The 55,969-nt window shown below is 60.4% G+C and carries 41 protein-coding genes and 2 pseudogenes (1 of these 43 cut by a window edge); 21 read left to right on the top strand and 22 right to left on the bottom strand.

The window, feature by feature from the left end; genetic code table 11:
* From FHS09_RS11360 to FHS09_RS11350, 3 genes and pseudogenes are all read left to right on the top strand, one after another.
* Positions 1-561: group II intron maturase-specific domain-containing protein (locus FHS09_RS11360; RefSeq protein WP_425487771.1), on the top strand; the 561-nt coding region annotated here is incomplete at its 5' end.
* 270 nt (positions 562-831) lie between these two features.
* Positions 832-1,449, top strand: a pseudogene (locus FHS09_RS11355) (transposase); the annotation flags it as partial.
* 175 nt (positions 1,450-1,624) lie between these two features.
* Positions 1,625-2,557 (top strand): hypothetical protein, encoded by a 933-nt coding sequence (locus FHS09_RS11350; protein WP_183459893.1) that lies wholly within the window; start codon positions 1,625-1,627, stop codon positions 2,555-2,557.
* Between the two features lie 414 nt (positions 2,558-2,971).
* Here the strand turns inward: FHS09_RS11350 and tnpC are convergent.
* The 10 genes and pseudogenes from tnpC to FHS09_RS11300 all read right to left on the bottom strand — a co-directional run.
* Positions 2,972-4,408 (bottom strand): annotated as a pseudogene (tnpC, locus tag FHS09_RS11345) (IS66 family transposase); the annotation flags it as partial.
* A complete protein-coding gene (gene tnpB / locus FHS09_RS11340; protein WP_183459891.1) occupies positions 4,347-4,703 on the bottom strand; it encodes an IS66 family insertion sequence element accessory protein TnpB in 357 nt (118 codons plus the stop codon). The pseudogene tnpC and the gene tnpB, both read right to left, overlap by 62 nt.
* Positions 4,703-5,005: an IS66 family insertion sequence element accessory protein TnpA gene (gene tnpA, locus FHS09_RS11335; RefSeq protein ID WP_183459889.1), complete on the bottom strand. Its 303-nt coding sequence runs from the start codon at positions 5,003-5,005 to the stop codon at positions 4,703-4,705. Before tnpA ends, tnpB begins: the two co-directional genes overlap by 1 nt.
* A 335-nt stretch (positions 5,006-5,340) precedes the next feature.
* Positions 5,341-8,685 (bottom strand): methyltransferase domain-containing protein, encoded by a 3,345-nt coding sequence (locus FHS09_RS11330; protein ID WP_183459887.1) that lies wholly within the window; start codon positions 8,683-8,685, stop codon positions 5,341-5,343.
* A 267-nt stretch (positions 8,686-8,952) separates the two neighbouring features.
* Positions 8,953-10,548: a BatD family protein gene (locus FHS09_RS11325; RefSeq protein ID WP_246394869.1), complete on the bottom strand. Its 1,596-nt coding sequence runs from the start codon at positions 10,546-10,548 to the stop codon at positions 8,953-8,955.
* A 143-nt stretch (positions 10,549-10,691) separates the two neighbouring features.
* Entirely contained in the window at positions 10,692-12,560 is a 1,869-nt protein-coding gene (locus FHS09_RS11320) for a tetratricopeptide repeat protein (RefSeq protein ID WP_183459883.1), read from the bottom strand.
* Positions 12,557-13,660: a VWA domain-containing protein gene (locus FHS09_RS11315; protein ID WP_183459881.1), complete on the bottom strand. Its 1,104-nt coding sequence runs from the start codon at positions 13,658-13,660 to the stop codon at positions 12,557-12,559. The genes FHS09_RS11320 and FHS09_RS11315 overlap by 4 nt, the downstream gene beginning before the upstream one ends.
* Positions 13,653-14,192, bottom strand: a complete 540-nt coding sequence (locus tag FHS09_RS11310; RefSeq protein ID WP_183459879.1) for a DUF4381 domain-containing protein — start codon at positions 14,190-14,192, stop codon at positions 13,653-13,655. Before FHS09_RS11310 ends, FHS09_RS11315 begins: the two co-directional genes overlap by 8 nt.
* Before the next feature lie 11 nt (positions 14,193-14,203).
* A complete protein-coding gene (locus tag FHS09_RS11305; RefSeq protein WP_183459877.1) occupies positions 14,204-15,169 on the bottom strand; it encodes a DUF58 domain-containing protein in 966 nt (321 codons plus the stop codon).
* Positions 15,169-16,140, bottom strand: coding sequence for an AAA family ATPase (locus FHS09_RS11300; protein WP_183459875.1), 972 nt, complete (start codon positions 16,138-16,140; stop codon positions 15,169-15,171). Before FHS09_RS11300 ends, FHS09_RS11305 begins: the two co-directional genes overlap by 1 nt.
* Positions 16,141-16,393: 253 nt before the next feature.
* On the opposite strand from FHS09_RS11300, the gene FHS09_RS11295 reads away from it, so the two are divergent.
* Together FHS09_RS11295 and FHS09_RS11290 are read left to right on the top strand one after the other, a co-directional pair.
* Positions 16,394-21,283, top strand: coding sequence for an NAD-glutamate dehydrogenase (locus FHS09_RS11295; RefSeq protein WP_183459937.1), 4,890 nt, complete (start codon positions 16,394-16,396; stop codon positions 21,281-21,283).
* 88 nt (positions 21,284-21,371) lie between these two features.
* Complete coding sequence (locus FHS09_RS11290) at positions 21,372-22,412, top strand: quinone-dependent dihydroorotate dehydrogenase (RefSeq protein WP_183459873.1); 1,041 nt, start codon at positions 21,372-21,374, stop codon at positions 22,410-22,412.
* Positions 22,413-22,501: 89 nt separating this feature from the next.
* On the opposite strand, the gene rmf is transcribed toward FHS09_RS11290, so the two are convergent.
* The gene (gene rmf, locus FHS09_RS11285) at positions 22,502-22,753 is read right to left on the bottom strand and encodes a ribosome modulation factor (RefSeq protein WP_183459871.1); all 252 of its coding nucleotides are present in this window, start codon (positions 22,751-22,753) and stop codon (positions 22,502-22,504) included.
* 381 nt (positions 22,754-23,134) lie between these two features.
* On the opposite strand from rmf, the gene rlmKL reads away from it, so the two are divergent.
* On the top strand, positions 23,135-25,321 hold the full coding sequence (rlmKL, locus tag FHS09_RS11280) for a bifunctional 23S rRNA (guanine(2069)-N(7))-methyltransferase RlmK/23S rRNA (guanine(2445)-N(2))-methyltransferase RlmL (protein WP_183459868.1): 2,187 nt from the start codon (positions 23,135-23,137) through the stop codon (positions 25,319-25,321).
* Between the two features lie 206 nt (positions 25,322-25,527).
* Here rlmKL and FHS09_RS11275 read toward each other — a convergent pair whose 3' ends face one another.
* Both FHS09_RS11275 and FHS09_RS11270 read right to left on the bottom strand, forming a co-directional pair.
* Positions 25,528-27,948 carry a bifunctional serine/threonine-protein kinase/formylglycine-generating enzyme family protein gene (locus tag FHS09_RS11275; RefSeq protein WP_183459866.1) on the bottom strand — a complete coding sequence of 807 codons (2,421 nt, stop codon included), beginning with the start codon at positions 27,946-27,948 and terminating at the stop codon, positions 25,528-25,530.
* Between the two features lie 21 nt (positions 27,949-27,969).
* On the bottom strand, positions 27,970-28,896 hold the full coding sequence (locus FHS09_RS11270) for a protein phosphatase 2C domain-containing protein (RefSeq protein WP_183459859.1): 927 nt from the start codon (positions 28,894-28,896) through the stop codon (positions 27,970-27,972).
* A 298-nt stretch (positions 28,897-29,194) separates the two neighbouring features.
* Between FHS09_RS11270 and FHS09_RS11265 the strand changes: the two genes are divergently transcribed.
* The gene (locus FHS09_RS11265) at positions 29,195-30,058 is read left to right on the top strand and encodes an FHA domain-containing protein (protein ID WP_183459858.1); all 864 of its coding nucleotides are present in this window, start codon (positions 29,195-29,197) and stop codon (positions 30,056-30,058) included.
* A gap of 2 nt (positions 30,059-30,060) precedes the next feature.
* The gene (locus tag FHS09_RS11260) at positions 30,061-30,318 is read left to right on the top strand and encodes a glutaredoxin family protein (RefSeq protein WP_343057473.1); all 258 of its coding nucleotides are present in this window, start codon (positions 30,061-30,063) and stop codon (positions 30,316-30,318) included.
* A gap of 33 nt (positions 30,319-30,351) precedes the next feature.
* On the opposite strand, the gene FHS09_RS11255 is transcribed toward FHS09_RS11260, so the two are convergent.
* From FHS09_RS11255 to FHS09_RS11245, 3 genes are all read right to left on the bottom strand, one after another.
* The gene (locus FHS09_RS11255; protein WP_183459853.1) at positions 30,352-30,660 is read right to left on the bottom strand and encodes a hypothetical protein; all 309 of its coding nucleotides are present in this window, start codon (positions 30,658-30,660) and stop codon (positions 30,352-30,354) included.
* Positions 30,660-31,166, bottom strand: coding sequence for a CPBP family intramembrane glutamic endopeptidase (locus FHS09_RS11250; RefSeq protein ID WP_183459851.1), 507 nt, complete (start codon positions 31,164-31,166; stop codon positions 30,660-30,662). The genes FHS09_RS11255 and FHS09_RS11250 overlap by 1 nt, the downstream gene beginning before the upstream one ends.
* Before the next feature lie 427 nt (positions 31,167-31,593).
* Positions 31,594-33,558: a transglycosylase SLT domain-containing protein gene (locus tag FHS09_RS11245; RefSeq protein ID WP_183459849.1), complete on the bottom strand. Its 1,965-nt coding sequence runs from the start codon at positions 33,556-33,558 to the stop codon at positions 31,594-31,596.
* Positions 33,559-33,661: 103 nt separating this feature from the next.
* On the opposite strand from FHS09_RS11245, the gene FHS09_RS11240 reads away from it, so the two are divergent.
* On the top strand, positions 33,662-35,524 hold the full coding sequence (locus FHS09_RS11240; protein ID WP_183459847.1) for an ATP-binding cassette domain-containing protein: 1,863 nt from the start codon (positions 33,662-33,664) through the stop codon (positions 35,522-35,524).
* A gap of 69 nt (positions 35,525-35,593) precedes the next feature.
* Here the strand turns inward: FHS09_RS11240 and FHS09_RS11235 are convergent, their stop codons facing one another.
* Complete coding sequence (locus tag FHS09_RS11235; protein ID WP_183459845.1) at positions 35,594-36,037, bottom strand: universal stress protein; 444 nt, start codon at positions 36,035-36,037, stop codon at positions 35,594-35,596.
* A gap of 146 nt (positions 36,038-36,183) precedes the next feature.
* On the opposite strand from FHS09_RS11235, the gene FHS09_RS11230 reads away from it, so the two are divergent.
* The 4 genes from FHS09_RS11230 (at position 36,184) to FHS09_RS11215 (ending at position 40,492) form a co-directional block, all read left to right on the top strand.
* On the top strand, positions 36,184-36,708 hold the full coding sequence (locus tag FHS09_RS11230; protein WP_183459843.1) for a hypothetical protein: 525 nt from the start codon (positions 36,184-36,186) through the stop codon (positions 36,706-36,708).
* A 243-nt stretch (positions 36,709-36,951) separates the two neighbouring features.
* Positions 36,952-39,630, top strand: a complete 2,679-nt coding sequence (topA, locus tag FHS09_RS11225) for a type I DNA topoisomerase (protein WP_183459841.1) — start codon at positions 36,952-36,954, stop codon at positions 39,628-39,630.
* Positions 39,627-40,118, top strand: a complete 492-nt coding sequence (locus FHS09_RS11220; RefSeq protein ID WP_183459839.1) for a DUF6586 family protein — start codon at positions 39,627-39,629, stop codon at positions 40,116-40,118. Before topA ends, FHS09_RS11220 begins: the two co-directional genes overlap by 4 nt.
* A 116-nt stretch (positions 40,119-40,234) precedes the next feature.
* Positions 40,235-40,492 (top strand): hypothetical protein, encoded by a 258-nt coding sequence (locus FHS09_RS11215; protein ID WP_183459837.1) that lies wholly within the window; start codon positions 40,235-40,237, stop codon positions 40,490-40,492.
* A 52-nt stretch (positions 40,493-40,544) separates the two neighbouring features.
* Here the strand turns inward: FHS09_RS11215 and lexA are convergent, their stop codons facing one another.
* A complete protein-coding gene (gene lexA / locus FHS09_RS11210; protein WP_183459835.1) occupies positions 40,545-41,150 on the bottom strand; it encodes a transcriptional repressor LexA in 606 nt (201 codons plus the stop codon).
* Between the two features lie 186 nt (positions 41,151-41,336).
* Here lexA and FHS09_RS11205 point away from each other — a divergent pair, with 186 nt between their 5' ends.
* A complete protein-coding gene (locus FHS09_RS11205; RefSeq protein ID WP_183459833.1) occupies positions 41,337-41,978 on the top strand; it encodes an LOG family protein in 642 nt (213 codons plus the stop codon).
* Between the two features lie 33 nt (positions 41,979-42,011).
* On the opposite strand, the gene FHS09_RS11200 is transcribed toward FHS09_RS11205, so the two are convergent.
* Entirely contained in the window at positions 42,012-42,323 is a 312-nt protein-coding gene (locus FHS09_RS11200) for a DUF6763 family protein (protein WP_183459831.1), read from the bottom strand.
* A 155-nt stretch (positions 42,324-42,478) separates the two neighbouring features.
* Between FHS09_RS11200 and FHS09_RS11195 the strand changes: the two genes are divergently transcribed.
* The 4 genes from FHS09_RS11195 (at position 42,479) to FHS09_RS11180 (ending at position 46,111) form a co-directional block, all read left to right on the top strand.
* Positions 42,479-43,114, top strand: a complete 636-nt coding sequence (locus FHS09_RS11195) for a TetR/AcrR family transcriptional regulator (RefSeq protein ID WP_183459829.1) — start codon at positions 42,479-42,481, stop codon at positions 43,112-43,114.
* 159 nt (positions 43,115-43,273) lie between these two features.
* Positions 43,274-44,275, top strand: a complete 1,002-nt coding sequence (nagZ, locus tag FHS09_RS11190; protein WP_183459827.1) for a beta-N-acetylhexosaminidase — start codon at positions 43,274-43,276, stop codon at positions 44,273-44,275.
* Between the two features lie 244 nt (positions 44,276-44,519).
* On the top strand, positions 44,520-45,611 hold the full coding sequence (locus FHS09_RS11185; RefSeq protein ID WP_425487770.1) for a mechanosensitive ion channel family protein: 1,092 nt from the start codon (positions 44,520-44,522) through the stop codon (positions 45,609-45,611).
* Positions 45,612-45,895: 284 nt separating this feature from the next.
* Positions 45,896-46,111 (top strand): cold-shock protein, encoded by a 216-nt coding sequence (locus FHS09_RS11180; protein ID WP_183459825.1) that lies wholly within the window; start codon positions 45,896-45,898, stop codon positions 46,109-46,111.
* A 155-nt stretch (positions 46,112-46,266) separates the two neighbouring features.
* On the opposite strand, the gene FHS09_RS11175 is transcribed toward FHS09_RS11180, so the two are convergent.
* The 3 genes from FHS09_RS11175 to mfd form a co-directional block, all read right to left on the bottom strand.
* The gene (locus tag FHS09_RS11175) at positions 46,267-47,505 is read right to left on the bottom strand and encodes a DUF819 family protein (RefSeq protein WP_183459823.1); all 1,239 of its coding nucleotides are present in this window, start codon (positions 47,503-47,505) and stop codon (positions 46,267-46,269) included.
* Between the two features lie 92 nt (positions 47,506-47,597).
* Positions 47,598-48,305: a CsiV family protein gene (locus FHS09_RS11170; RefSeq protein WP_183459821.1), complete on the bottom strand. Its 708-nt coding sequence runs from the start codon at positions 48,303-48,305 to the stop codon at positions 47,598-47,600.
* Between the two features lie 187 nt (positions 48,306-48,492).
* On the bottom strand, positions 48,493-51,960 hold the full coding sequence (gene mfd, locus FHS09_RS11165; protein WP_183459819.1) for a transcription-repair coupling factor: 3,468 nt from the start codon (positions 51,958-51,960) through the stop codon (positions 48,493-48,495).
* Positions 51,961-52,203: 243 nt separating this feature from the next.
* On the opposite strand from mfd, the gene FHS09_RS11160 reads away from it, so the two are divergent.
* From FHS09_RS11160 to FHS09_RS11150, 3 genes are all read left to right on the top strand, one after another.
* The gene (locus FHS09_RS11160) at positions 52,204-53,667 is read left to right on the top strand and encodes a glyceraldehyde-3-phosphate dehydrogenase (RefSeq protein WP_246394930.1); all 1,464 of its coding nucleotides are present in this window, start codon (positions 52,204-52,206) and stop codon (positions 53,665-53,667) included.
* 585 nt (positions 53,668-54,252) lie between these two features.
* The gene (locus FHS09_RS11155) at positions 54,253-55,593 is read left to right on the top strand and encodes a Na(+)-translocating NADH-quinone reductase subunit A (RefSeq protein ID WP_183459817.1); all 1,341 of its coding nucleotides are present in this window, start codon (positions 54,253-54,255) and stop codon (positions 55,591-55,593) included.
* A gap of 2 nt (positions 55,594-55,595) precedes the next feature.
* Positions 55,596-55,969 carry the start of an NADH:ubiquinone reductase (Na(+)-transporting) subunit B gene (locus tag FHS09_RS11150; protein ID WP_183459815.1) on the top strand. Its footprint extends 847 nt past the window's final position, so the window shows 374 of its 1,221 coding nt (coding positions 1-374); it begins with the start codon at positions 55,596-55,598; its stop codon lies beyond the right edge, outside the window.

Raw genomic sequence — 55,969 nt, 5'->3', positions numbered from 1 at the left:
ATGGACAGGCTGGATAGGAGGAGCCGGATGAGCGGAGACGTTCACGTCCGGTTCTGTGAGCGCCTCGGGGGGAGGGTCCCCGGGGCGACTCGACTTGTCATTATTGTCAAAGGCACTAAGGCGCAAGCGGAAGACATCCGAGAAGAATGCCGACAGATGCTGGAGGGAACTCTCAAGCTGACATTAAACATGGAGAAGACGAAGATCACCCATGTGAATGATGGCTTTGTCTTCCTGGGGCACCGAATCATTCGCAAACGGAGTCGCTATGGCGACCAGCGAGTGGTCACAACGATACCCCGGGAGAAGGCGAGAAACTTTGCCGCATCGTTAACGGCTCTGCTGTCAGGCAATTATAGCGAAAGCAAGATTGATATGATTGAGGCCGTCAATCGGAAGCTGAAAGGCTGGTCAGCGTTCTATCAGTTCGTTGACTTCAAAGCCAAGATCTTCAGTCATATTGACAGAGTCGTGTTCTGGAAACTGGCTCACTGGCTGGGGCGAAAATATCGCTCTCGGCTGAAGTCACTGGTACAAAGCCCCGGCCCCGGGTCAAAGTAAGACGTGGGTGCTGTACGGCAAGACCAATCAGGGGTGTTTCTGTGGTGCTATCCTCTACCGGCTTGTCGGACGAGGTAGCCGGCGATTCCGCTGGCGCCTTCCTGAAGGCAATCCGTACCTGAGGACTGAGCCTCGGAACACATGGACTTCACGCTTTCCTGAAGTGGCAATGGCATTCGCCAGCGCTTAAATGGAGAGCCGGATGCGCTGAAAGGTGCACGTCCGGTTCGGAGAGGAGAGGCAGGGAGATAGTTCGACTACGCCCTGCCTCTTACTCTACTGCCGTCATCGGTGAAGGGGCTGTATTACTACCTGTATCTGGTGGAAGATATCTATAGCCGTAAGGGCGTGGTCTGGGAAGTACACGAGAGCGAGTCCGGCGAACATGCGGCGGTGCTGATACAGCGGGCTATGCTGCGGGAGCAGTGTTTTTGTAGTCCCCCGGTATTGCACTCCGACAACGGCGCGCCGATGAAGTCGCAGACGTTACAGGCCAAGCTGTACGATCTGGGCATCCAGGCCTCGCACAGTCGCCCACGGGTGAGCAACGATAACCCCTACTCGGAATCGTTGTTCCGCACGGTGAAATACTGCCCACGCTGGCCCTCGGAGGGCTTTGCTTCACTGAACGAGGCGAGGCAGTGGGTAGAGCGATTTATGCACTGGTACAACCACGAGCATCTGCATAGCGGCATCAAGTATGTCACCCCGGCGGACAGGCATGACGGCAAGGATGTGGCCCTATTATCCGGGCGGGAGAAAGTCTACAAGCTGGCGAGGGAGAGGAACCCATCGCGCTGGTCTGGAGAGACAAGGAACTGGACACCGGTTGGAGCAGTAGCCCTAAATCCACAGAAAGAAAAACCAGAAACCAAAGTCGTAGCGTAACGAAAAAAGGCGACAACTATCTTGAAAAACGCCGCTGGAGATCTCATGCTTGTTTCGGGTGGAATTAATGGCAAGGTATCCTCCTGCATGACGCGAAGTTGCGGGGGCTGGATGTGGACGAGGCGATGGATCAGTGGATGACCACTACATCGTCTCCTGAGGCTGGAAGCAAGCAATGAAATTTGTAGTACATATCGGATTACCGAGAGCTGGTAGCACCACCTTGCAGCGTCAGGTCTTTCCGTATCTCCAAGGGGTTCACTATCTAGGCGCTGGTGCTAGCAATCTCAAACAACTGCAGGTGGACAGCAGGAACTTCCAAGGGCTTTGGCGAGCCAAGGGAGAAGGGGTCAGGGAGGTGGAGCAGCGTTGGCGACGAGTAATAAATCTGGCAACGGAAGTCAACCCGGATATCGACTGGGGTCTGATGTCCTATGAAGGTTGGTGTCGCCCGACGCGTATGAATACACTGGAGGATATCGCGGAGAGAATAGATAGGGTATTTTCCCGACCGGAAATACTGCTTGTTGTCCGTCACCCCGTTGACTGGGTGGTGTCCTGCTACAAGAAATCTCTGTGGAATAGCATAAAGAACAGTGATGGAAGGGGGGGGGATGACCTGCGCAGCTTTCCCGCCTACTACAAGAGTGTTAGCAGCGATCCGGCGCGGTTCTTTGGTGCCGGAGGACTGGATCCGATGCGCTTGGTGCGTGTTTTTGGCGCGGATCGGGTCAGGGTAATGCCGCTTGAGTACCTAGTTGCGACGAAATTTGAAGCCCTGTGTGCTCTATATCCTGATTGGTCTCTGAGCGCATTCAGAGGAGCGAGGATGAATGCGAGTCAGGACGACTCCTCATTATTTGTTGCGCGCTACTGGCACTGGCTCCCCGCTCCGCTCCGGAGAGCCACGCAGAGCTGGGTGATGGGCAATGCTGCCAGGATCGAACAATCGGTGGGAGGATATCTTCCATCTGTCAGGGTCCAACACAAGCTAGCGGAGCAGATCTTGTCAGTTTTTCAATCTAGCCTTGATGAGCTGCAGTCCCTTTGTGGGGTGGATCTGGTTCAGTTGGGTTACACCGAGTGGAGGGGGAAAGAGCCCCGATGACCGTATGAGAGATATGGACATTTTTGGCCGGGCTCTTTTAAAATTTTGCAATAAGCCTGTTCAGACGACGGTTTTTTTTACTGCGACGTTCCCTACGTCATCCAAAGATGATTGGATAGAGCCGGTTACACATTCCAACTCTGAGAACCCGACTGAGCCTACGCTCGCCCGGCAAACATTGCTGATATTCTGAATGTAACCGGTTCTATGTCGAGGTTATTATACAGCACCAGCTCAGTGCAAATTTTTTGTGACTCATTCTGAGGAAAAAAGGCGAGGCACCAGATTAGTAACCGGTTACACGATGCGGCTCTGGTTGAATGGCACGGCTTCGGCGGCTCCACTCCCTGGCTTCCGCCGGCCAATCTTCGCTCTGTTTATCACTGTAAGCGCCGTTAAATCGACAGCCTTCCCCTAACCGTACTGCGCCACATTTTTTGAAGCAGGCCCCAAGACCACATTCCACGGCAAGAGGGCTTCCAGTTTCTCCAGTGTATCGGCTTCACCGATCCGGTCCAGCACATAGTGGATATAGGCCGAGGGCTCCAGTTGATTCGCTTTGGCCGTTTCGATCAGGGAGTAGTAGGTCGCACTGGCTCTCGCGCCCTGTGCGGTATCGGCGAACAACCATGCCCTGCGACCGACGGCAAAGGGGCGTATCGCATTTTCGGCCAGTACGTTGCTGATGTGCAGGTACCCCCGGTCACAATAGCCTGTCAAGTAAGGCCACTGGTTCAGTGTGTACTCCATTGCCTTGCGAGTCAGCGAGCCTTTCATCACCTTGCCAACATGCTTGCCCAGCCAGGTTTTGAACTCTTCGAGCAGCGGCAGGCTCAACATCTGTCGAACCTGGTATTTGTCGGCATCGTTTCGGTGCTGGATTTCACGCTCGATGGTGTAGAGTTTACGGATATAGCCCAAGGCGATGTCCGCCTTGGAGCCTTTACCCTTCTTGGCTTTTGCTCCACTCGGGGCCGCCTTGGTGGCTTCGATGAACTTGCGTCGGGCATGGTCCCAGCAGCCGATACGGGTGATTTCGTTTTCACGGCACACCTGACCATAGCCGGAGTAGCCATCCGCTTGTAGGATGCCGGTGAAGCCATCCAGCAGGCGCACGGGAACGCTGCCCGCACGGGACGGGTCGTATTCGAACAGCACGGACGGTTGATCCGGTGGGCCGCCACGGGTGACCCACATCCACTTGTCGGACTGGGCGGTTTTGCCGTCTTCCTTCAGCACCTGGATTCGGGTTTCATCCGCCTGCAGGTATCGACTGCTGTTCTGGACCTCGCGGATCAGGTTGATCAGCGGCCGGAACACGTCATCAAGGCGGATGATCCAGTGGGCCATGCTGGTCCGGCCGACCTCATGGCCCAGCCGTTTCAACATCTGTTCCAGGCGGTACAGCGGCAAGCCGTCGGCGTATTTCGAGGTGATGATGTAGGCCAGCAGTGACGTGGTGGCAATGCATTTGCCCAGCGGGTGCACGGGGCGCTTGGCGGCAACAATGGTCTCGCTGCCGTCACGCTCGAACACCGCCTTTTCCTGCCAGATTTCCAGCACTTTCAGCTGGGCTGGAATGAACTGTAATTCCTCTTTCACTTTAGTGAAGAAGGTCTTGCTGGCGCCGGCTTTTTCCTCTTCGGACAGGGCCAGTTCGATACGCTCGCGTACCAGCTTGCCGGAGAAGCCGCGCTGGCGCTTTTTGACCGCTTTACGTTCAGCCGGCGGCGCGACATCCTCGGGGAGCTGCTCCAGCAGCGCCTCGATCTCAGCTTCCATCTCGGCTTCATCGAACAGGTGGATCTGGTGGGTATGCTTTTCGCTGCTGGCAGCGAACTGCTGGGCTTTTTATCTGCTCACCGGTGAGGGGTAGCAGGTCATCTGAAAGGCTTGGCCACTTGAATTTCTCTTCGGCCAGAGATTTGTAATAGAGCACAAAGCCGTTATCCTCCCACATCAGGCACTTGATCTTGTTGTAGTGGCGATTGGTGAAGGCATAGAGCGCGCCGGTGAAGGGGCTTTGCCCGAGCTCCTGCTCGATCAGCGCCGCCAAGCCATTCGCCTGCTTGCGGAAATCTACCGGTGCCTGGTAGAGATAGATCTGTGGCGTCTCCAATGCCGGGCGCAGGTAACGCGGCGGCATTACAGCTGCCTCAGGATCGCGCCCAGCAGTTCGACATTGCCAGTATGAATGCCGGTAATCGACAGGCCGCTGGGCAGGGTGAGTGTCAGCTCGTCCTTCGTGGGGGTAGCCTGAGTCACTTTGGCGAATCCGGTGGCTGAACTCGTCTGGCTTGAGCGGGCCTTATCTTGCTTGCGCCGCCAGTAAACAAACTGGTGATAGGAGAGGTTCTGCTGCTTGCAGAACGCCTGTCCGGATACGTCGGATGCCTGCCAAGTGGCAATTTGTTTCTGCCAGAAGTGGGAACGCTCCTGAGTGGTCATCGCTGATTCCTCTGTGGGTGAGATTGGAATCAGTGTGTCGGAGTCAAATCAGGAAAAACAGGTGCTGATTCTTTGGCGCTTACTTATCACTGCCCGGCACCGGTATACCCCTTCTCTTTGGCTTGCTGGCGCCAAGTGCACCACTGCCCGGCGCGCGATGTGTAATCAGTCCAAAATTCCTGCCTGCCTTTGACGAGGTGGATCGCGTTAGCGCTCATTTAGCATTATAGGCCTGCTACTTGGTTGTATTTTTGACAGTTTTTGGAAACGTCGCAGGACAAGCCTATCTCGTAAGAACCTACATTCCTAGAGCAAGAGAGGCAAAAATTTGGACTCTAGCCATATGGTAACCGCGAAGGGGCCTCCTGAACGGGCGTCTTCGAGCCTTTTTTTGTAAGCAATGCGTCAGGCCGCTTGAATAAGGTCCATACCAGTTTCCCATGTTTTGGTTTGGCATCTTCCCGTTTGGCAGCGGGCATCTCGCCTACGCCACTGCGTACTATTTGCCACGCAGGATGAAGGTCAGAAAATTCGCTAGCAAAATCACGCCAGAATTGATACCCCTCAGCTTTCTCGCCGGTCGCCAGAGAAACGATATCTGAGTAGCTCTCAAGGTGGAAAGGCTCAGGGCTAAAAATCTCATAAATCAGCACGTACCGTTTCGAGTGTTTCGCCATTCTACGCAATACATTTTCCAGGTCGGAGGGGTTGATGTGGATCAACACACCACGACTGAAAACAAGGTCGAACTGTTCAGCTAGATCAATTTCGGAAACGGACGCCTCGTGTACCTCAGCGATCCCAGATTTTCGCAACACTTCACAGGCGATAGCATTTATTTCGATTCCTACCCTTCGGATATTGGGCCTCAAATGATTGATCGCCCGTAAGTTCGCTCCGATATTGCAACCAAACTCGCAAACCGATGACACGTCCGGCAACATTGAAAAGAGCATCTCCCAATAAGGGGTGCGTGTCTGTTCCCATTTCTCTTCTAGATGGTGCACAACATAACGGAAGCCGTGACGGCCAAGCCATGCGCGCTCCTGAGCGTTTCGTGCGTCATTTAGCGGCATAGTATCTAGATAAAGGTCTGCTACTAGATCCGTGAGTGCTGTTGTCCTGTCAAATACCTTCTGGAGCGTTCGCTCACTCTTCGTCATCCTGGTCACAATAGAGGCAGTTTCCACCTTTTGCTCAGGCACAAATGACGAAGAAGGCAATGGTTTCGGCTCGAATCGGCGAAGGCGCCGGCACACATCCTCCATGACTAGGGTTACACATTCGGACGAGGGGGCAGAGAAATCGATCCATTCCGGCGCCACTATCGTCGAGTTTGTGGTCAACTGATCTGTCTCAATCGTCCCACCCCCAGTGCGCAAGAAATAATTCTCCGGTGAGAAACCGAGCATCCAGACTGGCGTTCCGAGTGCGGCTGCAAGTTCTATTGGTAGTGAACTGATGCCAATCATCAGGTCAAGGTGTTTGAGAATCGGGACCATGCCCTCGAAGTCGTCGAACAGATCGACGTCCTCCACCAACCTGATGTTTTTGGCACGGCAGAAATTTTTTTCCTCATCAGTGATACAGTGCTGCATCGACCAAAGCTCCACAGTCTCAAGCTCTGTAAGTGGCGTAAAGTCCTCGACTTTCAGGTACATAAACTTCCGCCACATTGATATGAAATGGCTGCGCCAGAGAATCCCGACCCTGAGTTTCTTATTAGCGGTGCGCTTCTCTTTTGTAGAAGAAAGGTAACCACCATTATTGAGGCGAGGGATTTCACCAATAAAGCGGTTAAAAAAAAGGTTTTGGCCGAACGTGATGTAGTCGGCCTGATCCATCAGCGGTTTGCAGTCATCTGTGAGTATCTGTGAGAGCGTCATGTTCAGGCCGGAAATCCGCTTTTTCTTTGACGTCGCAGTTCGGGTTAAGCCTTTTCGATAGCGTTCTACCGGAATAAACGTGATCTGTGGGAAAGAGCGTTTGAATATCTCGGTCAGCCGGGGATCACAGGTAATAGTGACTTTGTTGAAGCGTTCGGTTAGGTAGGCGTAGAATTGTGAAGTTCTCACTTCATCGCCGACCCCCTCATCGCCAATAACAAATAGGTGCTTTGCTTTGCTGTCCACTGGCAGCCTTTCAAAGTTAAAAAAGCGATCCCCATAGATACGTTTAAGTAACTGCCAGTGAGTTGCATGACGCTTTGCGTAGAGCCCTTCTCTGTAGTGCCCACTCATCAGGTTACCGATTACCTTGTCGGAACCTACATTTGCACAACTGCCGGTCCTACCTGCTCCGCGAATCCCATAGCCGAGACGGTCCCTAATGGTGATAATGGAAGACATATCGCCGCCAGCTCTTGGAAGCGCCAATCGCAGGCCCTGAGCGGCTACAGGATCTGAGGGATCCTCCTCCATAACCCGCATAAATCGATCTCGGGCTGACAGAAACTGATCAGCCATGAAATAATACAGGCCGGTGGCGAGGTGCGGCGAGAGAACCGTATCGGGTAATTCGCGGTCACTCGAAACCAACTGCTCAATTTCATCAAGAAGGTCGAGGCGAAGAAAGCGGTTAAGGATTTTATCCTTCAGGTAGACGTCGGCGTTTGGATAGACTTTTAAATTTGCTTGGAGACATTGGTCGAAGAGTGAAGAAAACTCCTCGCAGGAACCTTTGTGGTCATTGGCAAGCTGGAGAAACTCCAGTCGATTGATGTATTGCTTGGGTAGAGCGGCGAGATCGACCCTAGGCCAATCTGCATCGAAGGTTAGAATTGCTGATAGAACGCCTGCATGCTCCATACCGTGGTGTCGGTAAAGGCAATCGAGCAGAGATTTTGCCTCATCATCATATCCCAAGGCTTTGAGATGCGGGATATAGCGCAGTTGGTAGCTTGGCTCTTCTACGTCTAATTGATCCAGCTCTGCATAGTTCAAAGGGTCAATTTTAGTGTCAATCAATAGCTTAATTCGAAACTTCTGGAACCGAGTGTATTGCCTTATTTTATCGCTGGCAGCTGCAGAGCTCAGCTGAGCCAATCGGCTCAGCTTGGTCTGGGGTTCGGCTCCGGACAAATAGATCAGATCGGCGAGCGTTCTTTGGTCGCCTTCTGGTAGAGAGGTCAAGTCATGGTGTCTCAGGAACCAATCCAGCATGGAGTCAGCTTGGACACCTTCAGTACCTGAGAGGAAGCATCGGATGATCAAGAAAAGATTTCGCGGAGCCTGCTTGTGAAGATCCAAGCCCTTTGCGGCTTTGCAAGCACTTTTGAAGTTTCTCAGGCGAAATAGGTGCCGTACAATGGAAATTTTGGCCTGATTAGCGGGAAGCTGATCTGCTAGTGTTATGAGCCGTTCGCGGCTAGCGTTCTGGTCGAGTGCGAACACTATGTGCGAATCTTCCTCTAACTTTGTGACTCGCTTCTGCAGTGGAGTGAATTCCTTTCTGGTCGATTCCAGCTTTACGACCCGTTTCTTCAGTGGAGTGAGTTCCTTTCTGGTCGATTCCAGCTTTACGACCCGTTTCTTCAGTGGAGTGAATTTCTTTCTGCTTGATTCCAGCTTCGCGATTTGCTTATCTAGTTGAGCGAACTTTTTCCTGGTTGATTCACCTATTTTAAAGATTTTTATTAGAAATCGTTTAAGCCGCTGAAGTATTGCACTATATAAATCCATTTCCCTATTCTCCAATAAAAGTGCCAACTCACTAAGCTTTTATATTTGATAATGCAAGAGAATCTGTTCAACAGCAAGTGCTCGTTTCTCACCTTGGGCATTATATGGCGCGATTTGCTTCTACGCCCTCTTTCGTTGCTGTGGCTGCTTCATTGACTGAGAAGGGCACCCTACCCACGAGGCTGCGGTTGCGGGGAGCGAAGATGCTTATTATCGGTTACAGCTGTCACAGCAATGACGTTTTACCTGTGTGAAAGACTTTCACTGTCAGGTAAATAGGCTGGGTAAGGGACTGTCAGGCTTCTGTGTCTGCTGGTGCACCTTTTGCTTCAACAGCCTGCTCACCAGTATTTGCACCTGCTGCCTGTTAAGTGGCTTGGGCGGCTCCTGATAGAGCGCCACATTCAATAACTCCTTGAGCTTGTCTACTTCCTCAAGCTTGGGTTCCTTCTCCGGCCGGTGCTTGTTGAGCCAGTTTTGCAATGCCTGCTGTATCTGGGCGGCATCGTCACTCTCGGCTGCACGCTCCAGAGCTTCTTGGGCTTGGTGTTGAGTATTTGTCTCACCATCGGTAATTTTTCTAGGCCCTGCAGGGTTATGATGCTGATACCAGAAGTAGATAGGCCATAAAAGATGCAAAGCGAGGGCGGCTATGGCAAGGGTTTTCCAGAACCTACTGTGGTCGTCTGCAGCCGGCGCTGGGCTTGGCTTCAATTCCTCGAGATTGCTTTGAGCCTCAGCGACACCTGCTGTGGTGCCAGCTACCGTGAATCGGAAAGCCGGCAACTGCGTAGCCCGCTGCCGCCCGCTCTTGGTATCCCACCAGGTAACCGTAATCGCCGGCAACTGGTAATCCCCGGGCTTGGTTGCGACGATGGCGGTGGTTTCGATGCGGCTGCCGGTAATGCCGTTCGGACCAATCTGGTCGTCCTGTTGTGGCTGGTCGGGGTAGGTTTTCAGACCTTCGACATCGAGTTTGGGTAGCGGCGGCAGTTGGGCTGCGCGCAGGCCTTCGGCGCGCAGGGTGATGATACGGGTGATGGGTTCGCCGACCTTGAAGGTTTCCGGGTCCTGGCTCCAGCTCTGTACCAGCCCCAGGCTGGCGGCGGGGAGCCAGTGGGCGCCGCTGTAGCTGTCGGGTTTGGGCAGTACCTGAATGCTTTGGGGTTGCGAGCGCAGGCGCAGTCGTTGGCTGTTGCGGTTGAACAGGGAGAAGGGGTCGCGGCGGCCGGCGATGGCGACGTAGTTGAGCGCGGGGATCTGCAGTTCGCCGGAGCTCTCCGGGAAGAGGGCATAAGTCAGTTCGTAGACGGCGTGGGCCACGCCGCCAATCCGTCGCTCGTAGCGCTGTTCATCCAGCTTTTCCACATGGGTGCCGGGAACCTGTAGGGGCTCGGTGGCGATGTCGTGCAGGCCGATGGTGGTGTAGAGGCGGACCTTGACCAGTAGTTGTTCCTGTACGTAGACCTGTTCTTTATCCAGTTCCACTTCCAGGAAAGCCTGGCGGTCGCCACTCTCCGGGCGGGCACCGGCTTCAATGACGGTGATGGGGATGGCATCGGAGACGTTGCCGTGGTGGTGCAGGGAGGGCACGAACAGCTTGCCTTCCCTTTTTGGAGCCAGGGTCAGAGTCCATTCGACAAAGCTTTCGGCACGGCCGTTGATCACCCGGTACTGGTTGGACTGCTGGCGGGAGAGGATATCGAAGTCCTGTTCCAGCAGTTCGAAATCCGGCTGCCCGCCGCTTTCGTTGCCGGAGTAGCGCAGGCGCAGATTGAGGGTTTCGTCGATGCCGATCTGGTTGCGGTCGACGGTGGCGGTGAGATCGGAGGCCTGGGCGAAGTTGGCTAGTAGCAGAAGCAAAAGCGTCTGCAGAAGTCTGATAGTCCCGTGGATATAGATATTTCGATCGCGGCCAGCGGCCGCTCCTACGCTGGCCCTCTCCCCCGGCCCCTCTCCCGCAAGCGGGAGAGGGGAGGCGAGGCGACTTATTCCGTATTTCTTTCCTACCATCTCTGCGTGGCTCCGTTCTCCGGGGGCTGCCATTCGCCGCTGCGGTAGGCGCGGCGGCGCTGCAGGCTTTCGTATTTGAATTTCTCGCGCATCAGGCCGGCGGGATCGTCGGGAATCTGGCGCAGCCACTGATCCAGGGCCTGCTGGGTTTCCGGGTCCAGGGGGCTTTCCTCGGCGCCGGCCTGCTGGGGTTCGCCCTGTTGCTGCTCTTGCCTCTCTCCGTTTTCGCCCTTGGCCGTCCGCTGTTCCTGTTCTTCTGATTCCTGTTGTCCCTGCTCGGATTGCTGTTCTGACGGCTGCTCACCCGCCTGTTGCTGCTCCTGGGTATCCTGCGAGCCGCTGTTTCCGGAGTCGGAGCCCTGCTGGCTCTGTTGCTGTTGCCCGCTCTGGTTCTGCTGTTGTTCGTTGTCTCCGGACTGCTGTTGTTGCTGTTGCTGTTGCTGCTGCTGGTCGGATTGATTCTGCTGGGATTGCTGCTGCTGCTGCTGTTGTTGTTGTTTCTGCAATTCCCTGAGCTTTTCTGCGATCTCGCGGTTGTGCCGGGCGTCGGCCATCTGCGGCTGTTGTTTCAGTGCCTCGTCGTAGGCGGCGATGGCCTCGTCGTAGCGGCCCTGCTGGGTGAGGCTGTTGCCGAGATTATAGAGCCCCTGAGGGTCATCACTCTGAGCAAAATCCTCTGCCGCGGCGGGGAAGTTGCCTGCGCGGTAGTTGGCAGTGCCGCGCCAGCGGCGGTTCTTGAAGGTCTTCGCGGCCTGTTCCGGTTCTCCCTGTTCCAGTAGTTCCTCCCCGCGCTGGTCCGGGGTGCGCCACAGTTCCTGGGCGTCGCTGTGTTGCGGCAGCAGCAGGGCCAGGGGAAGGGCGCAGGCGAGGGCGCCGCGGCGGAATAGCAGAGCGGTCAAGGGCAACAGCAGCAGGATCAGCCACGGCCCCTCTTCGCGCCACTGGTCGAATTCGCGCTCGGTGAGCTGGGCCTGCTGCGGCGTTTCACCCTCTGGCAGCAGGTAATGGATATCGCTGTCGTCCACGGTGATCTCGGCGAAGCGGCCGCGGCTTTCCCGGGCCAGCTTTCTCAGTTCGCCGGCATTGAAATTGGCGATAACGATCGCGCCGTTGCTGTCGGTGGCGAAGCCGCCGCCGTTACCCCGGGGGATGGGGCTGCCCTCGCCGCTGCCGACGGCCAGTATCGACAGTTCGACGCCGGCTTCGGAAACCAGTTTCTTCACCCCGCCCAGTGCCGATTCATCGAAGCCGTCGGTGACCGCAAGCAGGTCGCCGTTGCCATTGGCGCCGTCCCGCAGCAGTCTGATCCCCGTCTCCACTGCCATTTCTATATTGCTGCCGGGCACCGGCACAATCGATGGCGACAGGGCAGGCACCAGGTTGGCGATGGTGACGGTGTCCTCAGTGAGCGGGGTGACCACATGGGCCTCACCGCCGTATGCTACCAGGGCGGTGAGGCCGTCTTTGCGCTCCTTGAGAATATCGAGAATTTTCAGCCGCGCGCGGGTGAGGCGGTCCGGCGACAGGTCGGTGGCCATCATCGACGGCGACAGGTCCAACAGGATCACCAGCGCGTCCTGGTTGCTGTACACCGGCGTGGGCAGCTTGCGCCAGGTGGGCCCCGACAGCGCCAGGATAGCGCCGGCGAGCAGGGCGAAGATCAGCGCGAACAGCCAGGGACGTTTTTCCCCGCCGCGCAGCAGCAGGTGGGGTAGCAGATCCGGGTCGATAATTTTTTGCAGATTGCCGCTGTTCAGCACGGTGCGCGCCAGGCCCCAGCAGAGCAGGGCAGCCGGCAGCAGCAGCCAGAGGAATTGGGGGCGCAGAAAATGGAATTGGTGCAGGTCGGCAAACATATTCATAGTGTTTGGCTCCGCTGGACGGGCTCAAGAGCCGCTTTGCCGAAGTGGCGGCGGGTGCTCCCGGGCCCGGTGTTCCCGGGAGCGCGGGCCGCTGTGCGGCGCTGGAATTCGACGCTCCCGGCAGCGAGCAGTGGCACCGCGGCCCACAACATGGTCAGCAGCAGCGCTGCACCCAACGGCCACACATACAGAGATTTCAGCGGACGGTAGCTGGCGGCCTCCTGTTCCACCGGTTCCAGGCGGTCGAGTTCGTTGTAGATATCCACCAGTTCCTGTGGGTTGTGCGCGCGGAAATACTGGCCACCGGTCGTGTCGGCGATAGCTTGCAGGGTTTCGCTGTCCAGATCCCGGGAGGGGTTGATACGGCGCGCACCGAAGCGGCTGCCCAGCAGGCCAGGCTGGATCATCTCCTCCGCGCCCACGCCGATGGTATAGACGGTCACCCCCGCCTGCTGCGCCAGCTCGGCGGCTTTGCCTGGGGCGATTTCCCCGGCGGTATTGGCGCCGTCGGTGAGCAGGATCAGCACCCGCTGTTCCGCGGGGCGCTGGGTCAGGCGCTTGACCGCGAGGCCGATGGCATCGCCGATGGCGGTGCCCTGGCCGGCGAATCCGATCTGCGCTTCCTGTAAAAGCGTACCCACGGTTTTCCGGTCGTAAGTGAGGGGCGCCTGCAGGTAGGCGCGAGTGCCGAACAGTACCAGTCCCAGGCGGTCGCCCTCGCGCCGCTCGACAAAGTCGCTCACCACCCGTTTCACCGCTTCGACACGCATGGCCGGGCGGCCGTCCAGCAACATGTCCGGGGTCTCCATGCTGCCGGAAATATCCACTGCCACCAGCAGGTCCCGGGCGCTGCTCTTCTGTGCAATGGGCTCGCCATACCACTGTGGACGGGCCGCGGCGGACAGCAGCAGCAACCACAGCAGGCTGAGCAACAACAGGTTGGCGAGGTTGCCCTGGCTGGCGTCGCCACTCTGGGACAACTCAGAGTAAAAAGGCACTTTGAGGGCGCTGGTGAGCGGCCTGGCACGGGGCAGCAAGCGGCGGACCAGCCAGGGCAGTGGCAGCAGGGCGAAGACCCAGGGGGTGGCGAACTCAAACACCGGCGGCCTCCCGCTGGTGGGATTCCACCCACTGTATGGCGCAGTCGCGCAGCGCTACGGTGCAATCACGCAGCTTCTGGTCCCACTCCGGGTTTTTATCCGGTCGCCGGTAAAGATGTTCCAGCAGGGCCTCCCGGGCTTCGGCCGGGAGTTCGCTGTCGGAGGAATTTTCCAGGAACTCGATCCAGCGTCGCCCGGTGAGATTGCCGCAGGCGGGCCGGCCGAAGCTGGCGACCGCCACCCGCTTGAGAATTTCGTTGATCTGTTCGACTGCGCGCGGATTGGCCGGGGCGACATCCTGCAACAGGCGCACGGCCTCCACGCGGTAGCGGTTGCGCGCGCGGATTTTTCGCCGCCTGTGCCAAAAGAAAATCGCCGCGGCCACGGCGGTGAGAATCAGTGCTCCCAGCAGCCACCAGCCGGGGGCCGGCGGCCACCAGCCAACCGGTGCCGGTTCATGGATATCGCGCAGCTGTGCCAGCAGTTCCTGCGCTTCTTTTGACAGCTGGGGAGAGGGCTGGGCCTGTTGCATTGCGGGAATCTTCAACGCATCACCCCCACGCGTCCCTTTTGCCGTTGGCCGTAGTAAGAGAGCAGTGCCGGCACCAGCGGTCGGGTGTTGTCGAAGTCCAGCAGCGGCAGCCGGTGCCGTCGACAAAGCTGCGCCACTTCCGCGCGGGCCTGTGTCTGGTGGTCGGCAAAATGTTCGCGCAACGGGCGGTTGCCGGCGTTCAGGAAGGTGCGCTGGCGGCCGTCGGAAATGGTCAGCGACTGCTCTGGCAGCTCCCGTTCCATCGGGTCGCTGATGCGTAGTACCTGCAGGTCCGCGTGGCGGCCAAGGAGATAGAGGGGCTGCTCGCAGGTCTCGTTCAGGTCGTGGCAGTCGCTGATCAGGAACAGGGCGCTGCCGGGGCGGGTAATGCGCCGGGCTTCCTCCAGGAGCTGTTTGAGCGGTTGCGCGGTCCCTTCGGGCACCGGGCTCCGCAGCGCACCGGCGCGGGCCACTGTACCGTGAATCATCGACAGGACAGCGTGATGACTGCGGCGCGGGCGCACGGTTTCGAAGTCGCCGTCGGAATACAGCAGGGCGCCGATGCGATCGCCGTTCTGCAGGCCGGCCCAGGCCAGGGCGGCGGCGATGCCGCTGGCGGCGACGGACTTGAACGCCTGGCGGCTGCCAAAAAACATCGGTGAGCGCAGGTCCACCAGGATGACAACCGGTCGCTCCCGCTCCTCCTGGTAGAGCTTGGTGTGGGTCTTGCCGGTACGCGCGGTTACCCGCCAGTCGATGGTGCGCACATCGTCGCCGGGCTGATAGTCGCGCACCTCCTCGAAGTTCATGCCGCGGCCGCGGTAACGGGTGAGCAGGTTGCCGGCCTGGTCGCTTTTCGCCAGATGCGGTTTGAACAGCTGCAGTTGGCGGGCGATGGCACGCAGTTGAACCAGCGGCGTCACTTCAGGGTAGGCGCCGCGGGGATTCAGTTCGGTGTGGGAAATGACAGTGGGCATCAGATGGCCGGCACCTGTTGCAGCAGTCGCCGGATAACCTGGTCGGCGGTGATACCGGCCGCTTCGGCCTCGAAACTGAGCAGCAGGCGGTGGCGCAATACGTCCGGGGCCACTTCCATCACGTCGTCCGGGGTGACGAAGTCCCGGCCTTTGAGCCAGGCCAGTGCGCGGGCGCACCGGTCCAGTGCAATCGTGGCCCGGGGGCTGGCACCAAAATCTAGCCACGAGGCCAGCTCGCTGTCATACTTCGCGGGCTCCCGTGTAGCAATGACAAGTTGGACAGTATAGGTCTCTACCGCTTCCACCATCTGCATTTCCAGGATCTGGCTGCGGGCGCGAAAAATGGTGTCCTGGCTGACAACACCGGAAGGGCGATTTTCGCCAAGGCTTGCCTCGGATCTGGCCAGGCGCAAAATTTTCGCTTCCGCAACTGCATCGGGGTAGGCAAGATTCACTTGCATGAGGAACCTATCCAATTGCGCCTCCGGCAGCGGATAAGTCCCTTCCTGTTCTATAGGGTTCTGTGTCGCCATCACCAGGAATAATTCTGGCAGCGGATAAGTTTTGCGGCCCACGCTGATCTGGCGTTCCGCCATGGCCTCCAGCAGCGCCGACTGCACCTTGGCCGGCGCGCGGTTGATCTCGTCCGCCAGCACCAGGTTGTGGAACACAGGCCCGGGCTGAAAATGGAACTCTCCGGTTTCCGGTCGGTAGATATCGGTGCCGGTAATATCCGCCGGCAACAGGTCTGGCGTAAATTGGACGCGATGGAAATCACCCTCAATAGCCTCGCCCAGTGTTTTGATCGCCTTGGTTTTGGCCAGTCCCGGGGCCCCTTCCACCAGCAGGTGGCCGTCCGCGAGCAGGGCGATCAGTATCCGTTCGACCAGGGTCCTCTGGCCGATAATCTGCTGTTCCAGCCAGTCGCCGAGGGCGGTGATCTGGTCTCGGGTATTCAGGTTCTGTTCCATAGCGCCACTTCTTTTATTGCGAATAATCCTGCGTCCGCCCGCCCAGGGCAGCACTCTATCTTTATGTATAGCTACCCGCGACAAAGGGCTGCGGGCGCGTTGATTTTAACGGCGGTTGCAGATGAGGCAACCGCTGGACGAATTGTAGACAGTTGGTGCGGCGCGGAGTTCAACGGCTCGAAACGCCGGCCCGACATAACACAGTAATATCCGCGGCCGAGGGCTGCGAATCAATAGGAGGTTTTCCGTGAATATGGCGACGGTGATTACCGACAGCCGCGAAGAGCTGCTGGAGCAGCTGACAGCACTGATCCGGGAAAAGCTTGCGGGGGAGGCGGAGCCGGTGGTGGATTTTGCCGGGCAGTTCCTGCACCAGTACCCGATGGAGGACCTGGCCGGCCGCCGCCTGGCCGACATATACGGCTGTATCTACACCTGGTGGAACTTTATCCAGGACCGCGCTCCGGATACCCCCAAGGTGCGGGTATGCAATCCGCGCCTGGAGGATGACGGCTGGGAGTGTTCGCACACGGTGGTGGGGGTGCTGCAGCGGGACATGCCATTTCTGGTGGACTCGGTACGCATGGAAATCAACCGCCGCAACACGGTGATCCACTCCATCAAGAGCACGATACTGCATCTGCGGCGCGGCCGCGGCGGCAAGCTGCTGGAGTTGTTGCCGCGCTGTCAGGTCGGAGAGGAGCCCGGAGCGGATGTATCCGGCGAGGCGCTGATCTATGTGGAGATCAACCTGGACACCTCGACAGGGCACGCCGCGGATCTGGTCGTGGCGTTGAAAGATGTGCTCGGGGATGTGGAGCTGGTGGTGGACGACTATTTACCCATGCTCGACACCTGCAGCGCTATGGAAGACCAACTGCACGTAGGCCTGGCCGGGGGCGGGCTCGCCGAGGGCGACGGCAACCTGCAGGAGGCCTGCGCCTTCCTGCAGTGGATGCGCGACGGCAATTTCACCTTCCTCGGCTACCGCGAATATGAATTCTGCCAGCAGGGTGACAACAAGAAGGTCCTCTGCGAGGTGGAACAGCGCCGCCTGGGGATTTTCAAGAAGCTGGAGGAGCCGGCGGAGCCCACGCCGGAATACGCCTTCAACGAGGGCAAGCAGAAGTTCTACCAGGGCCCGAATTTCCTCACCTTCGCCAAGTCGTCGGTGAAGTCCCGGGTGCATCGCGCCGCCTATTCCGACTATGTCACCATCAAGCGCTACGACGCCAAAGGGGAGTTGATCGGCGAGTCCGCATTCATGGGCCTGTACACCTCGCCGGTGTACACCGAGAGCCCGGCCAAGATCCCGATCATCCGCCGCAAGATGGCCTCGGTGATGGAGTCCAGCGCTCTCGCGCCCCACAGTCACGACGGCAAGACGCTGCGCCGCATCCTGGATACCTTTCCCCGCGACGAACTCTTCCAGAGCAGCACCCGGGAACTGTTCCACACGGTGATGGGCGTGCTGAGCATGAACGAGCGCGCGCATATCCGCCTGTTTATGCGCCGGGACCCCTTCGGCAAGTTCGTCACCGCCACTGTGTATGTGCCGCGGGAACAATTCAACAGTACTGTGCGCGAACAGATCTGCGAGCATATCGCCAGGGCCGTCAAGGCCAAGGAGTCCGATTTCACCACCTATTTTTCCGAGTCCATTCTCGCGCGGGTGCACTTCGTGTTTCGCGTTTCCCCCAGCGAGCCGGTGGACATCGACGTAGCGCGACTGGAGGCGCAAATCGTGGACATTACCCGCTCCTGGGAAGACGTATTCCAAAAATCCCTGATCGAAAACCACGGCGAGGAAGAGGGCAACCGCCTCTACAGTGTCTACGGCCGCGCCTTCCCCGCCGGCTACCGGGAGGATTTCGAGCCGCGCATCGCGGTGCAGGATGTGGCCGCGATTCAGGACCTGAACGAGCAGAACCGCGTGGCCATGAGTTTCTACCAGCCGGTGGGCGCGGCGGCGGGCAGCCTGCGCTTCAAGGTGTTCAACTGGGGCAGCGGGCTCACCCTGTCCGATGTGATTCCGGTGCTGGAAAACCTGGGTCTGCGGGTGATCGGTGAATTCCCCTACACCATTCGTCCCCACGCCGCCGCCGATGTGTGGATGCACGAGTTTTACCTGGAGTTCGGCTTGCCCACCCGTGTGGACGCCCAGGCCTCCCGCGGCCTGTTCCAGGACGCCTTCGCGGCTATCTGGAGCAATGTGGCTGAGAGCGACGCCTTCAACCGCCTGGTACTGGCGGCGCGCCTCAACTGGCGCGAGGTCTCCATGCTGCGCGCCTACGCCCGCTACCTGAAACAGACCAAATTCAGTGCCAGCCAGGGATATATCGCCGCCACTCTGGCCAACCACGTGGAGATAACCCGCAATCTGGTGGCGCTGTTCCGCGCCATGTTCGATCCGCGCATCAGCGGCGACCGGCAGGACCAGACCCGGGTGGAGCGGCTGATCAAAAAAATCCACGACGGGCTCGATGGTGTCGATAACCTGAACGAAGACCAAGTGATCCGCCGTTACCTGGAACTGATCCTGGCCACGCTGCGCACCAACTTCTTCCAACTGGGTAAGGACGAGCAGCCCAAAGACTATATCTCCATCAAGTTCAGCCCGCGGGAAATTCCCGGTATTCCCGAGCCCCGCCCGGAGTTCGAAATCTTCGTCTACTCACCGCGGGTTGAGGGTGTGCACCTGCGCGGCGGCAAGGTGGCCCGCGGCGGCTTGCGCTGGTCCGACCGCCTGGAAGACTTCCGCACCGAGGTACTGGGGTTGGTAAAGGCGCAGAACGTCAAGAATGCGGTGATCGTTCCCAGCGGCGCCAAAGGTGGCTTCGTGGTGCGCCAGCCCCCGGTGGACGGCAGCCGCGAGGCGATCATGGAAGCGGGGATCGCCTGCTACCAGACATTTGTTCGCGGCTTGCTGGATATTACCGACAACCTCAAGGACGGCGAGGTGGTGACTCCCGAACAGGTGATCCGTCGCGACGGCGATGACCCCTATCTGGTGGTGGCCGCGGACAAGGGCACCGCTACCTTCTCTGATATCGCCAACGGTATCGCCGCCGAGTACGACTTCTGGCTCGGCGACGCCTTCGCCTCCGGAGGCAGCCAGGGCTACGACCACAAGAAGATGGGTATCACTGCCCGCGGCGCCTGGGTGTCGGTGCAGCGGCATTTCCGCGAGATGGACGTGGACGTGCAGAGCGAGGATTTTTCGGTGATCGGTATCGGCGATATGGCCGGCGATGTTTTTGGCAACGGCATGCTGCTGTCGGAGCATATCCGCCTCGTGGGTGCCTTCAATCACCTGCACATTTTTGTCGACCCCGAGCCGGATGCCGCGGCGGGTTTCGCCGAGCGCAAGCGCCTGTTCGAACTGCCGCGCTCCAGTTGGACTGACTACAACAGTAAGTTGATTTCCAAAGGCGGCGGTATTTTCGAGCGGCGCGCCAAGTCGATAAAGATCACCCCGGAAATGAAAAAAGCCTTCGACATCGAAGCGGACCAGCTCAATCCCAACGAGCTGATCAGCGCCATGCTCAGGGCACCGGTGGACCTGATCTGGAACGGCGGCATCGGCACCTACGTCAAGGCCGGCACCGAGTCCCACGCCCAGGTGGGGGACAAGTCCAACGACGTGCTGCGGGTCAACGGCCGCGAGCTGCGCGCCAAGGTGTTCGGCGAGGGTGGCAACCTGGGCATGACCCAGCGCGGGCGCATCGAGTTCGCCCTCAACGGCGGCCGCTGTAACACCGATTTTATCGACAATGCCGGCGGCGTCGACTGCTCCGACCACGAGGTGAACATCAAGATCCTCCTCAACAAGGTGGTGGCCAACGGTGACCTCACCGACAAGCAGCGCAACCAGCTGTTGGAGGAAATGACCGACTCGGTATCGGAGCTGGTGTTGAATAACAACTACAACCAGACCCGCGCGCTCAGCGTGGCGGAATTCCAGGTGGCTGCGCGCATCGACGAATACCGGCGGACCATCAACGCCCTGGAGAGCGAGGGCCGCCTGCGGCGCGCACTGGAATTTATTCCCGACAATGAGCAGCTCAACGAGCGCCAGAACCGCGGCCAATACCTGACCCGCCCGGAGCTTTCGGTGCTCATCTCCTACGTGAAGGTGAAACTGAAGGAAGAGCTGCTCAACGCCCAGATCACCGACAATCCACGGGTGCAGGAGGTGGTGGAATCCGCCTTCCCCGGGGAACTGGTGGTCCGCTACCGGGAGCTGGTCTACGACCATCCGCTGCGGCGCCAGATCGTCGCCACGCAGGTGGCCAACGAACTGGTCAACAATATGGGGATTACCTTCTATCACCGCATGAGCGGTGCTACCGGTGCGGATATCGACACTGTCGCCGCCGCCTATATCTGTGCGCGGGACGTCTACCTGATGGATGAGTTCCAGCAAAGCGTGGCTGAGTTGGACTACAAGGTTTCCTCCCAGTTGCAGCTCGAGCTGCTCAACTCCATGATCGGCCGCGTGCGCCGCGCCGCGCGCTGGTTTATCCGCAACCGCCGCGGCGAACTGGAGCCGGCACAGGAGCGCAGACTATTTCAGGAATCGGTGCAACGGGTGATCACGGCGCTGCCGGAAGTGCTGAGCGGTGAGCCGCGCCGGGAGTGGGAAGAGCATTACCAGAGCCTGCTGGAAGCCAGTGTACCGGAGCCGGTGGCGCTGTTGGCGGCTTCGCCCACTCATCTTTATTCGGCACTGGGAATTTCCCAATCCGCCCTCGTAAGCGAGCGGCCGGTGGAGGAGGTGGCAAGTATCTACTTCCGCCTGGCAGACGCCTTGGACCTGCACTGGTTCGGCAACCAGATTATCGCCCTGCCGATGGACACCTTCTGGCAGACGCAGGCCCGCGAGACCAGTATGGACGATCTGGATGGCCAGCTCTCCAGCCTGGCGGTGAATATCCTGCGCCTGGCTGGGGATGGGAACCTGGATGTGGATGGCGCCATGGCCCTCTGGGGCGATATCATGGCGCCGGCGATACAGCGCTGGAACAACATCCTCGCGGAACTCAAGTCCGCGCCGGGGGGGGACTTCGCCATGTTTACCGTGGCCCTGCGCGAGTTGATGTACCTGGCCAACGCCACCGCGGACCAGGAGTCGCTGGTGTAGGAGCGGCCGTTGGCCGCGATCGAACTGCTGCGGATCGCGGCCAACGGCCGCTCCTACAGGTAAAACGACAGAATTATTAAGGAAAGGCATGTATTCACATCTGCGCAAAGCCCTGTTTGCGCTCGATCCCGAACGGGCCCACCACCTGTCCCTGGACGCCATCGGCGCAGCTGAGCGGTTGGGACTGATCAACCTGTTCAGCAAACCGGTTCCGGATGACCCGGTGGAGTTGATGGGCCTCACTCTGCCCAACCCCGTGGGCCTGGCGGCGGGTCTGGACAAGAATGCCCAGGCATTCAACGGCCTTGGCGCCCTGGGCTTCGGCTTCGTGGAAGTGGGCACGGTGACTCCGCGCCCGCAGCCGGGCAATCCGCAGCCGCGCCTGTTCCGCCTGCAGGAGGCGGAGGCGATTATCAATCGCATGGGTTTCAACAACCTGGGGGTGGATTACCTGGTGCAGCGGGTCAAGCGTCGCCGTTACGGCGGCGTACTCGGCATCAATGTGGGCAAGAATTTCGATACTCCGGTGGAACGGGCGGCGGACGACTACTGCCTGTGCATGGAAAAAGTCTACCCCTATGCGGACTACATCACCGCCAACGTCTCCTCCCCCAACACCAAAGGGCTGCGGGACCTGCAGTTCGGCGAGAGCCTCGACCGGCTGCTGGGCGAGATCAAGGAGAAGCAGCTGCAACTGGCCCAGAGCTGTGGCCGCTCGGTGCCACTGGCGGTGAAGATAGCGCCGGATATCGATGACGAGGCCATCGCCCGGATCGCCGAATCGTTGCGCGAATATGAGATTGAAGGGGTGATCGCTACCAACACCACTGTCGACAAGTCCTCGGTGGCCCATCTTCCCCACGGCAGGGAAGAGGGTGGCCTGAGTGGTCGGCCGCTGGCGGAGAAGTCCACCCGGGTGATTGCACAGCTGGCGCGGGAACTGCGTGGGCAGATTCCGATCATTGGCGTCGGTGGTATTTTTGACGGCGCCAGTGCTGTGGAGAAAATTCGCGCTGGTGCCACCGCGGTGCAGATTTACTCCGGCTTTATCTACCGTGGTCCGGCATTGGTGAAAGAGGTGGTGGAGGCGATTGCCATTTTGCGCCAGCAGGGGGCGGGCGGTCGCTAATATGGCCCTGATCCCCGAGTATGGAACCCGGGGAGGTGGATAGTCACTTTGCGCCTTGCGGTATGCGTCCCCCGAGACGGGTCGGGCCGCTACATAGTGCTCCAGCCGTCCGGATGGTGCACATTGGTGGTTACCGCTCGGTAGGTTTCCAGTTTTTGCGCTGTGACTGAACCTTCAAACCCGTTCCAGTAATCCTCCCGGCCTTCCCGCCAGCCATTGATCCAGGCTTGGTGAAGCTCTTCATTTTCAAAGGGACAATTATCCATGGCTTTGTTTTGAGTGGCGGCCAGATAGCCTTTGTAGAAGGCTCTGTCGGACTGGTTGCGTTTTTGGCGTTTCATAAGGTTTGGGCACCTCTTGCCGTTCGCAGGTTTTCACTCCCCGATATTCAAGGATATGGTGAAAACCCGTGAAATAAAAAAGCGCTCGCCGCCGCGCGCTGTTTCATTCGCTGTGCACTGTTGGGTTCACATTGCGGGAACCGGTTGGCATCCTTTGAGCTGGCGGTTATGAGCGCAGCCCCCAGTAGAGCAAAAAGCACCTGGCCTGTGAACGAACGCTTTCATCTGAAGAGAAATGGTAATAGAAGAAATTTGCATAGCGGGGAAATCTTCCCAAAATTGTCGCCTTGTCGCCTTGTCGCCTTGTCGCCTTGTCGCCTTGTCGCCTTGTCGCCTTGTCGCCTTGTCGGCACAGTTTCCGCTTGAGTGAGAGACAGGATTTTGACTGACGTTATCGACTTTACCGCCAGCTGCCCCCGGGGCCTAGAGAGCCTGCTGGCGGAGGAGCTGCGCGCCCTGGGCGCCGGCACGACCCGCGAACAGCCCGCCGCGGTGCACTTCTCCGGTTCCCTGCAACTGGCTTACCGCTGCTGCCTGTGGAGCCGCCTGGCCAATCGCGTGCTGCTGCGCCTGGGGCAGGTCCGGATTGCCGATGCGGAAGATCTGTATCGCGCCGTGGCCGGGATTCCCTGGGAGGAGCATATCAATCCCTCCGGCGTACTCTGGCTGCAGTTCTCCGGTACCAACCGGGAGATCCGCAACAGCCAGTTCGGCGCCCAGAAGGCCAAGGACGCCATCGTCGACCGGCTGCGCCGCCAGAGCGGTGCGCGGCCGGAGATAGACCGCCGACATCCGGACCTGACCGTGGCCCTGCGCCTGCAGCGGGACACGCTGGATATCGCCATCGACCTCAGCGGCACGAGCCTGCACAGGCGCGGCTACCGCACCCATATCGGCGCTGCGCCCCTGAAAGAGAACCTCGCTGCTGCACTGCTGTTGCGCGCCGGCTGGCCGGACATCGCCGCCGATGGCGGCGCGCTGCTGGACCCCATGTGCGGCTCCGGTACCCTGCTCATCGAAGGGGCGATGATGGCGGCGGATATTGCGCCGGGACTATTGCGCGAGGAATTCGGTTTCGAGCGCTGGCTCAACCACCAGAGCGATCTGTGGATGCCGCTGCGCGAAGAGGCGCTGGAGCGCCGGCGGCAGGGGCTGGAACGGGAACTGCCGGAAATCCGCGGCTATGACGCCGACGCCAAGGTTCTGTTTGCCGCCGAGGCCAATATCGCCCGCGCCGGGCTGGAAAAGCAGGTGCGGGTCAGCTGTCGTCCGGTGGCGGCCTTCAAGGTGCCCAGTCACCGCCAAGTGAAACCCGGACTGGTATTGACCAATCCCCCCTATGGCGAGCGCCTGGGCGAACAGGAAGCACTGCGCGAGACCTACGCGGAATTGGGTCGGCAGCTGAAAAAGGAATTCCCCGGTTGGTCGGTGGGCATTTTTACCGGCAACCCAGAGCTGGGCCACGCCACCGCCCTGCGCTCCCACAAGCAGTACCAGCTGTACAACGGCAGTATTCCCAGCCAGCTGCTACTGTTTCGTATCCGCGAGCAGTCCTCAGAAAGCCGGGTGGAAGAGGAGGGGCGTCGAACGCTTTCTGCGGAAGTGGAGATGGTGGCCAACCGGCTGCGCAAGAACCTGCGCACCACAGGCAAATGGGCGCAGAAGAGCGGCATAAGCTGCTACCGCCTGTACGACGCGGACCTGCCGGAATACGCTGCGGCGATCGACCTCTACCACTCGCTGGAAGGCGAGTTGTTTGCCCATGTACAGGAGTACAAGGCGCCGGCGAACATCCCGGAGGAAAAGGCCCAAGCGCGGCTGCGCGACTTGGTGCGCGCGGTTCAATCGGTGCTGGAGCTGTCCGGGAAAAATATCAGCATCAAAGAGCGCCGCCGTCACAGCCACAAGGGTGGTGGCCAGTACCGCAAACACTCCGATACCGCCTCCGCCTTCTGGGTGGACGAGTACGGCGCGCAATTGGAAGTAAACCTGTGGGCTTACCTGGACACCGGGCTCTTCCTGGACCACCGCCCGGTGCGTCAGTACCTGCGCAAACTGGCCCCGGGGAAGAAATTTCTCAATCTGTTTTGCTATACCGCCAGCGCCACGGTACAGGCGGCGCTGGGCGGTTGCGTGCAGAGCACCAGCGTGGATATGTCGAAAACCTACCGGGAATGGAGCGCGCGCAACTTCCAGCGCAACAACCTGGACCCCTACCGGCACCAACTGGTGGAGGCGGACTGCCTGCAGTGGCTGGAAGCCGCGCAGCAGAACCGTCGCGGCCATTACGACCTGATTTTCATGGACCCGCCCAGTTTTTCCAACTCGGCGAAAATGCGCGGCGTCTTGGATATTCAGCGGGACCACCCAAAATTGATCCGCCAGTGCATGGCTTTACTGGCCCCCGGGGGTTCTCTGGTTTTTTCCAATAATTTGCGCACATTCAAAATGGACGAAGCTATTTGTGCGGAATTTCGGGTGGAGAATTTACCGCTGCTGGACAGGGATTTTCAGCGCAATCCGAAAATTCACAATGTTTGGGAAATCAGGCGAAACGATGAAGGGTGAATGTGGGATGTGCGATCTGACATAGCGGTGTAGCAGCGGCCGTTGGCCGCGATTGCATCTCGCCGGCCTGAATGGCCGATCGCGGCCAACGGCCGTTCTGCTGCACAAAATTCCGCATTGATAAGGCATATTCCTGTGCCGGAGATCTGGCCGCCTCCGCCCACCGGGCAGATCAGAGTATCCACTGAATACTCACCGCTGGCCACTCATTCCAGTTCCATTACCACGCGGAAGCCGACTGTCTTGGAAACGGTGTGTTCGCTCAGGCCGGTGCGGTAGTCGGAACTGATATTGTCCAGGGGTTCGCGCATGGAGCCGCCGCGCACGCTGCGCAGCTCGCATTTGTCTACCACCACCGGCTGGCCGTCGTTACGGCTCTGGCCGTAACCGTTCAGGTAGCAATCCTCTACCCACTCGGCCACATTGCCGGCGGTGTCGAAGAGGCCGAAGCGGTTGGCCTGGTAGTGGCCCACGGGCGCGCTGGAGTAGCTGAACAGGCCGTTGAACTCACTGGAGCAGCCGCGGCGGCAGTTGGCTTTGCCGCGGGCTTCGCTGCCGCCCCACCAGAAGGGGTACGACACACCGCCGCGGGCGGCGTACTCCCACTCGGCCTCGCTGGCCAGGCGGTAGCGGCGTCCGGTCTGGCCGGACAGCCAGCGGGCGTAGTTCCGCGCATCCCGCCAACTCACGTTGATTACCGGTCGGTCGCCGCGGCCCCAGCCGGCATCGCCGGGCAGGGCGGCGTCGGTGGCCTTGGCATAGCGGTCGTATTCGTCGAAAGTGATTTCGTAAGTGGAGATGGCGAATGGTTTGCCAATGGTGACCCGATGCGCCGGGCTGGAGGCGTCGCGCTGGTCGTTGCCCATGGTAAAGCTGCCGGCCCCGATCACCACCATCTGCGGGCCGGTGCCGCCGTCCGGCAGGGGAGAGCGAATCTTTTTGCCGGGGTAGTAGGCGCGTTCCAGAGTTACCGGCACCGTGAGGTCGCTATCTTTTATCTCCATCCAGCGGCGCAACGTGGTATAGCCGGGTCGGCTCACTTCCAGATCGTACTTGCCCGGCTCCAGAAGAATACCCGGGCGGTAACGGGGATTGATGTTCATGACCCGCACCCGCGCATCGCGGGGCCGCGGCTGCACGGTGAGACGGTATTTCGGGGTTTCCACCACGGGTTTGATGGCCGCAGTCCCTTCTTCGCTTGGGATGGTATCGGAGGATTCCTCGGTCTCCGGCTCGGTTTCCTCGGTCCTGGCGGTTTCCACCGGGGTATCCGTTGTGGGGATCTCTTCCAGTGGGGCCGGCGGTTCGATGCTCTGTTGAAGGGGCGCCTGTGGGGCCTCCTGTTCGGGCTCCGGTTCGCTGGGTGCCGCTGCGGCCACCAGAGGGGTTTTGGGGACCGCTGCGGGCGCCTGTTCCGGTACCAGCAGAGAGGCGGTGTAGTCGCTGGCGCTGTCCAGCAGGGAAGAGCCGGATTGCCACTGCAGCTTGTAGCCGATCAGGCTGAACAGCATCCAGCCGAACACCAGGGATACCGACACCAGGCCGCCGAACAGCCACTGGCGGCGCTTGCGCGGCGGCGCCTGCTGGATCACCTGGTGGATGCGCATGATGGTTGCCTGCTCGGCGCGAGGGTGGTTTTCGTGCAGGGGTTTGTCGCGCCAGCGGGCCCAGGCGGCGGCGATCTGGTCGCTCAGGGTGCCGTAAAGGGTCATCAGCAGGGCGCGCAGCAGGCTGGAGACACGCACCGAGGTGTTGTTGAGCTGGGTGGCCTGGGTCGAGGGCTTGCCGGCCAGGGTGGCTATCAACTGGTCGATGGCGTCCACCACGTCCAGCCCGCGCTGGAAGCGCTGTTCCGGGTCCTTGGCCAGGAAGCGGTCGATCAGGCTCTGATACAGGGAGTGGCGCGCCGGCAGCTTGGGGATCGGGTCGGTGAGGTGCTTGATGGCGATGGCCACCGCCTCGTCCGCCTGGAAGGGCACTGCGCCGGCGAGCATCTCGTAGAACACCACACCCAGGCTGTAGAGGTCGGCGCGCCCGTCGATGGCGGTGCCGCGGGCCTGTTCGGGGCTCATGTAGTGGGGCGTGCCCACCACCATACCGGTACTGGTCATGCGTGTGGTCCGCGCGATTGCCCGGGCCACCCCGAAGTCGGTGAGTACTGCGGAGCCGTCCTCGCGAAACAGGATGTTTTCCGGTTTCAGGTCGCGGTGCACATAGCCCTTGCCGTGGGCGTGATCCAGCGCCGTGGCGATCTGGCGGATGATATTCAGCGCCTCCAGTGGATCTATACTCCCCTCGGACAGGCGATCGGAGACCGAGCCACCGGGCATGTAGTCCATGGCGATATAGTTGAGGCTGCGGTAGCGGCCGATATCGTGGATGCCGACGATATTGGGGTGGGAGAGCTGGCCGACGATATTGGCCTCGCGCTGGAAGCGCTCGCTGAACACCGGATCGGCGTTGAGCACGGGCGACATGACCTTGAGCGCCACCTGGCGGCCAACGCTGCGCTGGATAGCCAGGTACACGGTGGACATGCCGCCCTGGTTGATCTTCTTCAGGATGCGGTAGCCGGGGATTTCCAGCGATGTGGCGGTATTGGCGGTATTGGTGCTGACGACTTCCATTGAACCCTATTCCTTGCCTCTTTACCCAAACTGCCGGGCGACCAGTGTAGCCAGCAGGCCCAACAGGGCGAGCGCACTCAGGACAGGGAGTATTTTGCCGCGAAATTTCGATCGGGGCGCGGAAGGGTGTGGCGTACGGCCTGTGCGGAAAGTCCACTTTCCGGATGTTGCTGGCGTCTTATCCGGCGCGCTGATCAGTTGTACGGTGATATTGTCCTTTCCCCCGGCGTCCAGCGCGGCGGCCACCAGCAGGTCCGCGGCGCGGCGGTTGTCGCTGTTGGCCGCAAGAACCTGGGCTATCTGTTCCGGCTCCACCTCGGCGCTGAGGCCGTCGCTGCACAGCAACAGTTTCTGTCCCGGCCGCCAGGGGGCGGAAACCCGGTCTATCTCCAGGCTGGGATTGGCGCTGCCGCCGATACAGCGGGTGATTACATGGCGGTTGGGGTGGTTGGCGGCTTCCAGCGGATTGATTGCACCGGAATCCACCAGCATCTGCACGTAGGAGTGGTCGTTGGTGAGCTGCTTCAGTTGGCCGCCGCCCTCTCCGGGAGTCCAGAGATAGGCGCGGCTGTCGCCCACCCAGTAGATATGGAAGTAGGCACCGTCTTCTGCCACGACCACGGCGGTGGAGCCCATATTGGCAGTATTCTGTTCGTCCCCCAGGAGCAGGGCGTGAGCGCGCTGCAGGGCTCGCTCGTAGTGGCGGTCGCTGGCCGCGGAGCGCTGGATTTCCTCCACCACGGTCTTGCTGGCGATCTCTCCGGCCTGGTGGCCACCCAGGCCGTCGGCCACCACCCAGACACCGCGCTGCTCGTCGGCCCAGCATGCGTCTTCGTTCTGTTCGCGCTTGTAACCGGGGTGGGTGGCGCTGGCGCTCCGCCCGGCGCCGCTGGCGCGCTTGACCGTCCCGCTGTGCCGCGATACCTCGCGTACTTTGGCTTCACTCACTGGCGTGCAACTACCTTTATTGTGGTTAACCCGGTTGTCGGTGTGTCTGCTCGACTCTGCAGCGGTTGCAGCGGTCCAGCCTGTGTCCGCCCCGGTGGTCTATCCCTGTCTGCGTGCCGTGCATATTAGAACCCAGGGGCGCGGCGGGCTGCAAACGGAATCACACGCGGGGCAAATTCCTCGTGATAAACTCGCGCCGGCAACCAGTTATCAATGAACAGTGATCGACTGTTGGTTGCCAGTGGATTTTTGTTCATTGCTTATTGATCATTGCTTATTGATCACCGGGGAATCTTATATGTTCAAACTTTGCGATCTCAAGGACGCCAGCCAGAGCGTATGGCTGGTAGCGCCGAAAGTGACCATCGGGCGCGCCGGCAGTTGTGATCTGACCATCGCGGACGACGCCGTGGCCAAGTTGCACGCCGAGGTGGCGGTGGAGGACGATCAACTCACCCTGCACAACCTGGCCGGTGCCGGCTTGGTCGCAGTCAACGGCCAGCCGGTGGAGGGCAGTTGCCCGCTACAACTGGGCGACCAGGTAAAGATCGGCGGGCGCATACTCGCGGTGCTGGATCCCAAGGTGACCAAACTCAAAGCCAGCGCCGGCAGCGGTGTTTCCTGGGCGCTGCGCGCCAACCACCCGGCGATTGCCGGCAGGGTGTTCCCGGTACGGGAAACCAGTGTGGTGGGCCGCTCAGACGAGTGCGATATCACTTTTTCCCTATCTCATCTGTCCCGCCGGCACGCGCGCCTGGAAGTGCGCGAGGGCCTGTTGTTTGTAATCGACCTGGGTTCCGCCAACGGCACCTACCTGAACAACCGGCGTGTGGTGGAGAGCCGCGTGCGCCGCGGGGACGAACTGCGTTTCGATACCCTCAGCTTCAGCGTGGTGGGTCCTGCGGATGACCGCGATAAAACCACAGTGCGCCCGGCGGTATCTCTGCCCCAGGACAAACCGGCAACCGCGGATGCGGCGCGGGCGGCTGCGGCGCGCCCGCAACCGGTCTCCGGCTCGGAACCCACGCGGGAACGGCGCCGCTACGAGGGCGATTCCGCGCTGGCTGAGGGCGGCGGCAGCGGCTGGATCTGGGTGGGCGGCCTGCTGCTCACCGCGGCGGCGGTCGGCTATTTCTGGGCGCACAACCAGGGGCTGATCTGACGGTGCCGAAAGACCTGATCCTCTACACCACCCTGGGCTGCACTCTGTGCGAAAAAGCCAAAGCGGAGATCTGGCCGCTGCTGGAGCAATTCCAGCTTCGCCTGCGTGAAGTGGACATCGCCGACGATTCCCAACTGCTGGACCGCTTCGAAACGCGTATCCCACTGGTGGGGCTGGGGGATCCGGGGGATGTCTGCGGCTGGCCTTTTGATCGGCAGCAGCTACGGGAATGGCTCCTGCGCCGGCTCCCGGAACTGTAGGAGCCGGCTTGCAGGCGAAACTGCACCACGAGCTCAACCTTTCCGCACTTTGCCGGCCAGTTCATCCACTGGGAAGTTTGGCTCCTGTTGCGCCAGCTTCTCCGACAATATTGCCGCCAGGACTTCGTACCGTGGCGATTGGGCGGAACCGGCTCCAACCACTGCTATTGCAAACACCACATACAGTGAGGGGGGGATCGTCTCGAAATTGACTACACCGAACAAAAGTGCCGCCGATAGAAGTAAGAATGCCAAACCTATGGCTACTTGTAGCTTGCGTTGCCGCCTCACCCACCGCTCGGCGGTACGGATGAGGCGGATTTCCCTTTGAGTAAAATGCATCAAGCTGTCCCCAGGTAGATCACCGTAATAGCGCTGGCCAGGTTATTGCCCGCGTGCAGCAGAATCGGCAGTAGCACCGAGCCGCTTTTCTCCCGCGCCAGGCCCAATAGCAGCGACAGGGCGAAAATAAAGCTCAGCTGGCCCAGTGGTACTGGCCAAAGTGCAGTGAGGTAAACAATACCGAAGTCAGCAGCAGGGTGCCAGAGAGCCCAAGGCGCGTGTGCCGCCAGGCGCTGAACAGGTAGCAGCAGCGGCGCCGCCAGAGCAATCATCAGTACCAGCGGCAGGTGGCGGCTGCCTGCCAGCGACTTCATGAACTCTCCCGGATCGATATCCAGTACTTGCACCAACAGCATCTGTACGGCCAGAAACACCAGCAGCGCCGGTAGCCATCTCTCCAAGGGTTTCAGCGGGAATCGGCGCACTGCCAGGGTTTCCCAGCGGGACTGCTGCCTGAAATGCGCCACCAGCAGAACAGCCGGCAGCAGCAGGCAGAACTGGGTCATACTGCCCACCAGCGCCGCTGGCGACTGTATATGCGCTTGTATCTGTGCCTGTATCGCTGCCGAATCGACAAATTGGCCTTGGGCCTCCAGTTGTGCGTCCAGGTAGTATATATAGAAATACGTCCACAAAGTGCAGCATCGCGAAGATACAAAGCCAGCCCGCTGCAGGCCAGGGACGCGGCTGAAGTTTCTCTGTGCCCGCTGTGGTATCCCAATGCGAGTTTTCGTTAGAAATGATTTCCATCTTCTTTACTTATTTAAAGAATCTTCTGTTGCATCTTTCCCCGGATCGCCAGATATCGCTCAAGCCGGGTTCGCCGCCGTTCAGATAGCGCCCAAGAGTAGGATCGCAGATAAATGCTTTTTCGATGAGGTATCCCCCGGCAATTTTTTATTGCCAAGGGAATCGCATTAATGAAATGAGAAGCTAAAGCCTGCGACTCGCTTCCCGTTCGCTCAGCAGCGAGGCCTTTTCCCCACTGCGATAGGCGTAGATCACCGTATAGGCGAGCACGTTCTGGACGTAGTTGCGGGTTTCGTTGAAGGGGATGGTCTCTATCCAGACGTCGTAGGGCAGCCTGTTTCCCGTTTCCTCCAGCCAGCGCGCCACCCGGGTGGGGCCGGCGTTATAGGCGGCGGCGGCGAGAAAGCGGTTGTTGTCGAAGCGGTCCAAGAGTGAATTCAGGTAGTGGCTGCCAAGGGCGATATTGGTGTCGGGGCTGAGCAGGTCCCAGCTGCGCCGGTAGGACACGCCGGCGCGGCGGGCGGTGGCGCGGGCGGTGGATGGCAGCAGCTGCATGAGCCCCAGGGCGCCGGCGCGGGACTTGGCGTCGTGGCTGAAGTGGCTCTCCTGGCGCGCCACGGCGTAGATCAGGTAGGGATTGAGAGCGGTGTTGTCGCCCATGCGCCTGCTGACGTCCGCCACGATATTGGGGAAGGCCAGCGGAAATCTCAGCTCCAGGTCGTCCAGGTAGTCCGCCGCCAGTACCGATCGGATGGACTTGTGATACCAGCCCCAGGAACTCGCCAGCTTGCCGGCGGTAAGCAGCTCCTCGTGGGACATGCCCTCGGTGGCGTAGTCCCACTCCCGACGCGCGTGGTAAAACTCGCCGATGGCCTGCAGCTCCCGCGCCCGTTGCATTGCCGGGTGCGCGGCCAGTTGCTCCACCTGCCTGGGTGTGATCGGCGCCGGCCGGTCCACAAAACTGTAGTTCTCCCCCAGTGTGTCCGCGGCCAGAAAGCCGTAGTAGCTGCGCTCGGCGGCGGCCTTGCGGTACAGCGCCACCGCTTCGTCGGCGCGACCCTTGCTGTAAAGTTCCTCGATGGTGCGGGCCTTCCAGTAGAGCCAGCGGTCGGACTGTTGCTCGCTCTCCGGCAGGCGGTCTATCCAGAATTCCACCTGGGCCCAGTCCAGCTCCCGCAGGGACTGGCGGGCCAGCCACTCGAAAATCCGTGGATCGGAAAAATCCTCGCTGCGCGCGAGCAGTTGCCGCAGCCCCTCCATGTCGTCCTGGCGCGCGAACTGCAATGCCAACCGCCGCAGCAGCACGTCGCGCTCTTCGTCGCTGAACAGGTAGCTGGCCTCGTAGCGGCGCCAGGCCCTGTCGCTGGCCGCGGCGTCCTCCCGGGCGAGCCTATGCAGGCCGTGCAGGACTATATCCCGGTATTCCGGTTCGTCGCTGATAAAGCGGGTGTAATCCGCCAGTTGCGTCGGCTCGCGGTGCACCGAGCGCATCAGTTGGGCGAGCCGCGCCTGCCCGTCTCCCATCTTGCCGGCGATATAGCTCGCGAGGTCCAGGTTGCCGCGCTCCACCGCTAACCGGTGGCGGCGCCAGGCCAGTTCCGGGGTGAGGCCGCCGTCGCCTATCCAGCGGTTAAACGCCGGGTCGCACTCTTCGGGCTGTGAGACGCCAACGGTCCACAACTCCTCCACCAGCTCATAGGCGGCCCGCTTGTCGCCGTGGCGCGAGAGGGCATCGGCGTAGTAGCAGCGCAGGGAGGTGCGGGTGATCTTGTCCGGCCGGTAGTATTCCAGGTAGGCGCGAAAGCGCTCGCGGCTGCCTAGTTCGCGCAGTACGCGGACGCGCATCCAGTCGCCGATGGCGGTGTCGCGGTAGTCGGTGAGAAACTGGTCGATTTCCCCGTAGGGCAGTTGTGGAAGCTTTTTGCTCAGGGCCCAGTAGTCGAGGTAGGGCAGCAGAGGGTAACCGCGCAGCTCCCGCTTCAGTCTCGCGGGTTCGCTTTGGTCGCCGCGGGCGATGGCCGCGCGCGCTTCTCGCAGTTTTTCGCGCTGCGCCACCGCCTTTTCCGCGTCTTCCCCCGCCACCGGTACCGCGGCCACAGCCAGCACCAGAGAGAGCAAAAGTGCGACTCCCTTTGCGTCAATCGACATCAGAATCACCCGATTGAAATTTCGCGCCGGACAATTTAGCAAAACAGCGCGATGATTAATGCGTAAAATATCCGTTTTTACTCAACAGCAAGTGTAGTTAAAGATGTTACTTCAGTTGGACGGTGTTTGTTTACGCTACGGAACCCAGGTGCTCGCGGAGGATGTCAACGCCAAAGTGGATCGCGGGGACCGCATCTGCCTGGTGGGCCGCAACGGGGAGGGCAAATCCAGCCTGTTGCGCCTGATCGCGGGGGAGATAGACGCCGACAGTGGCGAGGTGGTGCGCAGTAGCGGGCTGGTGCTGGCGACACTGGAGCAGGAGCTGCCGTCGGGCTGTGATGATTCCGTCTACCGCTATGTGGCCGGAGGGCTGGGCGATGTGGGCGTCTGGCTGGCGGATTACCGCGCGGAGCCGGACGTGGACCTGCAGGCGCGTATCGAGTCCGCCCACGGCTGGGACCTGCTGCCGCGGATCGACAGCGTGCTGGACCGCCTCGGCCTCAATGGCGAGGACCGGGTGTCGGACCTGTCCGGTGGCTGGCAGCGCCGCGCGGCGCTGGCTCGGGCCCTGGTGACCGAACCGGACCTGCTGATCCTGGACGAGCCGACCAACCACCTGGATATCGCCGCAGTGGAGTGGCTGGAAAATTTTCTCGCCAGCTACCGCGGCGCGCTGTTGTTCGTCAGCCACGACCGCGCTCTGGCACAGCGGTTGGCGAAGACGGTATGGGACCTGGATCGCGGGCAATTGCGCGTGTTCCAGTGTGATTTTGACCGCTACCAGCAGGAAAAGGAGAAGCTGCTGGAGGAAGAGGCGCGGCACGCCGAGCTGTTCGACAAGAAACTCGCCCAGGAGGAGGCCTGGATCCGCCAGGGGATCAAGGCCCGGCGCACCCGCAACGAGGGCCGGGTGCGCGCCCTGCAGGCGCTGCGACGCCAGCGGGAGGCGCGCCGGGATCGGCAGGGCAGGGCGAAAATGGCGCTGGATTCCGGGGAGCTGTCCGGCAAGCTGGTGGCGGAATTGAGCAATGTCTCTTTTGCTTATCCCGGCGAGGAGCCACTGGTCCGCGATCTGTCCTTCACCCTGATGCGCGGCGACAGGGTGGGCCTGATCGGTCCCAACGGCGCCGGCAAAAGTACCCTGATCCGGCTGCTGCTGGGCGAGCTGCAGCCGGATTCCGGGGAGGTGCGCCTGGGTACGAAGCAACAGGTGGCCTACTTCGACCAGCGCCGCGACCAGCTCAATCCCGAACTTTCCGTGCTCGACAATATCGCCGAGGGCAGGGAGTCCATCACTGTCGGTGGCAGGAGCCGCCACGCGATGTCCTATCTGGCGGACTTCCTGTTCAGTGGTATCAAGGCGCGCACACCGGTGGGGGCACTCAGTGGCGGTGAGCGAAATCGTGCGCTGCTCGCCAAGCTGTTCAGTCAGCCGGCGAACATCCTGGTGCTGGATGAGCCCACCAACGACCTGGATGTGGAAACCCTGGAACTGCTGGAGCAACTGTTGCTGGACTTCCCGGGAACCGTGTTGCTGGTCAGCCACGACCGCGCTTTTCTCGACAATGTGGTGGATTCCTGCCTGGCCTTTGAGGGCGAGGGGCGCGTGCGTGAATATGTGGGCGGTTACGCCGATTTCCTGCGCCAGGGAGGAAGCTTTTCAACCGCCGGGGAAAGGCAGCAGCCAGAGGCTCAGAAGCCGGAGAGCAAGCCGGATTCAGGTACCCCGCCGGCGGCGAAAAAGAAAAAGCTCAGTTACAAGTTGCAGCGCGAATTGGACAGCCTGCCGGGGCAGATCGAACAGCTTGAAGAGGAGATCGGAAAGCTGGAATCAGCCGTGGCACAGCCGGACTTTTATCAGCAGGAGCAGTCACTGGTAGAGGAGAAACTGAGCCTTCTGGCGGAGCGGCAGGCGCAACTGGAGGTGGCGTTTGAGCGCTGGGCGGAGCTTGACAGTGATCAGTGATCAGTGATCAGTGATCAGTGATCAGTGATCAGTGATCAGTGATCAGTACAAAATAAACCTGTTCACTGTTCACTGTTCATTGACATGCACCCGCACGGCCAGCACATCGCAGGAGGCGCCGTGAAGGACGCCGTTGGCGGTGGACCCCAACAGCAGCGCCAGGCCGTGGCGGCCGTGACTGCCGATAACGATTAAATCCACTTCCTGTTCTTCCGCCAGGCGGTGAATCTCCGTCGCCGGCTGCCCCAGCACCACGTGCTGGCGCTCCGCGGGGATTCCCAGTCTGTCGGCGGACTTGCGCAACTGATCCTTTGCCTGGTTTTGCAATTGCTCCTGGACCTCCGAGAGGTCCATGGGGATATCGCCGCCGTAGGCGAAGGTCAGTGGCTCAATCACGTGTGCCAGGCTCAGGTCCGCCCCGCAGGCGCCGCTAATATCGGCGGCCTTTTGCAGTACCTGGGAGGACTCCTTCGAGAGGTCCAGGCCAACGAGAATGTGCTTGTAACTGGCCATAGGCGTTCCGCTCCGTGTCTGGACGATGGACTGGCAGGTTGAAAGCTGCTTCATCGGTTAAGAGTCTACTTTAAAAAAAGGTTCTTGACAGAAGCGGCGCCGGGCAACGCAAAATAGGCGCCTTATCCCACCAACAAGGAGTGGTTATGACCGGTTGGCTGCCCCTCATTATTATTCTCTTTGCCATCGTTCTGGTAGTGGGGCCGGTGATGTGGCTGAAGCCCAGTGCCCGGGATCAGCGCCTGGCCACACTGCGCAGCCGCGCCGCCCGGGAGGGGCTGACAGTACAGATGAAATCCCTGCCAGCGGCGGAAGGGCAGGGCAGCGCGGCGGTGTACTTCACCCGCTGGGGGGATGCCCGCCGCCTGCAGACCGGCTGGGTACTGGAGCGGCAGCGGGGTGATCACGAGATGAATTTTTCCGGGCACTGGGACTGGCGCAACGGTCGTGCCGCGCCGGAGGCTGCCTGGGGACCGCTGCGGGAATTGCTGGCCGCGCTGCCGGAGGACGCCACCGCGATTGTCGGCGCCGAGACCGGGCTGGGGGTGCAGTGGCAGGAATCCTCTGGAGATAGGGGAATGACGGCGCTGGAAAAAGCCCTGGAGGCTTCGCGGTCGCCAATAGAGGAAGCAATAAGACAGCCGCGAAACAGCGCCGAACAGGTCGAATAACCACTCAATGGCAGTGGTTATTGGTCTCGCCAGGAGCTTGCGCTGATGGCGGCCAGCGGCCGCTCCTGCAAAATCGTCGATACCCCGGAAAGGTGAAAAAACAGGACGTCGCGCAGCAGTAATTTGCGCTGCTCGCTTGACCGCACCCGGGGCGGAGCTTATATATTCGCGCAGCGCTGGCCTTTGCCAAAGGCTGCCAAGGCTTGCGAAAGCAGTAAATTTTCTATTTAAAATCAAATGCTTATGGGTAAATCACTGGTCATCGTCGAATCGCCGGCCAAAGCGAAAACCATCAACAAGTATCTCGGAAAGGACTTTGTAGTGAAGTCCAGCGTCGGCCATATTCGCGATTTGCCCACCGGCGGCGGAAACCGGCAGCCGGTAGACGCGAAGGAGCGCGCGCGCCGCGCCGCGGAGACGCGCAAGCTTTCGCCGGAGGCCAAGGAGGCCTACAAGCGCAAGAAAAACCGCGAGCAGTTGATCAAGCGCATGGGCATAGACCCGGATCACAACTGGGCCGCCCACTACGAAATCCTGCCCGGCAAGGAAAAAGTGGTGAGTGAGCTACGCAAGCTGGCCGCCAATGCCGACCATATCTACCTGGCCACGGATTTGGACCGCGAGGGAGAGGCCATCGCCTGGCACCTGCGCGAGTCCATCGGCGGCGACGAGGGCCGCTACCGTCGGGTGGTGTTCAACGAGATCACAAAGTCCGCGATCCAGGAAGCTTTCAAGGATCCGGGTCCGCTCAATATCAACCGGGTCAACGCCCAGCAGGCGCGCCGTTTCCTCGATCGCATCGTCGGTTACATGGTCTCGCCACTGCTGTGGGAAAAAGTGGCCCGCGGCCTGTCCGCCGGGCGGGTGCAGTCGGTGGCGGTGCGCCTTGTGGTGGAGCGGGAGAGGGAGATTCGCGCCTTTATCCCCGAGGAGTACTGGACTCTCGCCGCGGATACCAAAACTGCCAAGGCAGATCCGCTGCGCCTGGAAGTCAAAAAGCAGGCTGGCGAAGCCTTTCGCCCGGTCAACGAGGAACAGGCCAGCGCCGCGGTCAAGGCCCTGCAGTCGAGCGAGTTCAAAGTCACCGCGCGGGACGACAAGCCCACCAGTTCCAAGCCCTCGGCGCCGTTTATCACCTCCACCTTGCAACAGGCGGCGAGCAACCGCCTGGGTTTCAGCGTCAAGAAAACCATGATGCTGGCGCAGCGCCTGTACGAGGCGGGCCACATTACCTATATGCGAACCGACTCCACCAACCTGAGCGCGGAGGCGGTTGAATCGGTGCGCGAATTTATCGGTGAGAGCTACGGCGATAAGTACCTGCCGGAAAAGCCCAACAGCTACAGCAGCAAGGAAGGCGCCCAGGAGGCCCACGAGGCGATCCGGCCCTCGGATGTGCGTGTGCAGCCGAATATGCTCTCCGGCGTCGAACGTGACGCCGAGCGCCTGTACAACCTGATCTGGCAGCAGTTCGTGGCCTGCCAGATGACTCCGGCGCAGTTCACTTCCACCTCGGTGGTGGTTACCGCCGGCGACTTCGAGCTGCGCGCCCGCGGGCGCGTGATCCGTTTCGACGGCTTTTTAAAGGTGGCGCCGCCGGTCAGCAAAAAAGACGAAGACCTGCTGTTGCCGGACGTGAAGGTGGGAGAGAAACTCTCGCTGAAAAAACTGGATCCGAAACAGCATTTCACCAAACCACCGGCGCGCTACAGCGAGGCGGCATTGGTGAAAGAGCTGGAAAAGCGCGGTATCGGCCGTCCCTCCACTTACGCCTCAATCATCTCCACTATCCAGGACCGCGGCTACGTCCGCCTGGAAAACAGGCGCTTCTACGCGGAAAAAATGGGAGATATCGTCACCGACCGCCTGAGCGAGAACTTCAAGAACCTGATGGATTACGGTTTTACCGCCAACCTGGAGGAATCCCTGGACACGGTGGCGGAGGGGGAGAAGGGCTGGAAAGAACTGCTCGACGAGTTCTACAGGGACTTCTCCGCGCGCCTGGAAAAAGCCCAGGCCGCCGAGGGCGGCATGCGCCGCAACGCGCCCACGGACACCGATATCGAGTGCAGCAAGTGCGGCCGGCATATGCAGATCCGCACCGGCTCCACCGGCGTTTTCCTCGGCTGCTCCGGCTACGGGTTGCCACCCAAGGAGCGCTGCACCAACACCATGAACCTGGTGTCCGGCGAAGAGGCCGTGGACGCGGACAAGGATGAAGAAGCGGAATCCCGCCAGTTGCGCGACAAGCGCCGCTGTTCCAAGTGCGGCACCGCCATGGACAGCTACCTGCTGGACGAGCAGCGCAAACTGCATATCTGCGGCAACAACCCGGATTGCAACGGCTACGAGGTGGAGAAGGGCACTTTCAAGATCAAGGGCTACGACGGGCCGGTGATCGAGTGCGACAAGTGTGGCAGCGATATGCAGCTGAAGTCCGGTCGTTTCGGCAAGTACTTCGGCTGCACCAGCGAGGAGTGCAAGAACACTCGTAAACTGCTCAAGAACGGCCAGCCGGCGCCACCGAAAATGGATCCGGTGCCCATGCCCGAGCTGCCCTGCCAGAAAGTGGACGACCATTATATTCTGCGCGACGGCGCCTCGGGCCTGTTCCTCGCCGCCAGCCAGTTCCCGAAGAACCGCGAGACCCGTGCGCCGCTGGTAAAAGAGCTTTTGCCACACAAAAGCGAGATCGATCCCAAGTACAGTTTCCTGTTTTCGGCGCCCACCGAGGACGACAAGGGGCGGGATACGGTAGTGCGTTTCAGCCGCAAGACTCAAGAGCAGTATGTCCAGTCCGAGGAAGAGGGCAAGGCCACCGGCTGGCGCGCCTTTTATCGAGACGGCAAGTGGCAGATCGAGGCCGGAAGCGGTGGTACCGCGCGCAAGCCGGCACGCAAGAAAGCGGCCGCGGGCAGATGAGCAATCCCTACACCGGCGCGGTGGCGTCCGCTCTGCGCAAAAGCCAACTGCTCCTTGAAGGAGAGGGCGGGCCCGCGTTGCGACAGGCGGCGGTGCAGGAGGGAGCGATGGTGCAGCTGTGGCGCGCCTACCGCGCCTTTCTCTGCGAACTGGCTTTTCAGTTGCAGCTGGGTTGCGAGCCCGAATCCGCGTCTGAACTCAAGGAGCGGGCCGTTGCCCGCGGTATGGCCTGTGCGGAGGCTGTCGAGTTGCTGGAGCTGCTTGGAGACCCCGGCAGTTGGCTGTCGCAACTGCAGGCCGCGTGGTTGCAACTGTGGAAATTCTCCGGCGGGAGGAGCGAGGGTAATCGGGGAGGGGACAACTTGATTCCGTTGCAAAATCTGTCCACTGCCGAAATTCCAGTTCTCAACGAAGAACTTTTGCAAACGTGGCGCGGAGCCCTCGAAGAGTTGGTGCGGCGCCAGCGCGCGCATATGGAGGAGTGGTAGTCCAGTAGACAGAGATCAGAAATCAGGTGACAGAAAGGGCGAATCTGTCCTCTGACTTCTGGTTGCTGGCCTCTGTATGTTACCCTGCACACAAATTGATGTAGCGGGAGAAAAGCATGTCCTCCGAGACTTTTGAAATTGTCGAACTGGCCAATGGCGATGTGGCACTACGTCGTGCTGGCCACCGGGAGGACCCGCTGGTGCGTATCCATTTCTCCAGCGAGAGTCTGGATTTCCTGCGTGAACACAAGATCGCCATCGCCCGCGCCATGCTGGAGGCCGGCATAGAGGCTGTACAGAATATCGACGATATGGAACCGGGTTATTTCGACGAAGACGAAGAGATTACCCCGGTCAATCACACAGTGCATTGATCATTTCATTGTTCAGTCAGCAGTTATCAGTGAGCGCGTTCCTGCTAACTGCTCAAGGGCTCTGCCTGATCACCCCCACCGCCAGTCCTTCGATAGCAAAGCGCTTGTCCCGCATATCCACCTGGATCACTTCGAAATCCTCGTTTTCCGGCAATAGCTGCACCGTCGCCTGATTGCCTTTGCGGCGGAAGCGTTTGACGGTAACTTCATCCTCGATCCGCGCCACCACTATCTGACCGTTGCGCACTTGGTCTGTGCGCTGTACCGCGAGCAGGTCACCATCCAGTATGCCGGCGTCGCGCATGCTCATGCCGTGCACCCGCAGCAGGTAGTCCGCCGGTGGGTGAAAGAAGTCTGCGGGGAGGTCGCAGTAGTCCTCGATGTTCTCCTCGGCGAGGATCGGGTTGCCGGCGGCTACACGCCCTACGATCGGCAGGCCCGGTTGATAATCGGGGATGCGGATTCCCCGCGAGGCGCCCGCCACCATCTCGATCGCGCCTTTGCGCGCCAGTGCCTTCAGGTGTTCTTCCGCGGCGTTGGGGGAGCGAAAGCCCAGTTCCTGGGCGATCTCCGCGCGCGTGGGTGGATAGCCGGTTTCCTCCAGGTAGGACTTGATCAGTTCAAGTACCTGAGCCTGGCGTGCAGTGAGATTGGTCATAGGGTCACCTGAGGTTGTTCTGTATTTATATACAGTTGCTGGGATTATATACAGATTTGCCTCCTGCGCAATCTTTGTGCCCGGTGGACGGCCGGCAACGCCCATTGTCGCAATAAGCTGCTATAAGTAGAGAAGGGGAGATAATGACTGGTTGAAAGAGATACGCGACAAATAAAAGGAAAGAAAATGCTGGACGCAAAAATGCCGGAAGCCTGGCGGGTACTGCGGATACAGTCCGAGCTGGTGGATGGAATTGAACGATTGATTGCGCTCACCGGTTCCGTGACAGTATTCGGCAGTGCGCGCTTCACAGAGGATACTCCGGAATATCAGCAGGGAGTCAGGCTGGGGGAGTTACTGGCCGCGGAAGGTATACCGGTGATGACCGGTGGTGGCCCGGGGATTATGGAAGCCTGCAATCGCGGCGCCTTGCCCCAGCGCGGCGTCTCCATCGGGCTCAACATCGAACTGCCTTTCGAGCAGGCGGCCAACCCCTACCAGGACATCAGCCTCAATTTCCGCTACTTCTTTGTGCGCAAGTTTATGTTCGTCAAACACGCGGTGGGTTTTGTGGGTATGCCCGGTGGCTACGGCACCCTGGACGAACTGTTCGAGGCGCTGACCCTGGTACAGACACAGAAAGTACAGCGCTTTCCCGTCGTACTGGTGGGCAAGCGCTATTGGTCCGGACTGCACGGCTGGCTGGTGGATACGGTGCTGGAGAGCAGCTGCATCGACGCCTCGGACCTGGATTTGTTCAGCATCGTGGATACCGTGGAGGAGGCGGCGGAGGTCATTATTGACTACATCAGAGGGCGGGAGGAATGATTGGCCGCCCGGTCTCCCTTTGCAAGGAATTCGTCAGGGCGACTCGTCTGTCCCCTCGAAAGGTTCCCCCTCAATGTGGTCGAGGGGGTTGGTGTCCTCCGGTACGCTGAAGCCCCGTGCATTTTGTGACTGGTCGTCCACCGTCAGGCCGTAGGCCGCGTTGGCGTCCTCCGGCTCCGCCGCCGGCACCAGGGACATCTCCCGCCACTGTTCCCAGTCGAACTCATCCAGGGTGCCGTCGGCGTATTGGACTTCGATGGTATCGTCCACTGCGACTACTTCGAACAGCAGGCCGCCGTCGATATTTTCGAACCAGCTGCCGATTTCCGGTCGTTTTTGAGTCATGGCAAACCCTTCTCCTCGATTCTTCCTTTCAATTTAATGTCCGCGCCACCGGTTCAACAAAGTTCAACAACGACCCGCCAACGGCGCCAGCTGGCGCGGAATATGCTAATCTGCCTTGCACTAAACAACTGTTTTAATTGTTGGTTCGAATTCCTATGAGCCAGACGGATACGATCGGCCGGATATTGGATGCCGCTGAGGTGCTCTTTGCCGAACGCGGCTTTACCGAGACCTCCCTGCGTACCATCACCAGCACCGCCGGGGTCAACCTCGCCGCAGTAAATTACCACTTTGGATCAAAAAAAGAACTGATCCAGGCAGTGTTCGAGCGCTTTTTGACGCCTTTTACCGCCAGTCTCGCCGGTGAACTGGATCGCCGTGAAGCGGCGGGCCAGCGGTTGACCGTGGAGGAGCTGCTGGAGAGTCTCTATCGGGTGGGGCTCGGCAGCCTGGCGGCGGAGGGGCGCGATCCACAGCGCTTTATGCGCCTGCTGGGGCTGGCTTATTCCCAGTCCCAGGGGCACCTGCGCCGCTTCATCGTCTCCCGCTACGGCGACAGTTACCACCGTTTCGCCGGACTACTGGAGAGGGCGCTGCCGCACCTGGACCCGGTGAGCTTCTACTGGCGCCTCTACTTCATGCTGGGCGCCACCGTATTTACCCTGTCGAGCTTCGACGCCATCGAGGCTATTCTGAGAGAAGATTTCGGTGCTCAGAGCAGCCTTCCGGAAACCCTGGACCGGCTGGTGCCCGCGGCGGCGGCGATGCTTAAAGTGAATGCGGAAGGATGAATGCGGAATGCGGAATGATGAATGCGGAATGAAGGATATCCGATGCGAGACGTTGTGTTCGGGTTGCCCCTGGAGCCCGGTCGCGGCCGGTGGCGGTCCGTGGCACGAAGCTGGCCCGCGTATTCCGCATTCATCATTCCGCATTAAAGAGGAACTCCCATGATCGGTCCGGTAATGATTGATATCGAAGGCCAGGAGCTGACCGCGGAGGATCGCAAGCTGCTGCGGAATCCGCTGGTGGGTGGGCTCATCTTCTTTGGGCGCAACTTCCGCGATCGGGCGCAGATCGAGGCGCTGGTGGCCGATATCCGGGCGGAGCGTCCGGAACTGCTGTTGGCGGTGGACCAGGAGGGCGGCCGGGTACAGCGTTTCAAGGGGGAGTTTACCTCGCTTCCATCCATGCAGGCACTGGCCGCCCGCGCCGACATGAAACGGCTGGAGGACGTGGGCTGGCTGCTGGCGTCGGAACTGCTGGCAATCGGCCTGGACTTCAGTTTCGCCCCTGTGCTGGACGCGGACGACAGCCACTGTCGTATCGTCGGCGACCGCAGCTTTGCCGCCGACCCCCGGCAGGTGGGGCCGCTGGTGAGTGCCTTTATGCGGGGGATGCACGGGGCCGGCATGGCCTCTACCGGCAAGCATTTCCCCGGTCACGGCCATGTGCTGGAGGACAGCCACGAAGAACTGCCGGTGGACGAGCGCTCCCTCGAAGACGTGATGAACTCCGACGCCATTCCCTTTGTGGAGTCCCTGCGCGCCGGTGAACTGGATGCGGTGATGCCGGCGCATATCCGCTTCGCCCGGGTGGACGAACAGCCGGTGGGCTTCTCCCGTTTCTGGCTGCAGGATATCCTGCGTGACAAACTGGGTTTCGACGGCGTGATCTTCAGCGATGACCTGTCCATGGAGGGCGCCGGCGCTGCCGGCGGCTACGGGGCCAGAATCCGCGCGGCGATGGACGCCGGCTGCGATATGGGCCTGGTTTGTAACAGCCGCCTGGGAGCATTGCAGGCACTCGAGGCGCTGGAGAATTTTGTACCCAAAGTAAAATCCAGTGAACGGTTGCAGCGCATGCGTGGAAAACCGGCGATAAAATCCTGGCTCGAGCTGGAAAAAAGCGAACGCTGGCGGGAGACCCGCAACTGGCTGGCTTCCATGTAGGAGCGGCGACCGCCAGGAATGGCGGAATGCCGCCCAGCGGAATGCCGCCCAGCGGAATGCCGCCCAGCGGAAATGCAGATTTTGCAGGAGCAAAAATCTGCCCATGGCCGCGATCAGTCTGGGATCGAATCACCGCCGCTGATTAGCGGCCTCCCTGGTGCTCATCCTTCGGGCGCCTTCGGCGTCCAAATCTGCTCCTACAAGAAAACACGAATTGGAATTTATTTATCGGGGGTAGAAGTAAGTGGAATCGATAAAAACTATGCTGCTGTCCTGGGTCGGCGACAACCGCCTGTGGATAGTGGCGATTTTCCTTATCGTTCTGGCCACGGCGCTGAGCGCCTGGCTTTTGGCGAGCTTCGTGCAGCGACTTGCCCGGCGCGCGGAAAAAACGGTCAATCCCTGGGACGACGCACTGGTGGGCGCGCTGAACCCGCCGGGCACGGTGTTGGTGTGGCTATTGGGCCTGACCCTGGCCGCGAGCCGGGCCGGGGTCGCCACCGGGGCGGAGATCTTTTCGGTGGCCACGCCGCTGCGGGAAATCGGTCTGATCCTGGTATTCACCTGGTTTGCGCTGCGTTTCTCGCGCAACGTGGAGTACAACCTGCGCGACCCGCGCTTTATCAGCAAACCCATGGACGCCACTACTGTGCGCGCGGTGGGCAAGCTGGTGCGCGCCTCCATCGTGATTACCGCGGTGATAGTGGTCATGCAGTTTCTCGGCTACAGCGTCAGTGGCGTGCTTGCCTTCGGCGGCATCGGCGGCCTGGCAGTGGGCTTTGCGGCCAAGGACCTGCTGGCCAATTTCTTCGGCGGTCTGATGGTCTATCTCGACCGGCCGTTTGCAGTGGGGGATTGGGTGCGATCGCCGGATAAAGAAATCGAGGGCACTGTGGAGGATATCGGTTGGCGGTTGACCCGTATCCGCACCTTCGACAAGCGGCCCCTGTACATTCCCAATGGTATTTTTACCCAGATAGCGGTGGAAAATCCCTCGCGTATGCTGAACCGGCGCATCTATGAAACCATTGGCATTCGCTACGAGGACGCACCCCGAATGAAGTTTATTGTCGACGATGTCAAAAAAATGCTGCAGCAACATCCGGAGATCGACGGCAACCAGACGCTGATTGTCAATTTCAACAGTTTCGCCCCCTCGTCGCTGGATTTCTTTATCTACACCTTCACCAAAACCACCGAGTGGATTCGTTATCACGAAATCAAGCAGGATATCCTGTTGCGGGTCCTGCAGATTATCGAAGGGCACGGGGCCTCCTGCGCTTTCCCGACCTCCACTCTGCATATTGCCGAGGTGCCGGAAATGGCGACCACATAATGGAACGGACGGACCAATGCGAAGAAATTCATAAAAGCACAATTGGTCAGTTATAGGGGGTTTGGCGGAATTGTTTTGGTGATATATTGCGCATAACTCACAATCCATGGGATTAAATTCACAGTGAAATCTGGACACTGGCGTCATTTTATCTAAGAATCAGAGGACGTTCGTCGGGAGCGATCCGGCGGGCGTACAGGACAGCGGCAGAGCCGCTGATTATGGGGTGGCGTTTGCCCCTTTGGACATGAGGTAAACGCAATAACAATAATGAGGTTGGCTTAATGAGTGATCGCGTTACAGGTACCGTGAAGTGGTTCAACAATGCTCGAGGCTATGGCTTCATCACCTGTGGTGAGGGAACCGAAGATATCTTTGTACACTATCGCAGTATTCGCGGAGAGGGCTATAAAACCCTGAACGAAGGCCAGGCGGTGGAATTCGAAATGCAACAGGGTGAAAAAGGCCTGCTGGCGGAAGACGTGATTCCCCGCGAATAAACCTTCCCGTCGAAAAATCTTCTTTGAAAATCCAGCCAGTGGCGACGCCGCTGGCTGGATTTTTATAAGCTCTGGATGCAGGAGTGCTCCCGGGGCCGTATCGATAGCGGTTTAATTCCGACTGATCGTGGCCACCGGCTGCGTATTGATGCAGATCAACCGCCGCCGGCCACTACCCGCAGCAACTGGCCGCAGAACCAGGCTGCGTAGGTGCCGAGTGCATAGCCGAATACCGCCAATAGCACACCCACTGGTGCCAGTGAGGGGTGGAAGGCCGCGGCCACTACGGGGGCGGATGCGGCCCCGCCCACATTGGCCTGGCTGCCCACCGCCATAAAGAAGGTGGGGGCCTTGATCAGTTTGGCCACCAGCAGCATCAGCCCGGCGTGTACCGCCATCCAGATAATCCCCAGCACGAACAGTTCCGGGCTGTCTTTCAGCGCGGTGATATCCATATGGGTACCGATGGTGGCCACCAGAAAGTAGATAAATACCGAGCCCACCTTGGAGGAGCCGGCACCCTCGAGCTTTTTCGCCGGTGAAAAGGCCATGGCGACCCCCAGGGTGGTGGCGATAATAATCAGCCAGAAAAACTGGCTGGTGAAGCTGAAGCGTGCCAGTTGCGGCGCGTTGGCCTGGAACCAGGGTGCCAACTGGTCGGCAGCGGCGTGGGCGATGGCGGTGATACCGAAACCCACTGCGGCGATCAGCATCAGGTCCGGCAGCGAGGGAATCCGTGCGTGCTTTTTCTGCAGTGTTTCCACTTTTTCCCGCAGCACAGTGATCGCTCTGGTATCGGCTCCGCGACGCTCGTCCAGCTGTTTGGCATTGCCCGCCATGATCAGCAGTACCGCCATCCAGATATTGGCGACGATTACATCTACCGCCACCATCGCGGAAAATATCTGGTCGCCCACACCGAAGATCTCCTTCATTGCCGTCTGATTGGCGCCGCCGCCGATCCAGCTGCCGGCAACGGTGGTCATACCGCGCCAGACTGCTTCCGGGCCGCTGACGTTCAGCATCCCGGGATCAATAGTGGACATGACCAGCAGCGCAATGGGGCCGCCGATCACAATGCCCAGGGTGCCGGTAAGAAAAAGGATCAATGCTTTGGGGCCGAGGTTGATAATAGCTTTGAGGTCGATACTGAGTGTCAGCAGTACCAGGCTCGCTGGCAGCAAGTAGCGGGAGGCCACAAAATAAAGTTGGGATCCCTCCGCGTCGATAATGCCAAAAGTGGTGAGCAGCGAGGGCAGGAAGTAGCACAGTAGCAGCGCGGGAACGAAGCGGTAAAAGCGCTTCCAGAATCGGTGCTCACTGCCGGCGGTGTAAAACACAAAGCCGAGAATCGCGGCCAACATGCCGAGAATAATTGCGTCGTTGGTAATCATTATTAGTGTCAGTGGTTGGTGATTGGTGGGTAATCAGTGGCCAGTGGTTGGTGTTGGGTGGGAAATACCGGTCACTAACCACTGGTTACTTATTACTCTTCAGTGCCGTCCACGGTGCGCACTTCGATCAACACGCCCAGCTGAGGGTGATCGATGTAGTGAAGTTCTCCGCTGCGCAGGCGGCGCTCCTCCTGCAGGACCGCAACCCTCTGGGCGTACAGCGGTTGCACACCGACAAGCGGAGCAGGGGAGCCGGTCATCAGGTTCAAGGGCTCTTCGCTCGCCAGTGTGGGGCGGGAGGGCAGGGGGATGCCGCCGGTGGTCATTTCCCCGCCGACGAAATCGCTGAACCAGAGGTTGGTGGAGAGGTGCAGGTAGCGGGAGACACTCACGGTCACGCTGCCCTCCAACTGGCGGTGGTCGCCACTGCTGTCGCCGCCGTCGATCAGGATCGCCGGTGACTTGTGCTTTTGCTGCAATACCTGGCGCCAGGCCTTGTGAAACAGCACCCGGTAACTGCCGCCGCGATTCAGCGCGGCCACTTTGTTGTCCAGCCGCGTGACGGCGGGAGAGAGTGCCGTGGCGCCGTCACCGTCGGCGGTCTGGAAATCCACCCAGCGGTCCGGGTACTGCAGCTGTGGCGCCGCGGGCCAGGTCTCGCGGGACTGCTCCATGCCCCCGGGGCGGCTGAATACGATCATCTCGATTTCAAAGGTGGTGCCGGCATAATTGGCGGCCTGGGCGCCGGCGGCGGCCAGGGCCAGGAGGAGGGCGGTGCACAGTTGAATGGTTCTGGTCATAGCGGTACCGCTAAATCGTTATTAAATGCGTTTGTTTGTGTCTTTGTAGGAGCGGTCGTTGGCCGCGATCGGTCTCAAATCAAGACGACCGCCGATCTCGGCCAACGGCCACTTCTACAGGGGACAATCCCGTCGGGCCTTCGGCCCGCAAGCGGAGCTGGAGCTCCGCGCTCCCGGGGCGATAGTATCATCGACCCAGCCGCTCCAACACTCCGGCCACCTGTTGCAGCCGTCCGTCGGCCCCGTCCTCATCCAGGGTGAAACTGAGCTGGTTGGCGCCCTGGAGCTGGTAGCGGCCGGGCTCGGTCTGCACCATCTTGACCAGGGTGAGCGGGTCCACCCGGGTGTTGTCCGCGAACTCGATGCGCCCGCGAGCCGCGGAGGCTTCCAGCTTGCGGATGCCCATATTGTTGGCCTGCAGCTTGATCTCGGTACTGCGAAACAGGTGTTTGACCTGCTCCGGCAGCAGCCCGAAGCGGTCGATCATCTCCACCTGCAGCTCCCGGAGCTCCCTGGGGTCGGCCGCATTGGCGATGCGCTTGTACATCATCAGCCGGCCGTGCACGTCCGGCAAATAGTCCTCGGGGATCAGCGCCGGCACCCGCAGGTTCACCTCCACCGCAGGGGACTCCAGAGGTTCGTCGATGTTCGGCGTGCGGCCCTCGCGGATCGCCTTTACGGCATGGTCGAGCATCTCCATATAGAGGTTGAAGCCCACGCTCTGAATCTGTCCGCTCTGCTCCTCGCCCAGCAATTCGCCGGCGCCGCGGATCTCCAGGTCGTGGGTGGCCAGGGTAAAGCCGGCGCCCAGGTCCTGGGCTTCGCTGATGGCCTCCAGGCGTTTGACCGCGTCGGCGGTCATCGCCCGCTTGTTCGGTGTGAGCAGGTAGGCGTAGGCCTGGTGGTGGGAGCGGCCCACACGGCCGCGGAGCTGGTGCAACTGGGCCAGGCCGAACTTGTCGGCGCGCTCGATCAGGATGGTGTTGGCGTTGGGTACGTCGATGCCGGTTTCGATAATGGTGGTGCACACAAGCACGTTGAAACGTTTGTGGTAGAAGTCGCCCATCACCTGTTCCAGCTCGCGCTCACGCATCTGTCCGTGGCCGATACCGATACGCGCCTCGGGAATCAGTTCCTCCAGCTCGCGGGCAATGCGCTCGATGCTCTTCACTTCGTTGTGCAGGAAATAAACCTGGCCGCCGCGCAGGATTTCGCGCAGGACCGCTTCTTTTATCAGTGCGTCGTCCCGCTCGCGCACAAAGGTCTTGACCGACAGCCGTCGCGCCGGCGGGGTGGCAATCACTGACAGGTCGCGAATGCCCGCCATGGCCATATTCAATGTGCGCGGAATCGGTGTGGCGGTGAGGGTGAGGATATCCACCTCGGCGCGCAGGCTTTTCAGCCGCTCCTTCTGGCGCACGCCGAAGCGGTGCTCCTCGTCGATAAGCAGCAGGCCCAGGTTCTTGAAGTCCAGATCGCTCTGTAACAGTTTGTGGGTGCCGATCAGGATATCCACTTTGCCGCTGGCAACCTTGTCTTTGACGGTGTCGATCTCCTTGCGGTCGCGAAAACGCGAAATCACTTCGATCTGCACCGGCCAGTCGGCGAAGCGGTCCTGGAACGACTGGTAATGCTGCTGGGCGAGCAGGGTGGTGGGCACCAGCATGGCCACCTGCTTGCCGGCGTGGGCGGCGACGAAGGCCGCGCGCATGGCCACCTCGGTCTTGCCGAAACCCACATCGCCGCAAACGAGCCTGTCCATGGGTTTTTCCGACAGCATATCCGCCACCACCGCCTCGATGGTCTGCTGTTGGTCCGGGGTCTCCTCAAAGGGAAAGCCGGCGGCGAACTCGCGGTAGGCGAGACCGGGATCGGCGAAGGCATGGCCCCGGCGCGCTTCCCGGCGGGCGTAGATATCCAGAAGTTCGGCGGCGGCGTCGCGCACTTTTTCCGCGGCCCTGCGCTTGGCCTTCTGCCACTGTTCGCTGCCCAGCCTGTGCTGCGGTGCCAGGGCCTCGTCGGCGCCGGAGTAGCGGCTGATCAGGTGCAGGTTGGCCACTGGGACATAGAGCTTTGCCTGGTCCGCATATTCCAGGGTGAGGAATTCCGCGGGCTGGCCGTCGATATCCAAATGCTGCAGGCCCCGGTAGCGGCCCACGCCGTGATCGATATGTACCACCGGTGAGCCGATGCGCAGTTCCGCCAGGTTTTTCACCACGTTTTCGGCATCGTCCTTGGCCTTCTTGCGGCGACGCTGCTGTAAAACCCGCTCGCCGAACAGCTGCGGCTCGGCGACCACGCTGATCGCAGGTGTGTTCAGTACCAACCCCTGGTCCAGCGGCGCCACGGTAATTCCGAAATTTTCTCCGCTGTCGAGAAACTCGCTCCAGCTTTTGAACTGGGCGGGTTGCAGGCGGATGCCGTTCAGCAATTCCAGCAGCGCCTCGCGCCGGCCGTCGCTCTCCGCACAGAAAAGCACCCTGCCCGAATATTCCATCAGGTGGCTTTCCAGTGCCGCCAGTGGTTGTTCCGATTTTCCATCTACCGGTAGTTTCGGGGGGATTTCCGCGGCGAAATTGTGATTGCCCTGGGCCTGCGGCAATGTCTCTTCGGAGAAGATTGCACGGGGCATGGACTTGAGCGCAGCGTTGAACTCGGCCACCTCCAGCAGGATTTGGCGGAGTTTCAGGATCGGGCGGCTCAGGTCGCCACATCGGCTCTGGTAGCGGTTGTCCACCTCCCGCCAGAAATTTTCCACCGCCGGCTGAATATCCCCCTGCAGAAAAGCGACGCTGCTTTTCGGCAGGTAATCGAATAAACCGACACATTTGCCCGGGAAAAACAGCGGCAGGTAGTACTCGATGCCCGCGGGCGCAATGCCGGCGCTGATGTCCTGGTAAATGGAAACCAGGCTGGGATCGCCGTCGAACTCGCCGTGCCAGTTTTGCAGGAACTCCGCCAGCGCCGCCTTGTGCATGGGAAATTCCCGAGCGGGCAGCAGGTGGATTTCCTCCACCTTGTCGACCGTGCGCTGGGTCTCCGGATCGAAGGTGCGCAGGGATTCGATTTCGTCGTCGAACAGGTCGATGCGGTAGGGCAGGCGGCTGCCCATGGGGTAGATATCCATCAGCGCGCCGCGCACGGCGAATTCGCCGTGCTCGTAGACCGTGTCCACGCAGTGGTAGCCGGCCTGCTCCAGCAGGCGGCGCTGGGTGTCGATGGCGAACAGCTGGCCCTCGCGCAGCAGCAGCGCGTTGCCGGCCACATATTCCGGAGGCGGCAGCCGGTGCATCAGTGTGCTCACCGGAGCTATCACAATACCGCGCCCCATCCGCGGCAGGCGATAGAGTGTGGCCAGGCGGTCGGAGATGATGTCCTGGTGGGGGGAGAAGGTGTCGTAGGGCAGTATTTCCCAGTCCGGGAACTGGGCAATCTCCAGTTCGCCACCCCGCGCATTTTTGTTAAAAAATTTCAGCTGCGCTTCCAGCCGGTGCGCTTCCAGGCTGTCGCGGGCCACCAGCAGGGTGGGGGCGGAGTTGTTTCGCGCGGCGTTGAGAATGGCCAGCGCGGCGGCTCCGCCGTGCAGCTGCCCCCAGAACTGGCGGTCACTGGAAGAGCGAAATCCGGGCGGGGACAAGGGGTCTGCTAGGGTCATTGAGGATTTATCAACACAGCTGATGGTAAAAAAGGAGGCTATTGTACCGGGGAAAACCTCCCCTTGCAGGAGCTGTTGGATTCCCCGATTCCAGTCCTGAATTTCGGTAGTAAAACTACAGATTTCGGGTGATTTTTTGCTCGGTTGCGCCCCCTGGAGTGTATGCTGATAATGCGCAGCCACGCGGTCTCCAGCCCGTCTGGCAGCCGCGTTTTCCCGCCTACCAAACACAAGCAGAGGTGTCTGACAGTGACCCAGAAGCGACCCAAGCCCGCGGACTTTTTCAAGGACTGGAAAGAGCGCGAAGCGCTGGCCGAATCCATGATCCCGATGATTGGCAAGCTCAATCGCGAGCGCAACGTCGGTATGTATATGTACGGCCGCAACCTGGTCAACCGCTCCGTGCTGACCATCATGAAAGCGCACCGCTTCGTGCGGCAGGTCGAGGAGAACGAACTCTCGGAGTGGGAGACCTTCCCGGTGCTGGAGGCCATCTGCAAGCTGGACCTGGGGCCGGTGCATATCGACCTGGGCACCCTGACCAACAAATACATGCTCGACGATCGCGGCCTGTCTGTGGACGAGTTCGTCCGCGGGGAGCTGGCGGATGCCGAGGGCGCCGGCAAGCCGCTGCCGCAGGCTCAGGATGTGGTGATCTACGGTTTCGGCCGCATCGGCCGCCTGGTGGCGCGCTTGCTGATCGAGAAGGCCGGCAGCGGCGACGTGCTGCGTCTTCGTGCCATCGTGCTGCGCAAGGGCAACGCGGATAACGACCTGGTCAAGCGCGCCTCGCTGCTGCGCCGCGACTCGGTGCACGGCGCCTTCAAGGGCACCATCCGCGTCGACGAGGACACCAGTTCGCTGATCTGCAACGGCAACGAGATCAAGATGATCTACGCCAAATCCCCGCAGGAAGTGGACTACACCCAGTACGGTATCCGCGATGCCATCGTCGTCGACAGTACCGGCGTATGGCGCGACGAAGCCGGACTCAGCCAGCACCTGGAGAGCAGGGGCGCGGCCAAGGTGCTGCTCACCGCGCCGGGCAAGGGCGATATCAAGAATATCGTCTACGGCATCAACCACGGCGACATCCAGCCGAAGGACCGTATCCTTTCCGCGGCCTCCTGCACCACCAATGCCATTGTGCCAGTGCTCAAGACAATGATGGACGGCTTCGGCGTGGAGCACGGCCACGTGGAGACAGTGCACTCCTATACCAACGACCAGAACCTGATCGACAACTACCACAAGGGTGAGCGCCGCGGCCGCGCGGCCGCGCTGAACATGGTGCTCACCGAGACGGGCGCGGCCAAGGCCGTGGCCAAGGCGCTGCCGGAGCTGAAGGGCAGGCTGACCGGTAACGCCATCCGCGTGCCCACGCCCAATGTGTCCATGGCAATCCTCAACCTGCGCCTGGGCCGGGAGACCAACAAGGAAGAGTTGAACGACTATATCCGCGAGGTGGCCCTGCACTCGCCGCTGCGCCAGCAGATCGATTACACCAACTCGCCGGAAGTGGTCTCCTGTGATTTCGTCGGCTCCCGCCGCGCCTGCGTGTTCGATTCCATCGCTACTATCGTCGACGGCGACAACGCGGTGCTCTACTGCTGGTACGACAACGAGTTCGGTTACAGCTGCCAAGTGGTGCGCTGCCTGGAGGATATGGCCGGGGTCAAGTACAAGGTGTTTCCCGAGCGGGATTAAGGTGCAGGGGACGAGCGCGGAGTTTCAGCTCCGTTTTTGCCGGAATTTCGCTGCGCTTATCCGCCCTTCGGACCCGCGATGATTGTGCACTTGTAGGAGCGGCCGTTGGTCGCGATCGGGCTCGGATCGCGGCCAACGGCCGCTCCTACAGGGCGGGGTCCCGAACTCGATCAATACGACCAGGCGCAATGCGAAGGCCCTGCGGGACCTTCTGCGGCCATGGATGGCCGTGGAGAGCGTACAGGGATGTATTCACAGCGTGTCCCGCAAACAGCCCCCGGCAGTAGGGCCGCTTCAATGCTGATTTCAGCGCGGAGAGGGCCCGCACATGCCGAGCCGGGGCTCGGCGCTCCCGGCGATTCCAAATCCCTGTTTTTCCAGCAAAAATCTCCGTCCGCCCGGCCGATTCGGCCACTCCTACTCTGGTAAACCCCCAGGCCCGTCTATATAATGCGCGCGATTTTGGCGGGGCCGCCGTGCGCCGAGAAGTTCTCTCCTCACCCGACCCGGGGTTCAAACGGCTTAAGCCCTCGCAGCACAAGAATTCCTGCACAATTTTTAAACTAGAAACTTAGGCATAGGCGTATGAGAAAGATCCGTCGGGGATTGGATTTACCCATATCCGGCGCGCCCGAGCAGGTCATTCACGATGGTCCTGCGCTCAAAACCGTCGCTGTGCTCGGCCCCGATTACCACGGGATGAAGCCGACCATGGCGGTGGCGGAGGGGGATAGCGTCAAACTCGGACAGCTGCTGTTTACTGACAAGAAAACCGAGGGCGTGCGCTACACCGCGCCGGCCGCGGGGCGTGTCAAAGCCATTGAGCGCGGCGCCCGCCGCGTACTGCAATCGGTGGTGATCGAGATCGATGGCGACGAGGCGGAGCAGTTCGCCAGCTACAGCGCCGATCAACTCACCGCCCTGAGCGCCGAGCAGGTGCGGCAGAACCTGGTGGAGTCCGGCCTGTGGACCGCGCTGCGCACCCGCCCCTTCAGCAAGGTGCCGGCCCTGGACGCCGAGCCCGAGGCCATCTTCATCAACGCCATGGACACCAACCCGCTGGCCGCGGACCCGGCAGTGGTGATCGCCGAGCAGCGCGACGCCTTCACCCGGGGGGTGAAAGTCCTGTCCAGGCTGGCGGACACTACCTATGTGTGCACCGCGCCGGACGCGGATATCCCGGTACCCGAGGCGGCCAATATCCGCCGCGAAACCTTCTCTGGCCCGCACCCTGCGGGCCTTTCCGGTACTCATATCCACTTCCTCAAGCCGGTCAAACCCGGCCGCAGCGTGTTTGCGGTCAACTACCAGGACGTGATTGCGGTTGGGGAGCTGTTCACCACCGGCCGGCTGTATACCGACCGCATCGTCGCCCTGGGCGGCCCGCGGGTGAAGAATCCCCGCCTGCTGCGCACTCGCCTGGGCGCCTGCCTGGACGAACTGACTGTCGGCGAGATCGAGGGGGACGACAACCGTATCGTCTCCGGCTCCGTATTTGGCGGCCGCACCGCCCAGGGCCCCCTCGGCTACCTGGGCCGCTACCACAACCAGGTGACCGTGTTGCAGGAGGGCCGCGAACGCCCGTTCCTGCACTATATGCGTGCCGGCACCAAGCGCTTTTCGATACTGCCCATCTATTTCTCCCGCCTGTTCAAAAACCGGAAGTTCTCCTTCACCACCAGCACCAACGGTTCCGAACGCGCACTGATGCCCATCGGTACCTACGAGCGTGTGGTGCCCCTGGATATCCTGCCAACCCAACTGCTGCGCGCGCTGATCGTCGGCGATACCCATGCCGCCCAGCAGCTGGGCGCGCTGGAGCTGGACGAAGAAGACCTGGCACTGTGCACCTTCGTGTGCCCGGGCAAGTACGAATACGGCCCCATTTTGCGGGACAACCTCACCCGTATTGAGAAGGAGGGTTAAGGATGTTGCGCAAATTTCTCGATTCCATCGAGCCGCAGTTCCACAAGGGCGGCAGATTTGAAAAGTGGTATGCCCTCTACGAGGCGGTGGACACCGGCCTGTTCCAGCCGGCGGACACCACCAAAACCACCGCCCATGTGCGCGACGGTATCGATCTCAAGCGGATCATGATCACCGTCTGGGCCTGCGCCATGATCCCCATGTTCTACGGCATGTGGAACCTGGGCTTCCAGGCCAACACCATTATCGAAGGCATGGCCAATCCGGAGCTTACCGGTTGGCGCCACGCGATCATCGGTGCTCTGGCCGGTTACAACCCCGACAGTCTGTGGGACAACCTGGTGTACGGGGCCATGTACTTCCTGCCCATCTACGC

The sequence above is a fragment of the Microbulbifer rhizosphaerae genome (assembly GCF_014191725.1).
Lineage (GTDB): Bacteria > Pseudomonadota > Gammaproteobacteria > Pseudomonadales > Cellvibrionaceae > Microbulbifer > Microbulbifer rhizosphaerae.
Note: the sequence above shows the minus strand (reverse complement) of the source record. Positions and strands in the feature narration are given on the sequence as shown.

Bases quoted from the DNA above. Each gene is read 5' to 3' on its own strand.
- FHS09_RS11180 (WP_183459825.1), top strand. From the start codon at position 45,896: ATGAGTGATCGCGTTACAGGTACCGTGAAGTGGTTCAACAATGCTCGA.
- FHS09_RS11155 (WP_183459817.1), top strand. From the start codon at position 54,253: ATGAGAAAGATCCGTCGGGGATTGGATTTACCCATATCCGGCGCGCCC.
- FHS09_RS11310 (WP_183459879.1), bottom strand. From the start codon at position 14,192: ATGCAACAGGCCCAGCCCTCTCCCCAGCTGTCAAAAGAAGCGCAGGAA.
- topA (WP_183459841.1), top strand. From the start codon at position 36,952: ATGGGTAAATCACTGGTCATCGTCGAATCGCCGGCCAAAGCGAAAACC.
- FHS09_RS11195 (WP_183459829.1), top strand. From the start codon at position 42,479: ATGAGCCAGACGGATACGATCGGCCGGATATTGGATGCCGCTGAGGTG.
- lexA (WP_183459835.1), bottom strand. From the start codon at position 41,150: ATGACCAATCTCACTGCACGCCAGGCTCAGGTACTTGAACTGATCAAG.
- FHS09_RS11200 (WP_183459831.1), bottom strand. From the start codon at position 42,323: ATGACTCAAAAACGACCGGAAATCGGCAGCTGGTTCGAAAATATCGAC.
- tnpB (WP_183459891.1), bottom strand. From the start codon at position 4,703: ATGCCGCCGCGTTACCTGCGCCCGGCATTGGAGACGCCACAGATCTAT.
- tnpA (WP_183459889.1), bottom strand. From the start codon at position 5,005: ATGACCACTCAGGAGCGTTCCCACTTCTGGCAGAAACAAATTGCCACT.
- FHS09_RS11300 (WP_183459875.1), bottom strand. From the start codon at position 16,140: ATGGAACAGAACCTGAATACCCGAGACCAGATCACCGCCCTCGGCGAC.
- nagZ (WP_183459827.1), top strand. From the start codon at position 43,274: ATGATCGGTCCGGTAATGATTGATATCGAAGGCCAGGAGCTGACCGCG.
- FHS09_RS11255 (WP_183459853.1), bottom strand. From the start codon at position 30,660: ATGCATTTTACTCAAAGGGAAATCCGCCTCATCCGTACCGCCGAGCGG.
- FHS09_RS11320 (WP_183459883.1), bottom strand. From the start codon at position 12,560: ATGAATATGTTTGCCGACCTGCACCAATTCCATTTTCTGCGCCCCCAA.
- FHS09_RS11240 (WP_183459847.1), top strand. From the start codon at position 33,662: ATGTTACTTCAGTTGGACGGTGTTTGTTTACGCTACGGAACCCAGGTG.
- FHS09_RS11205 (WP_183459833.1), top strand. From the start codon at position 41,337: ATGCTGGACGCAAAAATGCCGGAAGCCTGGCGGGTACTGCGGATACAG.
- rmf (WP_183459871.1), bottom strand. From the start codon at position 22,753: ATGAAACGCCAAAAACGCAACCAGTCCGACAGAGCCTTCTACAAAGGC.
- FHS09_RS11220 (WP_183459839.1), top strand. From the start codon at position 39,627: ATGAGCAATCCCTACACCGGCGCGGTGGCGTCCGCTCTGCGCAAAAGC.
- mfd (WP_183459819.1), bottom strand. From the start codon at position 51,960: ATGACCCTAGCAGACCCCTTGTCCCCGCCCGGATTTCGCTCTTCCAGT.
- FHS09_RS11245 (WP_183459849.1), bottom strand. From the start codon at position 33,558: ATGTCGATTGACGCAAAGGGAGTCGCACTTTTGCTCTCTCTGGTGCTG.
- FHS09_RS11235 (WP_183459845.1), bottom strand. From the start codon at position 36,037: ATGGCCAGTTACAAGCACATTCTCGTTGGCCTGGACCTCTCGAAGGAG.
- FHS09_RS11305 (WP_183459877.1), bottom strand. From the start codon at position 15,169: ATGCCCACTGTCATTTCCCACACCGAACTGAATCCCCGCGGCGCCTAC.
- FHS09_RS11330 (WP_183459887.1), bottom strand. From the start codon at position 8,685: ATGGATTTATATAGTGCAATACTTCAGCGGCTTAAACGATTTCTAATA.
- FHS09_RS11295 (WP_183459937.1), top strand. From the start codon at position 16,394: ATGGCGACGGTGATTACCGACAGCCGCGAAGAGCTGCTGGAGCAGCTG.
- FHS09_RS11170 (WP_183459821.1), bottom strand. From the start codon at position 48,305: ATGACCAGAACCATTCAACTGTGCACCGCCCTCCTCCTGGCCCTGGCC.
- FHS09_RS11350 (WP_183459893.1), top strand. From the start codon at position 1,625: ATGAAATTTGTAGTACATATCGGATTACCGAGAGCTGGTAGCACCACC.
- FHS09_RS11215 (WP_183459837.1), top strand. From the start codon at position 40,235: ATGTCCTCCGAGACTTTTGAAATTGTCGAACTGGCCAATGGCGATGTG.
- FHS09_RS11275 (WP_183459866.1), bottom strand. From the start codon at position 27,948: ATGGAAGTCGTCAGCACCAATACCGCCAATACCGCCACATCGCTGGAA.
- FHS09_RS11265 (WP_183459858.1), top strand. From the start codon at position 29,195: ATGTTCAAACTTTGCGATCTCAAGGACGCCAGCCAGAGCGTATGGCTG.
- FHS09_RS11230 (WP_183459843.1), top strand. From the start codon at position 36,184: ATGACCGGTTGGCTGCCCCTCATTATTATTCTCTTTGCCATCGTTCTG.
- FHS09_RS11175 (WP_183459823.1), bottom strand. From the start codon at position 47,505: ATGATTACCAACGACGCAATTATTCTCGGCATGTTGGCCGCGATTCTC.
- FHS09_RS11250 (WP_183459851.1), bottom strand. From the start codon at position 31,166: ATGACCCAGTTCTGCCTGCTGCTGCCGGCTGTTCTGCTGGTGGCGCAT.
- FHS09_RS11290 (WP_183459873.1), top strand. From the start codon at position 21,372: ATGTATTCACATCTGCGCAAAGCCCTGTTTGCGCTCGATCCCGAACGG.